Origin of the sequence: Minwuia thermotolerans, from assembly GCF_002924445.1 — a bacterium.
Classification (GTDB): Bacteria; Pseudomonadota; Alphaproteobacteria; order Minwuiales; family Minwuiaceae; genus Minwuia; species Minwuia thermotolerans.
On record NZ_PIGG01000031.1, the window covers coordinates 398,056 to 454,300 of the forward strand.

Annotated in this window: 55 protein-coding genes and 1 tRNA gene (2 of these 56 running past the window's edge); 19 read left to right on the forward strand and 37 right to left on the reverse strand. The window is 67.7% G+C overall.

Going from position 1 to position 56,245, the window contains the following annotated elements; translation table 11 throughout:
* The 6 genes in view from argB to rpmH are tightly spaced (at most 14 nt apart) and all read right to left on the reverse strand, a layout consistent with a single transcriptional unit that may run on beyond the window.
* Window positions 1-88, reverse strand: the start of a protein-coding gene (gene argB, locus CWC60_RS09750) for an acetylglutamate kinase (RefSeq protein ID WP_109793792.1). Its footprint begins 854 nt before the window's first position; 88 of the gene's 942 nt are visible here — the first part of the coding sequence; its start codon is at window positions 86-88; its stop codon lies beyond the left edge, outside the window.
* 9 nt (window positions 89-97) lie between these two features.
* Entirely contained in the window at window positions 98-748 is a 651-nt protein-coding gene (gene yihA, locus CWC60_RS09755) for a ribosome biogenesis GTP-binding protein YihA/YsxC (protein ID WP_109793793.1), read from the reverse strand.
* Entirely contained in the window at window positions 738-2,501 is a 1,764-nt protein-coding gene (gene yidC, locus CWC60_RS09760) for a membrane protein insertase YidC (protein ID WP_109793794.1), read from the reverse strand. Before yidC ends, yihA begins: the two co-directional genes overlap by 11 nt.
* Window positions 2,502-2,515: 14 nt before the next feature.
* The gene (yidD, locus tag CWC60_RS09765; protein ID WP_109793795.1) at window positions 2,516-2,800 is read right to left on the reverse strand and encodes a membrane protein insertion efficiency factor YidD; all 285 of its coding nucleotides are present in this window, start codon (window positions 2,798-2,800) and stop codon (window positions 2,516-2,518) included.
* Complete coding sequence (gene rnpA, locus CWC60_RS09770) at window positions 2,797-3,177, reverse strand: ribonuclease P protein component (RefSeq protein WP_165787523.1); 381 nt, start codon at window positions 3,175-3,177, stop codon at window positions 2,797-2,799. The genes yidD and rnpA overlap by 4 nt, the downstream gene beginning before the upstream one ends.
* A gap of 10 nt (window positions 3,178-3,187) precedes the next feature.
* Window positions 3,188-3,322: a 50S ribosomal protein L34 gene (gene rpmH / locus CWC60_RS09775; RefSeq protein ID WP_109793797.1), complete on the reverse strand. Its 135-nt coding sequence runs from the start codon at window positions 3,320-3,322 to the stop codon at window positions 3,188-3,190.
* Between the two features lie 161 nt (window positions 3,323-3,483).
* Here rpmH and CWC60_RS09780 point away from each other — a divergent pair, with 161 nt between their 5' ends.
* From CWC60_RS09780 to CWC60_RS09805, 6 genes are all read left to right on the forward strand, one after another.
* Window positions 3,484-4,896 (forward strand): dihydrolipoyl dehydrogenase family protein, encoded by a 1,413-nt coding sequence (locus tag CWC60_RS09780; protein WP_109793798.1) that lies wholly within the window; start codon window positions 3,484-3,486, stop codon window positions 4,894-4,896.
* A 132-nt stretch (window positions 4,897-5,028) separates the two neighbouring features.
* Window positions 5,029-7,089: a catalase gene (locus CWC60_RS09785; RefSeq protein ID WP_109793799.1), complete on the forward strand. Its 2,061-nt coding sequence runs from the start codon at window positions 5,029-5,031 to the stop codon at window positions 7,087-7,089.
* 39 nt (window positions 7,090-7,128) lie between these two features.
* Window positions 7,129-8,241, forward strand: coding sequence for an efflux RND transporter periplasmic adaptor subunit (locus tag CWC60_RS09790; protein ID WP_109793800.1), 1,113 nt, complete (start codon window positions 7,129-7,131; stop codon window positions 8,239-8,241).
* On the forward strand, window positions 8,238-11,375 hold the full coding sequence (locus CWC60_RS09795) for an efflux RND transporter permease subunit (RefSeq protein WP_109793801.1): 3,138 nt from the start codon (window positions 8,238-8,240) through the stop codon (window positions 11,373-11,375). The genes CWC60_RS09790 and CWC60_RS09795 overlap by 4 nt, the downstream gene beginning before the upstream one ends.
* 177 nt (window positions 11,376-11,552) lie before the next feature.
* On the forward strand, window positions 11,553-15,020 hold the full coding sequence (locus CWC60_RS09800; RefSeq protein ID WP_109793802.1) for a CheR family methyltransferase: 3,468 nt from the start codon (window positions 11,553-11,555) through the stop codon (window positions 15,018-15,020).
* A 17-nt stretch (window positions 15,021-15,037) separates the two neighbouring features.
* Window positions 15,038-15,442, forward strand: a complete 405-nt coding sequence (locus CWC60_RS09805) for a response regulator (RefSeq protein WP_109793803.1) — start codon at window positions 15,038-15,040, stop codon at window positions 15,440-15,442.
* A gap of 36 nt (window positions 15,443-15,478) precedes the next feature.
* Here the strand turns inward: CWC60_RS09805 and CWC60_RS09810 are convergent.
* Window positions 15,479-15,554 (reverse strand) — tRNA-Lys (locus tag CWC60_RS09810).
* Window positions 15,555-15,560: 6 nt separating this feature from the next.
* Entirely contained in the window at window positions 15,561-16,400 is an 840-nt protein-coding gene (locus CWC60_RS09815; RefSeq protein WP_109796303.1) for an exonuclease/endonuclease/phosphatase family protein, read from the reverse strand.
* Window positions 16,401-16,478: 78 nt separating this feature from the next.
* On the opposite strand from CWC60_RS09815, the gene CWC60_RS09820 reads away from it, so the two are divergent.
* The 5 genes from CWC60_RS09820 to CWC60_RS09840 all read left to right on the forward strand — a co-directional run bounded on the left by CWC60_RS09820 (window position 16,479) and on the right by CWC60_RS09840 (window position 19,347).
* Window positions 16,479-16,670 (forward strand): hypothetical protein, encoded by a 192-nt coding sequence (locus CWC60_RS09820; protein WP_109796304.1) that lies wholly within the window; start codon window positions 16,479-16,481, stop codon window positions 16,668-16,670.
* A 16-nt stretch (window positions 16,671-16,686) separates the two neighbouring features.
* Window positions 16,687-17,640: a DMT family transporter gene (locus CWC60_RS09825; protein ID WP_109796305.1), complete on the forward strand. Its 954-nt coding sequence runs from the start codon at window positions 16,687-16,689 to the stop codon at window positions 17,638-17,640.
* Entirely contained in the window at window positions 17,637-18,236 is a 600-nt protein-coding gene (locus CWC60_RS09830; protein ID WP_109793807.1) for a glutathione S-transferase family protein, read from the forward strand. The genes CWC60_RS09825 and CWC60_RS09830 overlap by 4 nt, the downstream gene beginning before the upstream one ends.
* Window positions 18,237-18,240: 4 nt before the next feature.
* Window positions 18,241-19,017 (forward strand): SDR family NAD(P)-dependent oxidoreductase, encoded by a 777-nt coding sequence (locus CWC60_RS09835; RefSeq protein WP_109793808.1) that lies wholly within the window; start codon window positions 18,241-18,243, stop codon window positions 19,015-19,017.
* A gap of 81 nt (window positions 19,018-19,098) precedes the next feature.
* On the forward strand, window positions 19,099-19,347 hold the full coding sequence (locus tag CWC60_RS09840; protein ID WP_420891155.1) for a cupin domain-containing protein: 249 nt from the start codon (window positions 19,099-19,101) through the stop codon (window positions 19,345-19,347).
* Between the two features lie 13 nt (window positions 19,348-19,360).
* On the opposite strand, the gene CWC60_RS09845 is transcribed toward CWC60_RS09840, so the two are convergent.
* From CWC60_RS09845 to CWC60_RS23885, 5 genes are read right to left on the reverse strand one after another with little or no spacing between them, the layout of a single operon-like run.
* Complete coding sequence (locus CWC60_RS09845; RefSeq protein WP_164516466.1) at window positions 19,361-20,182, reverse strand: MBL fold metallo-hydrolase; 822 nt, start codon at window positions 20,180-20,182, stop codon at window positions 19,361-19,363.
* 22 nt (window positions 20,183-20,204) lie between these two features.
* Window positions 20,205-22,271 (reverse strand): hypothetical protein, encoded by a 2,067-nt coding sequence (locus tag CWC60_RS09850; RefSeq protein ID WP_109793811.1) that lies wholly within the window; start codon window positions 22,269-22,271, stop codon window positions 20,205-20,207.
* Window positions 22,272-25,016: a DUF4159 domain-containing protein gene (locus tag CWC60_RS09855; RefSeq protein ID WP_206419860.1), complete on the reverse strand. Its 2,745-nt coding sequence runs from the start codon at window positions 25,014-25,016 to the stop codon at window positions 22,272-22,274.
* The gene (locus CWC60_RS23880; protein ID WP_109793812.1) at window positions 25,013-25,912 is read right to left on the reverse strand and encodes a DUF58 domain-containing protein; all 900 of its coding nucleotides are present in this window, start codon (window positions 25,910-25,912) and stop codon (window positions 25,013-25,015) included. Before CWC60_RS23880 ends, CWC60_RS09855 begins: the two co-directional genes overlap by 4 nt.
* A 6-nt stretch (window positions 25,913-25,918) precedes the next feature.
* Window positions 25,919-26,935, reverse strand: coding sequence for an AAA family ATPase (locus CWC60_RS23885; RefSeq protein WP_206419861.1), 1,017 nt, complete (start codon window positions 26,933-26,935; stop codon window positions 25,919-25,921).
* A gap of 79 nt (window positions 26,936-27,014) precedes the next feature.
* Here CWC60_RS23885 and CWC60_RS09870 point away from each other — a divergent pair, with 79 nt between their 5' ends.
* The 4 genes from CWC60_RS09870 to CWC60_RS09885 are packed head-to-tail and all read left to right on the forward strand — an operon-like array spanning window position 27,015 to window position 29,714.
* A complete protein-coding gene (locus CWC60_RS09870) occupies window positions 27,015-27,608 on the forward strand; it encodes a DUF1285 domain-containing protein (RefSeq protein ID WP_241147916.1) in 594 nt (197 codons plus the stop codon).
* A gap of 5 nt (window positions 27,609-27,613) precedes the next feature.
* On the forward strand, window positions 27,614-28,216 hold the full coding sequence (locus CWC60_RS09875; protein WP_109793814.1) for a CoA pyrophosphatase: 603 nt from the start codon (window positions 27,614-27,616) through the stop codon (window positions 28,214-28,216).
* 2 nt (window positions 28,217-28,218) lie between these two features.
* Window positions 28,219-28,482, forward strand: a complete 264-nt coding sequence (locus CWC60_RS09880; protein WP_109793815.1) for a DUF6111 family protein — start codon at window positions 28,219-28,221, stop codon at window positions 28,480-28,482.
* 56 nt (window positions 28,483-28,538) lie between these two features.
* Complete coding sequence (locus CWC60_RS09885; protein ID WP_206419862.1) at window positions 28,539-29,714, forward strand: CCA tRNA nucleotidyltransferase; 1,176 nt, start codon at window positions 28,539-28,541, stop codon at window positions 29,712-29,714.
* Here the strand turns inward: CWC60_RS09885 and CWC60_RS09890 are convergent.
* The 11 genes from CWC60_RS09890 to CWC60_RS09940 form a co-directional block, all read right to left on the reverse strand.
* Window positions 29,671-30,555 (reverse strand): hypothetical protein, encoded by an 885-nt coding sequence (locus CWC60_RS09890; protein ID WP_109793817.1) that lies wholly within the window; start codon window positions 30,553-30,555, stop codon window positions 29,671-29,673. The genes CWC60_RS09885 and CWC60_RS09890 overlap by 44 nt on opposite strands.
* 28 nt (window positions 30,556-30,583) lie before the next feature.
* Window positions 30,584-31,186: a GNAT family N-acetyltransferase gene (locus CWC60_RS09895; RefSeq protein ID WP_109793818.1), complete on the reverse strand. Its 603-nt coding sequence runs from the start codon at window positions 31,184-31,186 to the stop codon at window positions 30,584-30,586.
* A gap of 136 nt (window positions 31,187-31,322) precedes the next feature.
* Entirely contained in the window at window positions 31,323-31,862 is a 540-nt protein-coding gene (locus CWC60_RS09900; protein WP_109793819.1) for a hypothetical protein, read from the reverse strand.
* 60 nt (window positions 31,863-31,922) lie between these two features.
* On the reverse strand, window positions 31,923-32,330 hold the full coding sequence (locus tag CWC60_RS09905) for an iron-sulfur cluster assembly scaffold protein (RefSeq protein WP_109793820.1): 408 nt from the start codon (window positions 32,328-32,330) through the stop codon (window positions 31,923-31,925).
* Window positions 32,327-33,931: an NTP transferase domain-containing protein gene (locus CWC60_RS09910; protein ID WP_109793821.1), complete on the reverse strand. Its 1,605-nt coding sequence runs from the start codon at window positions 33,929-33,931 to the stop codon at window positions 32,327-32,329. Before CWC60_RS09910 ends, CWC60_RS09905 begins: the two co-directional genes overlap by 4 nt.
* Window positions 33,928-34,602, reverse strand: a complete 675-nt coding sequence (locus CWC60_RS09915) for an XdhC family protein (protein WP_109793822.1) — start codon at window positions 34,600-34,602, stop codon at window positions 33,928-33,930. Before CWC60_RS09915 ends, CWC60_RS09910 begins: the two co-directional genes overlap by 4 nt.
* Window positions 34,603-34,926 (reverse strand): XdhC family protein, encoded by a 324-nt coding sequence (locus CWC60_RS09920; RefSeq protein ID WP_109793823.1) that lies wholly within the window; start codon window positions 34,924-34,926, stop codon window positions 34,603-34,605. It lies immediately after the preceding gene.
* Window positions 34,923-36,206: a vWA domain-containing protein gene (locus CWC60_RS09925; protein WP_206419863.1), complete on the reverse strand. Its 1,284-nt coding sequence runs from the start codon at window positions 36,204-36,206 to the stop codon at window positions 34,923-34,925. Before CWC60_RS09925 ends, CWC60_RS09920 begins: the two co-directional genes overlap by 4 nt.
* Window positions 36,203-37,129: an AAA family ATPase gene (locus tag CWC60_RS09930; RefSeq protein WP_109793824.1), complete on the reverse strand. Its 927-nt coding sequence runs from the start codon at window positions 37,127-37,129 to the stop codon at window positions 36,203-36,205. The genes CWC60_RS09925 and CWC60_RS09930 overlap by 4 nt, the downstream gene beginning before the upstream one ends.
* Window positions 37,130-37,185: 56 nt before the next feature.
* Window positions 37,186-37,371: a hypothetical protein gene (locus CWC60_RS09935; RefSeq protein WP_109793825.1), complete on the reverse strand. Its 186-nt coding sequence runs from the start codon at window positions 37,369-37,371 to the stop codon at window positions 37,186-37,188.
* A complete protein-coding gene (locus tag CWC60_RS09940) occupies window positions 37,364-38,251 on the reverse strand; it encodes an NAD(P)-dependent oxidoreductase (RefSeq protein WP_109793826.1) in 888 nt (295 codons plus the stop codon). The genes CWC60_RS09935 and CWC60_RS09940 overlap by 8 nt, the downstream gene beginning before the upstream one ends.
* Before the next feature lie 164 nt (window positions 38,252-38,415).
* Here CWC60_RS09940 and CWC60_RS09945 point away from each other — a divergent pair, with 164 nt between their 5' ends.
* A complete protein-coding gene (locus tag CWC60_RS09945; RefSeq protein ID WP_109793827.1) occupies window positions 38,416-40,812 on the forward strand; it encodes a penicillin acylase family protein in 2,397 nt (798 codons plus the stop codon).
* Window positions 40,813-40,815: 3 nt separating this feature from the next.
* Here CWC60_RS09945 and CWC60_RS09950 read toward each other — a convergent pair whose 3' ends face one another.
* Both CWC60_RS09950 and alaS read right to left on the reverse strand, forming a co-directional pair.
* Window positions 40,816-42,009 (reverse strand): cyclic nucleotide-gated ion channel, encoded by a 1,194-nt coding sequence (locus CWC60_RS09950; RefSeq protein ID WP_109793828.1) that lies wholly within the window; start codon window positions 42,007-42,009, stop codon window positions 40,816-40,818.
* A gap of 5 nt (window positions 42,010-42,014) precedes the next feature.
* Entirely contained in the window at window positions 42,015-44,654 is a 2,640-nt protein-coding gene (gene alaS, locus CWC60_RS09955; protein WP_109793938.1) for an alanine--tRNA ligase, read from the reverse strand.
* 195 nt (window positions 44,655-44,849) lie between these two features.
* On the opposite strand from alaS, the gene CWC60_RS09960 reads away from it, so the two are divergent.
* A complete protein-coding gene (locus CWC60_RS09960) occupies window positions 44,850-45,758 on the forward strand; it encodes a class I SAM-dependent methyltransferase (RefSeq protein ID WP_164516467.1) in 909 nt (302 codons plus the stop codon).
* 4 nt (window positions 45,759-45,762) lie between these two features.
* On the opposite strand, the gene recA is transcribed toward CWC60_RS09960, so the two are convergent.
* The 9 genes from recA to flgB form a co-directional block, all read right to left on the reverse strand.
* Complete coding sequence (gene recA / locus CWC60_RS09965) at window positions 45,763-46,863, reverse strand: recombinase RecA (RefSeq protein ID WP_109793830.1); 1,101 nt, start codon at window positions 46,861-46,863, stop codon at window positions 45,763-45,765.
* Between the two features lie 369 nt (window positions 46,864-47,232).
* Window positions 47,233-47,922, reverse strand: a complete 690-nt coding sequence (locus tag CWC60_RS23240) for a hypothetical protein (RefSeq protein WP_165787524.1) — start codon at window positions 47,920-47,922, stop codon at window positions 47,233-47,235.
* Window positions 47,923-48,030: 108 nt separating this feature from the next.
* Window positions 48,031-49,905 carry an ATP-binding protein gene (locus CWC60_RS09970; RefSeq protein ID WP_109793831.1) on the reverse strand — a complete coding sequence of 625 codons (1,875 nt, stop codon included), beginning with the start codon at window positions 49,903-49,905 and terminating at the stop codon, window positions 48,031-48,033.
* Window positions 49,906-49,910: 5 nt separating this feature from the next.
* The gene (gene flhB / locus CWC60_RS09975) at window positions 49,911-50,993 is read right to left on the reverse strand and encodes a flagellar biosynthesis protein FlhB (RefSeq protein WP_109793832.1); all 1,083 of its coding nucleotides are present in this window, start codon (window positions 50,991-50,993) and stop codon (window positions 49,911-49,913) included.
* Between the two features lie 3 nt (window positions 50,994-50,996).
* On the reverse strand, window positions 50,997-51,761 hold the full coding sequence (fliR, locus tag CWC60_RS09980) for a flagellar biosynthetic protein FliR (protein ID WP_109793833.1): 765 nt from the start codon (window positions 51,759-51,761) through the stop codon (window positions 50,997-50,999).
* Between the two features lie 20 nt (window positions 51,762-51,781).
* Window positions 51,782-52,060: a flagellar biosynthesis protein FliQ gene (gene fliQ, locus CWC60_RS09985; protein ID WP_109793834.1), complete on the reverse strand. Its 279-nt coding sequence runs from the start codon at window positions 52,058-52,060 to the stop codon at window positions 51,782-51,784.
* A 12-nt stretch (window positions 52,061-52,072) separates the two neighbouring features.
* Window positions 52,073-52,396 (reverse strand): flagellar hook-basal body complex protein FliE, encoded by a 324-nt coding sequence (gene fliE / locus CWC60_RS09990; RefSeq protein ID WP_206419865.1) that lies wholly within the window; start codon window positions 52,394-52,396, stop codon window positions 52,073-52,075.
* A gap of 31 nt (window positions 52,397-52,427) precedes the next feature.
* A complete protein-coding gene (gene flgC, locus CWC60_RS09995) occupies window positions 52,428-52,835 on the reverse strand; it encodes a flagellar basal body rod protein FlgC (protein WP_109793835.1) in 408 nt (135 codons plus the stop codon).
* Window positions 52,836-52,868: 33 nt separating this feature from the next.
* The gene (gene flgB / locus CWC60_RS10000) at window positions 52,869-53,276 is read right to left on the reverse strand and encodes a flagellar basal body rod protein FlgB (RefSeq protein ID WP_109793836.1); all 408 of its coding nucleotides are present in this window, start codon (window positions 53,274-53,276) and stop codon (window positions 52,869-52,871) included.
* 199 nt (window positions 53,277-53,475) lie between these two features.
* Between flgB and CWC60_RS10005 the strand changes: the two genes are divergently transcribed.
* Both CWC60_RS10005 and fliP read left to right on the forward strand, forming a co-directional pair.
* Window positions 53,476-53,760 (forward strand): flagellar biosynthetic protein FliO, encoded by a 285-nt coding sequence (locus tag CWC60_RS10005; protein WP_109793837.1) that lies wholly within the window; start codon window positions 53,476-53,478, stop codon window positions 53,758-53,760.
* 56 nt (window positions 53,761-53,816) lie between these two features.
* Window positions 53,817-54,500 carry a flagellar type III secretion system pore protein FliP gene (gene fliP / locus CWC60_RS10010; protein ID WP_109793940.1) on the forward strand — a complete coding sequence of 228 codons (684 nt, stop codon included), beginning with the start codon at window positions 53,817-53,819 and terminating at the stop codon, window positions 54,498-54,500.
* Here fliP and ntrC read toward each other — a convergent pair.
* Together ntrC and CWC60_RS10020 are read right to left on the reverse strand one after the other, a co-directional pair.
* On the reverse strand, window positions 54,497-55,942 hold the full coding sequence (ntrC, locus tag CWC60_RS10015) for a nitrogen regulation protein NR(I) (RefSeq protein ID WP_109793838.1): 1,446 nt from the start codon (window positions 55,940-55,942) through the stop codon (window positions 54,497-54,499). The genes fliP and ntrC overlap by 4 nt on opposite strands.
* A protein-coding gene (locus CWC60_RS10020; RefSeq protein ID WP_109793839.1) for a two-component system sensor histidine kinase NtrB crosses the window boundary here: on the reverse strand, window positions 55,939-56,245 show its final stretch. 779 nt of this gene lie beyond the right edge of the window; 307 of the gene's 1,086 nt are visible here — the last part of the coding sequence; its start codon lies beyond the right edge, outside the window — the gene reads right to left on this strand; it ends in the stop codon at window positions 55,939-55,941. The genes ntrC and CWC60_RS10020 overlap by 4 nt, the downstream gene beginning before the upstream one ends.

A 56,245-nucleotide genomic window follows, 5' to 3' on the forward strand; every position in this document is an offset into this window, starting at 1 on the left:
GCAGATAGGGCAGCGCTTCCTGCAGCGTGGCGGCCTTCCTGAGCAGTTCCTCGTTCAACGTTCCTGTCCTCCCCGCCCGATTCGTCATTGCTGGGTTTTATAGCCCCGTGCCGCCCGCGCTTGCCAGCATGGCGAGTTCGGCCCGAAGGTCGGCAATGCCATCGCCCTTCTCGGCGCTGGTGGCTATCTGCCGGGGAAAGGCGGCGACGCGACGCTTCAGCCGCGCCTCCGTATCCGCCGACACCTTTGCGAGTTCACCCGATTTCAGCTTGTCGGTCTTCGTCAGCACCACCTGGTAGACCACGGCCGCCTTGTCGAGCATGTCCATGAACTCCTCGTCCGGCTTCTTGATGCCGTGACGCGCATCGATGAGCAGGCAGACCCGCAACAGGTTCGGCCGTCCCCGCAGATAGGCGCGGATCAGCCGTGTCCAGGCCTCCACCGCGCCCTTCGGCGCCTTGGCGAAGCCATAGCCGGGCAGGTCGACCAGCATCAGCCGGCCGTCCAGGTCGAAGAAGTTGAGCTGCTGTGTCCGGCCCGGCGTGTTGGAGGTCTTGGCCAGCGCCTTGCGGCCCGTCAGCGCGTTGACAAGGCTCGACTTTCCCACGTTTGAGCGGCCGATGAAGGCCACTTCGGGCAGGTCCGCCGGCGGCAGCTGCTCCAGCCACGCCACGCTGATGACGAACCGGCATTCGGCGGCGAAGAGCAGCCGGCCCGCCTCCGGGTCGGGCGTCTCGTCATTCACCAGGTTTCGCGGCCGCGGCGCGGCGGTTGTTGACCCGGCGCATGATGAACCACTGCTGGGCGATCGACAGGCAGTTGTTCACCGTCCAGTAGATCACCAGGCCCGCCGGGAAACTGGCGAGGAAGAAAGTGAAGATGATCGGCAGCATCATCATGATACGCGCCTGCATCGGGTCCGGCGGCTGCGGGTTGATCTTCTGCTGGGCGTACATCGAAATGCCCATCAGCAATGGCCAGACGCCGAGATGCAGGAACTCCGGCGCACCCCATGATATGAGTCCGAACAGTTCGAAGGCGTTCGTGGGGTCGCGCGCCGACAGGTCCTCGATCCAGCCATAGAATGGCGCGTGACGCATCTCGATGGTCACGAACAGCACCTTGTAGAGGGCAAAGAAGACCGGGATCTGCAGCAGAATCGGCAGGCAGCCGGAGACGGGATTGACCTTCTCCTTCTTGTAGAGGGCCATCATCTCCTGCTGCATGCGGACCTTGTCGTCGCCATGACGCTCGCGCAGCTTCACCATCTCCGGCTGCAGCGCCTTCATCTTGCTCATGGAGACGTAGGACTTCCACGCCAGCGGCAGGAACAGGAACTTGATGCAGAAGGTCAGCGCGATGATCGCCAGACCGAAGTTCCCCAGCAGGTTGTAGAAGAAATCGATGGCGTAGAAGATCGGCTTGGTCAGGAAATAGAACCAGCCCCAGTCGATGGTGCGGTCGAAGAGCTGGATGCGGTAGCGTTCCTCATAGGCGTCGATGACGTCCACTTCCTTGGCGCCCGCGAACAGGCGGTCGGTCATCGTGGCCTTGCCGCCCGGCGCGATCGTCACGGGCGCGGCGAGATAGTCGGCCTGATACTTGTCGATGCCCTGGTCGACACGGTGGCGGAAGGCGCCTTCGAAGGCGGCCTTCTGATCCGGAACCAGCGCCGTCAGCCAGTATTTGTCGGTGATGCCGAGCCAGCCGCCGGTGGAGTTGCGCTTGATCACGCCGGAGGGTTCGTCCTGAAGGTCCTCGTAGTCGAGCTCGGTGAGCTCCTCGCCGAAGACGCCGAGCGGGCCCTCATGCAGGATATAGAAGTCCTCGGTCTCAGGCGTGCCGTGCCGGCTGATCAGGCCGTAGGGATAGAGGGTGACCGCCTGCCCGCCGGTATTGCGCACTGTCTGGCTGACCGTGAACAGGTAGTTCTCGTCGACCTCGATGCGCCGCTCGAACGTCAGGCCGGCGTCATTGCTCCAGGTCAGGGTGATCGGGCTGCCCGGGGTCAGCACGTCTCCATCGGCCTGCCAGACCGTGTCCTGGTCCGGCAGGGCTACATCGCCGCCGGCGGCGGCGACCCAGCCGAATTCGACATAATAGGGCCTGGGCGCGTTGCGCGGGTTGAGCAGTTCGATCTCGGGCGAGGCCGGGTCGACCGTCTTGTGATAGTTCTTCAGCCTGAGATCGTCGATGCGCGCGCCCCGGACACGGATCGAGCCGTCTACTCTCGGCGTGTCGATACGGATGCGCGCAGCGTCGGCCAGGGCAGCGGCGCGGCTCTGCTGCGGCGCGACCCGCGGCAGGTCGCTCCCGCCCGGGGCAGGCGCGCCCTCCGGCGTCCGGGCGCCAGGCTGCGGCGTCACGGAATCACCGGTGGTCTGCTGCTCGGTCTCGCCGCCGTCGGGGCGCGGCACTTCGGAGGAGAAGAAGTACTGCGAACCCAGCAGGATGAGCATCGATATGACGATGGCGAGGATGAGATTGCGTTGTTCGGACATCGAAACGCGGTCCTTCAGCAGTTGTCGGGCGCGTCGGCGGACTTCGCGTCGCGCCGCGGCCAGAGCCTGATCCCGTCGGGCACCGGGTCGTACCCGTGGCCGCCCAGGGGATGGCAGCGGCCCAGCCGGCGCAGCGCCAGCAGCGGCCCGATCAGCGGTCCGTGGCGCTCCAGCGATTCCAGCGCATAGGCCGAGCATGTCGGCTGGAAGCGGCAATTCGGTCCCAGCCAGGGCGAAATCACATAGCGGTAGAAGTGGATGGGCGCCTTGAGAAGCAGAACGGCGAGACGGGCGATCATGCGTCCGCCCCCTGGCGCAGCAGACCGATACGCTTCAGCGAGAAGCGAAGGTCGTCGGCGAGAGTGGCGTAATCGCGCTCGACGGTCGCGGCGCGGGCGATCAGGACGTAGTCATGGCCCGGCTCGGCGCGCTGGCGCAGCACATCTGCGGCGAGCGCGCGGAGGCGGCGCTTGGCCCGGTTGCGCCGCACGGCGTTTCCCACCTTTTTCGATGCGGTAAAGCCGACGCGCATGTCCGGTCTGCCTCTTTCGTCCAGCGGGGTCGGCGCGGCGGGCATGGGCGCCGCCTGGAGCACCAGGCCCTTCGCCGCGGTCCGGACCCTGGATCGGCTGAGCCTCAGGAAATCGGCCCGCTTTTTCAACCGGCCGATCGTCACCGGGCTGAAATCAGGCTGACAGCCGCTTCCGCCCCTTGGCGCGGCGGCGCTGCAGGATGCGCAGACCGCCAACCGTCGCCTTGCGGGCGCGGAAGCCATGACGGCGCTTGCGCACGAGATTGCTCGGCTGGAAGGTACGCTTCACGACTGGCTCTCCTGAAACATGAATTGCGGCCCGCCGGGCTGCCGGCAGGGGTTGCGAGAGGCGCTGTATATGAGGCGGTCACGGCCAAGTCAACCGCGGTGAGCTTCGCGCGCCGCACGCATGCGATAGCCTGACGGGAACTGGCCCGAAGGAGAGAACCCATGCCCGAACGCATCGACACCGACATCTGCGTCATCGGCGCCGGATCCGGCGGTCTGAGCGTGGCGGCCGGCGCGGTCCAGATGGGCGCGCCGACGGTGCTGATCGAGGGCGGGCGCATGGGCGGCGACTGTCTGAACTATGGCTGCGTACCCTCGAAATCGCTGCTGGCCGCAGCGCATCACGCAGCGGTCTGGCGGCGCTCGGGCGACTTCGGCGTCCGCTACGCCGCCCCGGAGGTGCGCTTCGACAGGGTCAACGACCATGTACGGTCGGTCATCGACGCCATCGCCCCCCATGACAGCCAGGAGCGGTTCGAAGGTCTGGGCGTGCAGGTGATCCGCGACTGGGCGCGCTTCGTCTCGCCGCGCGAGGTCGAAGCCGGGGGCGCGCTGGTGCGCGCGCGGCGTTTCGTCATCGCCACCGGCTCCCGCCCCGTCGCGCCACCGATTCCCGGTCTGGAGGAAGCCGGCTATCTCACCAACGAGACCATCTTCGACAACCGCGTCCTGCCCGGCCACCTGATCGTCATCGGCGGCGGGCCCATCGGCATGGAGCTGGCCCAGGCCCATGCCGAACTGGGCGCGCGGGTCACCTTGCTGGAGGCCGCGCGGGTGCTGGGGCGCGACGATCCGGAACTGGCGGCCATCGCGGCGGACGCGGTGCGCGAGAGCGGCGTCGACATCCGCGAGGGCGTGAAGATCGCCCGCGTCGAGGCGGGTCCGGCCGTGGTGCTCGAGTACGCAGACAGCGAGGAACGGATCGAGGGCAGCCATCTGCTTGTCGCCGCCGGCCGCCGGGCGAATCTGGAGCGGCTGGACCTCCACAAGGCGGGGATCGAGCATGGCGCCCGTGGACTCATCGTGGATCGCGGGCTGAAGACCACCAACCGGCGGGTCTACGCCGTGGGCGACGCCGCCGGCGGTCTGCAGTTCACCCACGTCGCCGGCCATCATGCGGGTCTCGTGATCCGCAATGCCCTGTTCCGCCTGCCGGTGAAGGACGACCCGGCGATCATCCCCTGGACCACCTACACCGACCCGGAACTCGCCTGGGTCGGCCTGCAGCAGGAGGCCGCCCGGAGCAGGCACGGCGACATCGATGTTCTGCGCTGGCCCCTGGCCGACAACGACCGCGCCAGGGCCGAGCGCCGCACCGAAGGACTGGCCAAGGCAGTCGTGCACAAGGGCCGCGTCATCGGCGCCGGCATCGTCGGGCCCGGCGCCGGCGACCTGATCGGCATCTGGGCGCTGGCTGTGAAGAAGCGGATGAAGGTTGCCGATCTCGCCGGCTTCGTCGCCCCCTACCCCACAATGGGCGAAGTCACGAAACGCCTCGCCGGCAGCTACTACACACCGAAGCTGTTTTCGGACCGGACCCGCCGGATCGTACGGCTTCTCGCCCGCTTCGGCTGAGCCGTCCGGCCCCCCGGCGTGCGTCCGATTGACCCTCTTTGAAACGATTCCCGGCTGCTCACCTACCGCAAAGTAACGACCCCACACTTCGAACGATGGGGCGGACCACCGAGCGGTACAAGGAACAGCGTCATGAAGGAACTCCCCAGGGGCAAGGGCGGCGAGACCCACCAGAAGGCGAAGGGCGAACAGATGACCACCGCCCAGGGCGCGCCCGTTTCAGACGATCAGAACTGGCTCAAGGCCGGCGAACGCGGCCCCTCGCTGATGGAGGACCAGGTCGCCCGGGAGAAGATCTTCCACTTCGACCACGAGCGCATCCCCGAGCGCGTCGTCCACGCCCGGGGCTATGGCGTGCACGGCCATTTCGAACTGACCGAGCCGATCCCCGAACTATCGAAGGCCGACCTGTTCCAGCGCCGGGGCGAGAAGACGCCGGTCTTCGTGCGGTTCTCCACCGTCGCCGGCAGCAAGGGCTCCCCCGATCTCGCCCGCGACGTGCGCGGCTTCGCCACCAAGTTCTACACGAAGGAAGGCAACTGGGATCTGGTGGGCAACAACATCCCCGTCTTCTTCATTCAGGACGCCATCAAGTTCCCCGACCTGATCCACGCCGCCAAACCCGAACCGGATCGTGGCTTTCCGCAGGCGCAGACGGCGCACGACAATTTCTGGGACTTCATCTCGCTCAGTCCGGAGTCGATGCACATGGTCATGTGGATCATGTCGGACCGCACGATCCCACGCTCCTTCCGTTTCATGGAGGGGTTCGGCGTCCATACCTTCCGGCTGGTCAACGCCGAGGGGGAATCGCACTTCGTGAAGTTCCACTGGAAGCCGAAGCTGGGGCTTCAGTCAGTGGTCTGGAACGAGGCGCTGAAGATCAACGGCATGGACCCGGACTTCCACCGCCGCGACATGTGGGATTCGATCGACGCCGGCGACTATCCCGAGTGGGAGCTTGGCGTCCAGGTCTTCGACGAGGATTTCGCCGAACGCTTCGAGTTCGACGTTCTCGATTCGACGAAGATCATCCCCGAGGAGCAGGTGCCGGTCCGCACCATCGGACGGCTGGTGCTCGACAACAATGTCGAGAATTTCTTCGCCGAGACGGAGCAGGTCGCCTTCTGCACCCAGAACATTGTCCCCGGCATCGACTTCACCAACGATCCCCTGCTGCAGGGCCGCAACTTCTCCTATCTCGACACCCAGTTGAAGCGGCTGGGCAGCACCAATTTCACCCACCTGCCGATCAACGCGCCGAAATGCCCGGTCCGCCACTACCAGCAGGACGGCCACATGGCGATGCGCAACCCCACCGGCCGCGCCAACTACGAACCCAACAGCTGGGACGAGGAGAGCGGGCCGCGGGAAAATCCGAACAAGGGTTTCGAGAGCTATCCGGAGAATGTGGGCGGCCCGAAGGCGCGCGTCCGCTCCGAGACCTTCGCCGACTATTACAGCCAGGCGCGGCAGTTCTACGTCAGCCAGACTGCGGTCGAGCAGCGCCACATCGCCGACGCCCTGACCTTCGAACTCTCCAAGTGCGACCGCGGCGACATCCGCGAACGCATGGTCGGGCATCTCCAGAACATCGACGACGCCCTGGCGAAACAGGTCGCCGCCGGCCTGGGCATGGACGGCCTGCCCGAGAAGATCAAGCCGGCCCGGGAGCCGGTCACGGACCTGCCGCCCTCCGACGCGCTGTCGATTCTGAAGAACGGCCCGGCCAGCTTCGCCGGTCGCCGGCTCGGCCTCTACGTCTCCGACGGCGCCGACGCGGAACTCGTTGCCGCAATCCGCTCCGCGGCCGAGGCTGAGGGGACGAAGGTCGCCATCGTCGCGCCGCACATTTCGGGCGCGAAACTCTCCGACGGCACGGCGCTGGCGGCGGACGAGAAGATCGACGGCGGACCGTCAGTGGTCTTCGACGCCGTCGCGCTGGTCATGCCGTCCAACACCGCCGAACAGGTGAAGCAGGACAAGCCAACAGTCGACTTCGTCAGCGACGCCTTCGCCCACGCCAAGTTCATCGCCTATGGCGAGCAGGCCCGCCCCGTGCTCGAAGCGGCGATCGGACCCGAGCTGGACAGCGGCTGCATGAAGGTCGCCGACGCCGGCGACGCCCGCGCCTTCATCGAGAAATGCCGGGCGCTGCGATTCTGGGACCGGGAGGCCGACTACCTGCCCTGAACAGCCGCCGCCAACGGCCAGGAAAGGACTCGTCCGCACATGAAGAGGATTGTGGCCGCAGCCGCGGCGGCGCTCGTTCTCGCCGCCGTGGCCGCGTGCTTCGTCTACTGGGACACGGTCCGGTCCTGGCTGCCGCAGGAGGTTGCCGCCGTCCTCGGCGCCGAGACTGAGGATGGCGGCGGCGAGAGAGACCGGTCCGCCGTCGCGGTCCGTCTCGCTCCGGTGGAACTGGCGACCGCCCTCGACCGCTTCGAAACCAGCGCGGAAGTAACCGCCGCCGAAGCCGTCGAGATCACCTCCGAGGTCGCCGGGCGCGTCGAAACGGTGTTGGTGGAGGATGGCCAGCGTCTCGAGAAGGGCGCGCCCGTCATCCGCTTCGACGATGCCTCCGAACAGGCCGCCGTGAACGCCGCGCGCGCCGCCCTGGCCGAGGCGGAAGCGGCGCTCGGGCGCTCGCAGTTCCTGTTCGAGAAAGGAGTCGCGACCGAAGCGCGGCTGGAAACCGACCGGGCGGCCCGTTCGACGGCGCGCGCCGAGCTCGAAGCGGCCCAGGCCCGGCTGGAGGACCGCAGGGTCCGCGCGCCCTTCGCCGGCGAGGTGGGCTTCGTCGCCGTCGATGAGGGGGCTTATCTGAGCCCGGGCCAGGAGATCGTCAGACTGAAGACGACCGACGACCTGCGCCTGCGCTTCGACCTGCCGCTGGAGGTCGCCGAACAGGCCGCCGGGATCGGCGCTCTGCGCCTCGTCTCGGGCCCCGAGGGCTGCCGGCAGGCGCGGCTTCTCACCGTGTCGCCGCTCGGCGACCCGACCAGCCGCACGCGCCGTTTCGAGGCCGCGCTGCCCGACGGCTGCGACCTGACGCCCGGCGCCTTCATCACCGTCGCGGCGGTTACCGGGCGCTGCCCCGAGGCGGTCTTCGTGCCGCACAAGGCCGTCGAACGGCGGGGTTTCGAAAGCTTCGTCTTCCGCGCCGAGGAAACGGACGCGGGTCTGAAGGCGCGCCGGACGCTGGTGAAGACCGGTGTCCTGACCGGCCGAAGGATCGAGATCCGCGAGGGACTGGACGAAGGCGACCGGGTGGTCGCCGAGGGCCTGCAGAAGATCGAGGACGGGGCCGCCATCCGGCCCGCCGGGGAGGAGGCGCGGCGATGACCCTGTCCGAACGGGCCGTCCGCCGACCCGTGCTCGCGGTGGTTGCGGCGCTGCTGATCCTGGTCCTGGGGGTCACCGCGGCGCTGCGCCTGCCGGTCCGGGAATATCCCGATATCGATCCGCCCCAGGTATCGGTTTCCATCGTCTATCCGGGCGCATCGGCGGAGGTGGTCGAGCGCGACGTCACCCAGGTCGTCGAGGACAATCTCAACGGCATCGACGGCGTGGACCTGATCGATTCCACCTCGCGCGCAGGGTTCGCCCAGATCACGATCGCCTTCGAACTCTACCGCGATCTCGACGCCGCCGCCGCGGACGTGCGCGACAGGGTCTCTGCGGTGCGCGGCGAACTGCCCGACGAGGCGGAGGAAGCCATCATCCGCAAGGCCAGCGCCCAGGCCGACGCCATGATGTGGCTGACCCTGACCTCGTCGGAACGCGACCGCCGCGCCCTCACCGACTTCGCCATCCGCAATCTTGTCGACCGCCTGTCGATTCTGCGCGGCGTCAGCCAGGTGATCGTCGGCGGCGAGCGGCGCTACGCCATGCGCGTCTGGCTGGACCGCGAGCGGATGGCCGCCCGCGGCGTCACGGTGAGCGACGTCGCCACCGCGCTGCGCCGGGAGAACCTGGAAGCGCCCGCCGGCCGCATCGAGGCCGAAAGCCGCGAGTTCACCGTCCGCGTCGACACCCAGTTGCCGGACCGGGAAGCCTTCCGGGATCTCGTGCTGCGCGCAAACCCGGACGGCACAGTACGCCTGGGCGACGTCGCGGCGGTCGAGCTGGGGGCCGAGGACGACCGCTCTGCCGTCTTCCGCTCCGGCGAACCCGCCGTGGGCCTGGGGGTGGTGCGCCAGTCGGGCTCCAACACGCTGGCCGTCGCCGAACGGGTGCGGGCAGAGCTGGACGCGCTGGAGCCGCAGATCCCCGCCGACATCGACCTCGCGGTCTCCTACGACCAGTCCGCCTTCATCGAGGGATCGATCCGCGAGGTGGTGAAAACCCTGCTGATCACCATCGCTCTGGTGATCGCCGTGGTCTATCTCGCCCTGGGTTCCCTGCGCGGCACGCTGGTGCCGGCCTCGACCATCCCGGTTTCCGCCATCGGCGCCTTCGCGGTGATGTACGCCGCCGGCTTCACCATCAACACCCTGACCCTGCTGGCGCTGGTGCTGGCCATCGGCCTGGTCGTCGACGACGCCATCGTGGTGCTGGAGAACGTCACGCGGAAACGCGAAGAGGGCGAGCCCGCCCTGGCCGCGGGCGTCCGGGGCGCGAGCGAAGTCTTCATGGCCGTCGTCGCGACAACCACCGTGCTCGCCGCCGTGCTGCTGCCCATCGCGGCGCTGACCGGCTTTGTCGGGCGGCTGTTCACCGAATTCGCCATCACCTTGACGGCGGCGGTCGTGTTCTCCTCCTTCCTGGCGCTGACGCTGGGCGCCATGCTCGCCTCGCGCACGGTGCAGGCCGGCAGCCGCGGCAATGGCGGCAACCCGGTGACGCGGCTGTTCACCGGCGCGCTGGCCCGGGCGGAGAAGGGCTATGCCGGCCTCGCCCGGCGTCTGCTCGCGGCGCCGTGGCTGGTGGCCCTTATCGCGGTCGTGCTGGGCGCGTCGGGCTACCTGCTCTTCACCAGCCTGCCCGGCAAGCTGGCGCCGACGGAGGACCGCGGCGCCTTCCTCATCCCGGTCTCCGCACCCGAGGGGGCCACCCTGGCCGAGACGAAGGATGCCGTGGCGAAGATCGCTGCCATCCTGCAGCCGCACATGGGCGCGGACGGCCCGATCGCCGACACCATCTCCATCGTCGGCACGGGCAATCAGGGCCCGGCGCAGGTCACCGAAGCCTTCATCATCGCCAAGCTGAAACCCTGGGGCGAACGCGACATCAGCCAGCAGAACCTGGTTGCCGAGGTCACCGGCCCGATCCTGGCGCTGCCCGACGCCGAGGCCGTGCCGATCAGCCCCGCGTCCCTGACGCCGGAAGGCTTCGGCAAGCCGATCCAGTTCGTCATCCAGGGCCCCGGCTACGCGGAAGCCTATCGCTGGGCGCGGATGGTGGCCGCGAACGCCCGCGAAAGCGGACTGGTCCGGAATCTGGAGGTCGAGTTCAGCCGCCGCAGCCCCGAGATCGCGCTCGCCGTGGACCGCCGGCTGGCCGCGGACCTGGGGCTTTCGGCAGCCCGCATCGGCGAGGCGCTGCGCATCTTTCTGGGCGGCGACGACATCACCGAATTCTACCGCGACGGCGAAACCTATCAGGTCATGGTCCGCGGACGGGACGCCGACCGGAGGAACCGCGGCGACATCGGCGCCCTGCAGGTCCGCAACGCCGAAGGCGAAATGGTGCCGCTCGCCGCCGTGATCGCGACCGAAACCATCGGCAGCGCCACCAGCTACCGGCGGATCGACCGGCGGCCCTCGGTCGTCCTCTCCGCCGTCCCGGCCGAAGGCGCCGATCTGGCGCGCATCCTGGCGGAACTCGACCGGATTGCCGCCGAGCGGCTGCCGCCCGAAGCCGGCACCGCCTATCTCGGGCTTTCGCGCGACTTCGCCGAATCCAGCGCCGGGGTCATGGCCGTCTTCGCCATGGCGCTGGTGGTGGTCTATCTGGTGCTGGCGGCCCTGTTCTCGGGCTTCCACTATCCGCTGACCGTCATGCTGGCGGTGCCGCTGGCGCTGACCGCGGCGCTGGCGGCGCTCTGGGCCGGCGGCTTCAGCCTCAACATCTTCAGCCAGATCGGCTTGCTGCTCGCCATCGGCCTGCTGGCCAAGAACGCTATCCTCGTCGTCGACTTCGCCAACCGCCGCCGCAAGGACGGCGATGACTTGGAGACCGCGACCCTGGACGCCGCGCGCACGCGCTTCCGCCCGGTGGTGATGACCTCGATCGCGACGCTGTTCGGCGCCCTCCCGCTGGCGCTGGCGACCGGCCCGGGCGCCGAGAGCCGATCTGTCATCGGCATCACCGTGATGGCGGGCGTCGCAGGGGCGACACTGATCACGCTGCTGATCGTGCCCGGCCTCTACAGGCTGATCGCGCCCTGGAGCGGCGCCCCGGGCGCCACCAGCCGCCGCGTCGACCGCGAACTGGCCGAAAGCGGCGGCGACGGACCACCGGAACAGGCCGGATGACGGGAGCCCTCGATGCGGCTCCGCCGGCCCGACCTTGCCTTGAAGGTCCAGAAGCGCGAAGGTGTTCCGGAAAAGAAATAATGGTCGGAGCGGGATTACCGCGCGCAAGCTCGACGGTCCCATCACGATTCACGCCTCCGCGTCCCGACGCTGCGGCGTCGCGATCCGGGCAGGGAGATGAACGAAAAGACAGGCGACAGTTTCGCTGTGGTCGCCCTTGGCGGTTCCGCGGGGGCCCTTGCGGCCTATCAGGCGTTTTTCAGGGCGCTCGACGAGAAGATCGGCGAAGACGGGACGGCGGATATCGCCTTTCTGGTCATCCCCCATCTCTCGCCCGACCACGAAAGCATGATGGCGGAAATCCTGCAGTCGGCGACGCGGCTGCCGGTGCGGTCGATCACCGGGGAAACGGCGATCCGGGCCGGGCATGTCCATGTCCTGCTGCCCGGACAGACCCTGGACGTGCGCGACGGCCGCCTGCTGCCGAAGGACCGGGCCGCCGGCGCGGCGCACCATCCGGTGGACGACATCTTCACCGCCCTGGCGCAGGACGTGGGCGCGCGGACCATCGCCGCGGTCCTGTCCGGCACCGGCGCCAACGGCTCGGCTGGCCTCGCCGCAGTGCGCGAGCACAACGGACTCGTGCTGGCGCAGACCCCGGAGTCGGCCGAGTTCCCGGAGATGCCGCAGAACGCGATCCAGACCGGTCTGGTCGACGCGATCCGCGCCCCGGCGGAGATGGCCGGCCTGATCGTCCGCTACGCCGCCAACGGCCACGGGGGCCGGGACGATATCGCCCTGCGCGACCACGATGCGGCCGGCGACAATTCCGACGACCTTTCGTCCGACGGCCAACGGCGGCTGGGCGCGGTCATCAACGCCATCCGGTCGGAAACCGGGCTGGATTTCACGCCCTACAAGAACGGGACCCTGCAACGGCGCATCGAACGACGGCTGCAGTTGAGCGGCGGCGCGTTCGAGGACTACGTGGCCCGGCTCGACGGCGATCCGGAGGAGGTCCGTGCGCTGGCCAACGACCTGCTGATCTCGGTGACGGGCTTCTTCCGCGATCCCCCGGCCTGGGACATGCTGCTGGAACGGGCGATCCGCCCGATCGTTCAGTCCGAACAGGGCGACGTGGTGCGCGCCTGGGTGGCCGGCTGCGCCTCGGGCGAGGAAGCCTATACGCTGGCGATCCTGCTGCGCGAGGAAATGGAGGCGCAGCGCCGCCATGGCCGGGTCGAAGTCTTCGCCACCGACATCTCCGAGGCCGCGGTGGCGCGCGCGCGCCAGGGCGTCTACCCGGCCGCCGCCGTACAGGCGTTGAGCGAGAAGCGCCAGCACAGGTATTTCCAACGCGAGGGCGACACCGTGCGGGTGCGCCCGGAACTGCGCGAAAGCGTGGTCTTCGCGGCCCAGAACCTGTTGCAGGATCCGCCCTTCGCCAGGATGGACCTGGTGGTCTGCCGCAACGTGCTGATCTATCTGCGCCCCGAGTTCCAGCGCCGGCTCATCCGCCTGTTCCATTTCTCGCTGCGCCCCGGCGGATACCTCTTCCTGGGCAACGTCGAATCCATTTCCGGCGAGACCGGCCTGTTCGAGGCGATCGACACGGACTCGCGGCTCTACGCGCGGACCGAACCCGCGCACGCCAGCGCCGTGCCGTTTCCCGTGGCCGGAGATCAGGGCGGCGGCAGCAGTGCCACGCCCGCCGCCAGAACCCGGCCGGGCGCAGCGCCGCGCGCGACGGAGCTGACGCTGAAGGCGCTCGCCGACCGCCACGCGCCGCCGTCGGTGCTGATCGATCAGGACTATGAGGTGCTCTACTTCCACGGCGGCGTCGAACGCTATCTCAAGCCGCAGGCGGGCGAGCCCAGCCGCAACCTGCTGCTGCTGCTGCGCGACGGCATGTCGACGCGGCTGCGCAGCGCCGTCGAGCAGGCCCGGGCAAGCGGCGCCGTCCATGTCGAGCCGGCCCAGGCCTCGACGCCCGCCGGCACGATGCCGATCCATATCGAAGTGGCGCCGCTGACCGCCCGGGGCGCCGAGAACCGCTGGCTGGTGAGTTTCGTCGAAAGACCGGAGGCCAGGGCGGCCACCGGCGCGGAAACGGCGCGTTCGGATACCCGCGAACGGGAACTGGAGGAGGAGATCCGGCTGCTGCAGCGGGAACTGGACGCCTGCTCCGCCGAGGCGGGCCGGGCCCAGGAGGACCTGAAGTCCTACAACGAAGAAATCATGTCGATGAACGAGGAGCTTCGGGCCACCAACGAGGAGCTCGAAACCTCCAAGGAGGAACTGCAGTCGCTCAACGAGGAGCTCAACGCGGTCAACAACCAGCTTCGCTCCAAGGTCGAGGCCCTGCGGGAACGCACCAGCGATCTCGACAACCTGTTGAACAGCACCGACGTGCAGACGCTGTTTCTCGATACCGGACTCGCTGTCCGCTGGTTCTCCCCCGGCATGGAAGCGCTGTTCGTCGTCCGGTCCTCGGATCAGGGCCGGGTGATAACCGAGCTGGTCCAGCATTTCGACGACCCCGGATTCGAAGCGGATTGCCGCGCGGTGCTGCGGGACCTGACCCGGCGGGAAAGGGAAATCCCGGGGCCTGACGGACGCTGGTACCAGCGCCGCATCTCGCCCTACCGCACCGGCGACGACCGCATCGACGGCGTCGTCGCCAGCTTCAGCGACATCACCGAGGTCCAGGCCGCGCGGCAGTACGCGGAGAGCATCGTCGAGACGATGCCGGGGCCCCTGCTGGTGCTGGATTCGGACCTGCGGGTGCAATCCGCCAACGCCGCGTTCTACGAAACCTTCCAGGTGGCGCCGGAGCAGACAGCCGGGCGGCTGATCTACGATCTGGGCAACGGCCAGTGGAACATCCCCGAACTGCGGCAGTTGCTGAGCGAAACCCTGTCGCGCGAAAGCCGTTTCGAGAACCACCTGGTCGAGCACCGGTTCGAATCCATCGGACAGCGCATCATGCTGCTGAACGGCCGGCGGCTGGACAGCGTGGATCTGATCCTTCTCGGCGTGGTCGACGTCACCGAGCAGCAGCGCGCCGAGACCCATCAGCGCCTGCTGATGGAGGAGCTCGACCACCGGCTCCGCAACTGGATGGGGGTGGTCCAGGGTCTGGCGCTGCAGACCAAGGCGCGCAGCGACACGCTGCAGGATTTCTGGGAAGAGTTCGAGGGTCGGCTGGCCGCCCTGGCGCGGGGCCACGAACTGCTGCTGGACCGCAGCACGACCCCCGCCGGCATGATGGACGTTGTCCGTCAGGCCGCCGCCGAGACCGATGCGGCGCGCCTGCATCCGAAGGGACCGAATGTCGATATCGCGCCGAAGAAGGCGGTATCGCTGATGATGGTGCTGCACGAATTCATCGCCTCCGCCGCCCGGGACGGCGCCCTGCACGAGGACGGCCACGGGCACGTCGAACTGCACTGGATCCTGGAGGACGACGACGTCATCCGCGTGACCTGGCAGGAGGTCGGCGGCCCCACCAGCGCCCTGGAGCGCAGCCGCGCCTTCGACGACGGGCTGATCGCGCAACTGGTTGAATACGACCTGGGCGGCTCCCTACATGTAGGACGCGGGTCCGACGGGCTGCTGTGCGAATTCACGCTGCAGCGCGCGTGACCGCAGGAAGGCCCCGGATGGCGGACGAAGGCAAGCGGGACACCGAAGCGATGCTGAACGGATGGCGGGTGCTGGTGGTCGAGGACGAGGCCCTGATCGCGCTCGACCTGCGCAACATGCTGGAGGGTTTCGGCTGCACGGTCGTCGGCCCCGTGGCCACCGTCGAGAACGCCGTCGAGGCGACCGAGCGGGACCGTCCGGAGGCCGCCCTGCTGGACGAGGTTCTGGGAGAGGCCAGCGTGGCGCCCGTGGCGGAGGAGCTCCGCCGCCGCGGCATCCCCTACGCGGTGGTCAGCGGCTACAGCGCCAGTCCCGCCGGCGACCCCGCCCTGCGCGAGGCGCCCCGCCTGTCCAAGCCGGTCGCGGTCAGCGACCTGTGGAATCTGCTGGCCGGCCTGCGCCGCGGCGCCACCGCGGCCTGACCACGGCCCAGAACCTGCCGGAATCATCGGGAGAATTGGTGGGCGCAGTAGGACTCGAACCTACGGCCCGCTGATTAAGAGTCAGCTGCTCTACCAACTGAGCTATGCGCCCACACTCTCAGACGGCGCCCGTGGCCCCGTTCAGCGGAGACGGGTTTCTAGCGGATCGCCGGCGCACTGGCAATAGCCAAGACGGCACCGGTTTCGCGGCCGACCGGGCGCCCCGGCCGAGGTCGAAATCCGCCGCCAGCGGCGCGTGATCGGAGAGCCCGGCCGCGCAGAAATCGGCGAACGGCCCGATGCCGAAACGGCGCAGCCGCGGCTGCCAGCGGGCGCTGAAGAACAGATAGTCGATGTGATAGACCGGTCCGTCCTCGCGCCGGTCGCGCCAGTAGTGCGTCGGCTCGCTCTCGGCGCCGAAGGGCTCGCCGCGGGCGAGATGGTAAGCGCTGACCAGGCCCAGGCGGCGGCAGCGCGCGACGTTCTCGGCGAAGTTGATGGCGTGGCCCGGCCGGTCCCAGCGTTCGTGGTTGTTGAAGTCGCCGGCCGCGATCAGCGGCCCCTGCCCCGCCAGCCAGCCATAGCGGTCCAGCGCGCGGTTGAAGGGGCCCGGCTCGGCCCGGCGCCGGAAACCCCCGGACGCGTTCTGGGCCCAGACGGCAAGCACGGTGAAGCGGAGCCCGGCGCCCCGGACCTCCACCGGCATGACGTGCGGCAAAGCCGGATCGTGCACGGGCAGACGGCGTACGCGGAACGGCGGCCGGGCGATCACGGCCAGGCCCTTGACCTCGTTCGGCCCCGTCCAGGCAATGCGGCGGGGCGGCAGGTCCATGCCGGCGGCGCGCAGGCGTTCGGGACGGGCGCATTCGCTGATGACGGCGATATCGGGCGCCAGTGCGTCCAGCGCCGGCCATTTCCGATCGAGCGCCATGGCGCAGTTCCAGGCCACGACCCTCATGACGCCGCACGCCCGGACGGCGCCGGTCTTCCGCCAGCTTTCATTGGCCTGAAATGACCTGTGCACCGGGAGAGCATCATGAGCGAACGCGGCGACCTGATCTGGAACCAACCGGCGGCCGCCGGCATGACGGCCATGACGCGATTCTACACCCGCGTCACCGGCCGGACGGTAGAGGAAATGCCCCGGGCCGTCGCCCACCGCCGAAATCCACGGCCCACCCTCCCGCCGATAGCGGTTGCGCCGCCGCCCGCGGTCGCGCCACCCTGACGGCCGGGGAGGAATCGTGGAAGCGGACAGGACTCAGATCGCCGGTCTCCTGCTGGCGCTGCTGGCAGGCGTGTTCCTGGGCAGCGCCGTGGCCGTGGCGCGCTTCGCCTATGACGGCGGCGCAAGCGGCATCGTGGTGGCGGCCACGCGCACCTCGATGATGATCACGGCCATCGCCATCGGCCTGCTGGTGACCCGGCGCACCTTCCGCCTGCCGCCCGGCCTGTTCCCTCTGGCGCTGCTGAACGGCGTCCTGATGACCGCCATGACCTACGGCAATATCGGGGCGGTCGAGTTCATCTCCGTCGGTCTGGCGGCGTTGCTGTTCTTCACCTTCCCCATCCTCATCGCGGTGATCGTCACCGTCCTCCGCATCGAACCGTCGAGCCCGCTCAAGCTGTTCTGCATCGTCCTGGCCTTCGTCGGCCTGGCGATGATGCTGGGCGCCTCGGCCGGCGACGCGGACTGGCGGGGCGTCGCCTTCTCGCTGGTGGCGGCCGTGGCGACCGCCATCAACGCCGTCCTCGTCGCGCGGCATTTCGGACGGGTCAACGTCTTCGTCATGACATTCCATTTCGGCTGGGTGTCGCTGGTCGTGATGGCCCTGATCGGACTGACCCTCGCGGAGGTCCGCCTGCCCGAAACGCCGGGCGGCTGGGGCGGACTGTTCGGCGTCGCCCTGCTGCAGGGCTCGGCCATGCCGATGTATCTCTACGCCATCAGCCGGATCGGCGCGCTCAAGGCGGGCATGTTCACCAATATCCAGCCGGTGACCTCCATCGTCGAGGCGTGGGCGCTGTTCGGCGAGTTGCTGGGCCTGTTGCAGGCGCTGGGCGGCCTGCTGGTGCTGGGTTCCATCGCCCTGATGCAGTGGGCGGATCTGCGCAGGCGGCGGCGATTGACTGCCGTGCCGAAGGCGGATCAAATGCCGCCCGTCGCAAGCCTGACCGATGGGGAGGAAACACGGTGAGCAAGCTGAAGATCCACGGACCGAACCAGTCCCGCGCCCTGCGCACGGTCTGGATGGCCAACGAGCTGGGCCTCGATTACGAGCAGGACACGATGGATTTCCGCTCCGGCGTCACGCGCAAGCCGGAATATCTCTCGATCAACCGCGCCGGCCATGTCCCGGCGATCGAGGACGGCGACTTCGCCCTGGGCGAGAGCTGCGCCATCAACATCTATCTGGCCAAGAAGCACGGCAAGCTGATCCCGAAGGATCTGCAGGGCGAGGCCCGGGTTCTGGAATGGAGCTTCTGGGTCATGACCGACGTCGAGAAGCCGATCCTGAACTATCTGTTCCACGCCGCGATGCTGCCCGAGGACCAGCGCGACCCGAAGGTGGTCGAGCAGTCGAAGAAGGACCTCGAATGGCCGCTGACCGTGCTCAACAACCACCTGGCGGATCACGACTACCTGGTGGGCAATGAGTTCACCGTGGCGGATCTGAACGTCGCCGGCGTGCTGCTCTGGGCGAAGCTGTCCAAGTTCGACATGTCGGCATATCCGAACATTCCGGACTGGCTGAACCGCTGCACCAAGCGCCCGGCCATGCCGGGACGCTGACGCGATGCGGCACCTCTTCGACCTGAGCGGCAAGACCGCGGTCGTCACCGGCGGCTCCAGGGGCATCGGCAAGGCGATCTGCCAGGCCCTGGCCGCCCACGGGGCCAAAGTCGTCGTCGCCAGCCGCAAGCTGGACGCCTGCCAGGCCGTGGTCGACGAGATCACGGCCGATGGCGGCGAGGCGACGGCCATCGCCTGCAACATCACCCACCGCGAAGACCTGGGCAAGCTGGTCGAGCAGTCGAAGGCCGCCTACGGGCAGATCGACATCATGATCTGCAATGCCGCGGTGAACCCCTTCATGGGCTCCAACCTCGACATTCCCGACGACGCCTTCGACAAGATCATGACCTGCAACGTGCAGTCGAACCTCTGGCTGGCGCAGATGGTCGTGCCGGAGATGCAGGCCCGCAAGGACGGCGCCTTCATCGTCGTCTCCTCCATCGGCGGCCTGAAGGGCAGCGCGGCGCTGGGCGCCTACGCGATCTCGAAGGCCGCCGACATGCAGCTGGTGCGCAACCTCGCGTCCGAGTTCAGCAAGGACAACATCCGCTTCAACTGCATCGCGCCGGGGCTGGTGAAGACCGACTTCGCGAAGGCGCTGTGGTCGGACGAGGACCGGGCCTCGCGGCGGATCAAGGGCACGCCGCTCAACCGTCTCGGCGAGCCCGAGGACATCGCCGGCATCGCGGTCTACCTCGCCGCGCCCGCCGGATCCTGGACCACGGGCCAGACCTTCGTCATCGACGGCGGCGTCATGGCCAACGCCACCGCCGGCTAGGAACGAGCCATGAAGATCCGAGCCACGATCGAGGAAGCGAAGGTCGCGCCCATTCCGGCGGGGCGCGCGTCACCGCTGCTCATGGAGCACGGCTCCATGACGCTCCGCTACTACGCGCCGAAGGGCCGCGACCCGCAGACGCCGCACGACCAGGACGAGATCTACATCGTCGCCAGCGGCTCGGGCACGTTCTTCATGAATGGCGAGCGCGTGCCGTTCGGACCCGGCGACGCCCTTTTCGCCCCCGCCGGCGCCGAGCATCGCTTCGAGGATTTCTCGGACGACTTCGCCACCTGGGTGATCTTCTACGGGCCCGACGGCGGAGAGTAGTACCGGCGGCGGCTCAGCTTCCGATCCGCATCAGATCCCGGGCAAGGAGAATCTCGCCGTCGAAGACCTCGGCGGCGATGGTCTTCCAGTCGGCTTCCTGCTCCGGCGACGGTGGCGGCACGAGATGGTTCAGCACCAGTGTCTTCACACCGCAGCGCCGGGCAGTTTCGCCGGCCTGGCGGACATCGGAGTGATAATCCAGAACATCACGCATCCGCTGCATCCGCGCACGTTCGACCACGTCGCGGCGGATCGCGGTCTGGACGTAGATGTCCGCGTCCTGGCAGATCTCGTCCAGTCCAGCGCACGGCACCGTGTCGCCGGCGATGGCGACGACGAGGCCCTCCGCCTCGATGCGGTAGCCCAGGGTGGGATGGACCGGGCTGTGATCGGTGGGCGCGCAGGTGATGCGGACTCCATCGGTGTCGAGCGCGAGCCCCGCTTCAAGCTCGTGAACATCGAGCCGTGGCGGATCGGTCAGGTCGTCGTGATGGGCGATGCGGTAGCCGATATCCGTCTCCAGCGCCGCCAGCGTCGCGCGGGCGAAAGCGGCCAATCCGGCCGGACCGTACACGGCGAGCGGGTTCGGGGAGGGGCTCATGATCCAGCGCGTCGTGATCACGTCGTTGAAGTCGGTCGTATGATCGCTGTGCATGTGGGTAATGAACAGCCCGGCAAGCGCCGCCGCGCCCACGTCGACGGCCGCGGTCCGCATCAACACGCCGCGGCCGCAATCGAACAGGAAATTCCTGTCGCAGGCACGCACCAGCGTCGCCGGGCCGGCGCGATCCGGATGCGGCATCGGCGAGCCGCTGCCGAGAATTGTCACGTCCATGCTATCCCCTCTCCCGGTGTGCTCAGCGGCTCTCGCGCCGCCAGGCGAACAGTGCGAGGCCCAGCATCAGGATGACCAGCACCCAGGGCGGCACGGCGGGGGCGCGGCTGATTCCGGTCACGTCATATGCCTCGTTCTCGACCAGTCCGTACCAGCCGCGGCCGGCGGCCCGATCGCCCGGTCCGACGCGGCGCAGGGACGGCTCCGGGGTATCGGCGAGCCGGATCATCGCGCCGCCCGAGGCGGCCACGTGCGGCGACAGCTTCTCCGGCGTCGAGATCAGGTCGGCGAATTCCAGCGGATTGAGATTGCCGAGGACGGCGACCGACTGCAGATCGCCGTCGCGCACGCGGTAGAGCCCGGCGACGTCCAGATCCATGCGGGCGAAGCTCTGGCCGTTGTTGCCCTCCTGCAATTGCAGCCGGCGCGCGCGACCGCCCGGCCCGGTCACGGTCACCGTCTTCGGGCCCGGCGTCAGGGAGCGGCGTTTCACGGTCAGTTGCCGGCCCTCGATCTCGGCGGTGACGCTTTCCTCCTCCAGCGCCGGCTCCTTCATCAGCCAGTGGGCGACGCGGCGCAGCATCTCCGCCTGCGGGCCGCCGCCTTCGTAGCCGCGGGCCCACAGCCAGGCCTGGTCGGACAGCACCTGGGCGACGCGCCCCTCGCCCACCCGGTCGAGCACCAGCAGCGGCCTGTCACCCGGCCCGGTCATCAGCACGTCGGCCCCGGCCGCCTCCGTGTCGACCAGGCGGAACCAGCGGCCCCATTCGCGATCGCCCAGGGGGCCGCGCAGATCGGCGGTCACCGGATGCCGCAGGCCGATCTCCGAGACTTCGGGCCGGAAGCCCGTCACGGTAACCTCGCCCGTCGGCGCGCCGGGCAGCACCTTGGACAGGGGCGTGCGGTAGAGACTGGCCGGACCGGCGAAGGACGGTCCGGCCGCGTCGAGCAGCGCCCCGCCTTCGCGGACATAGTGGACGATGTTGTTGAGATAGGCGAAATGCAGCACGCCCCGGCGCCAGAAGCGATCGAAGATGATCAGGTCGAATTCGTTGATCTTGACCTCGAACAGTTCACGGATCGGGAAGGCGATCAGCGCCAGTTCGTGGATTGGCGTCGAATCCTGCTTCTGCGGCGGGCGCAGGATGGTGAAATGCACCAGGTCGACCGCCGGGTCGGCCTTCAGCAGGTTCCGCCAGGTCCGTTCGCCGTTATAGGGTTCGCCCGAGACCAGCAGCACGCGGAGCCGGTCACGCACGCCGTTCACCGCGATCGCGGCGCGGTTGTTCTCCAGGGTCAGTTCGCCCTCGCCCGCCTCGACCACGAACTCGAAGATGTTGCGCCCGCCATGGCCGACGGGGAGTTCGATCTCGGTCTCCCGCCCGACCGGCGCCAGACGGGTTTCCAGCGGCTCCCCGTCGCGGCGGATCGCGACCCGGGCGAACTGCGAGGCGCCGGAGCCGTCATGCACCACGATCGCCGCCGTGGCCTGTTGGCCGACGATGGCGAAGGCCGGGGCGGAGGCGATCTCGATGCGCCGGTCCAGTTCGTCTTCCTCGCCGGTGAGGAGCACGTGCAGCGGCGCGCCGAACAGGTTGGCGTCGCCCTCCTCGGGCAGGTCGTGGACCTGGCCGTCGGTGATCATGACGACCCCGGCCAGCCGGTCGCCGGGTACGCCCTCCATGGCGCGGCGTGCCGCGTCCACAAGCATGGTGCCGTCCGGCGGCCCCCCGGCGCGCGGGCCGGCCTCGACAACGCGCAGTTCCAGGCCGTCGAGTTCGCCGGCCGCGTCCTCGACCGCCGCCCTTGCGTGATCGGTCTGCGCCGTCCGGTCGCCGGACTCCTGACTGATGGAACGGTCGATCACCACCACGGCGACGTCGTCGTGATAGCGCCGCTCCTCCTTGACCAGCGTCGGTCCCGCCAGGAAGGCCAGGATCGCGCCCATCAGCGCGAGTCGCAGCAACCCGCCGGGCGCGCGCCGGAACAGCGCGAACAGCACCAGCGCCGCGCCGAGCCCGGCCATGACGAACAGCAGCGCCTCCGGCACAAGGGGTTCGAACACCAGCCGGTTGCCATCCAGGAACATCTACTGGCCCAGCCTCTCGAGGATGGCCGGCAGGTGAACCTGGTCGGCCTTGTAGTTGCCGGTCAGCGCGTACATCACCAGATTGACGCCGAAACGGAATGACATTTCCCGCTGATCGCCGCCGCCGTGCAGCATCGCGACCGGGCGGCCGGAATCGTCCATCGCCCAGGCCGCAGCCCAGTCGGCGCCGCCGATCACCAGCGGCGAGACGCCGTCATTGGCCGAGGAATCGAGATTCTCCACCCAGACCCGCCCGCCGGAATACCGGCCGGGAAAGACGTCCATCAGGTAAAAGGAGCGGCCCAGCACGTGGTCTTCGTCGACGCTCTTAAGCGGACCGACATCGATGCGCGAAAGCAGTTGCCGAAGCCGCATGGTGCCCGGCCCCGCATCGCTGCCGCGGCCGATCGGACTGCCGTCGTCGCGGGTATCGAACAGCACCAGGCCGCCCGTGCGCAGGTAGCTGTCCAGCTTCTGCACCGCCCGGTCGCTCAGTGCCGGCTGGCTCTCGGTCATCGGCCAGTAGACCACTGGATAGAAGATCAGTTCGTCACGCTCGATGTCCAGGGCCGCCGCCTCCACGGGCTCCACCGAGGTGCGGGCCCGCAGGATCTCGTTCAGCCCGAACATGCCGGCGGCCGACATCCGGTCCACCCTGTCGTCGCCGGTGACGACATAGGCCAGGCGCATGTCCAGCGCGTCCTCGACCACCGAGCGGTCGACCTCTCCCGCCTGTTGCGCATGGCCGGTGGCAGGCGCCAGCACCAGGCCGGCCGTCAGCGCGGCGCAGAGCAGCGCCGAGGCCGTCGCGCTCCGGCGCGAGAAACGATGATGGCCGCGCAGCCAGAGCGCGATGACGAAGTCAGCAAGCAGCAGGGCCAGGGCAAGCGCCAGCAGCCAGGGGCCGAGATCGCGCTCCGGATCGCCGCCGATCTCCCCGCGCAGAACGCCGGCGGGCAGATCACCCAGGCGCACCGGCTGCGCCGCCCGGTCGCCCACGTTGAAAGCCAGCGCTGCGGCGTCCTCCCCGTAGAGGCCCGGCGGATGACGCGGACCGATGGGGGTCTCTGCCACCGCGGCCTGGTTCAGCGGCCGCACCGTCGGACCCGGGCGGGCGCTGCGCCCGAAGCCGTCAAGCACGGTCTGCGGCGCCAGCATCCGGTCCTCGGCCTCGACGTCGATACCCGTCGACAGGGCGCTCATGCGGCGCAGCATCTCGACGAACAGCCCCGACAGCGAAAGATTCGACCAGGCCGTGTTGGCCGACGTGTGAACCAGAATCAGCCAGCCCTTGCCCCGGGCCTCCGCTGTCACCAGCGGAGTGCCGTCCTCCAGCCGCGCCCAGGTCTTTTCCGGCAGATCCACCGTCGGTTCCGCCAGCACCTGGCGGCGCACCGAGACATCGTTGGGGACCGGCAGGCCGCGGAAGGGGCTGCTTTCGGGGAATGGCGCCAGCTTCGCCGGCTCCGACCAGCTCATCGCGCCCTGCAGATTGCGCCCGCCCTGGCGGATCGCCACGGGCAGCAGGTCGTCGGACTGTTCGGCCAGGCGCGGACCGGCGAAACGCACCAGCACCCCGCCCTTCTCGATCCAGTCCGCCACCCTCAGTCGGTCGAGTTCCACCAGTTGCCCCACATCGGCCAGCACCAGCATCGACAGCGGCTCGTCGAGCAGGCGCGCGATCTCGCCTTCGCGAATCTCGGCGAAGGGCGCTAGTGCGCGCTCCAGGTAGTAGAGATCGGAAAGCAGCGGCTGGGCGCGTTCCGGCTCGCGCGTGCCCGCCAGACCGGCGCGGTAGCGTTTCAGGCCGTCGCCGAGCAGCGCCAAGGACCCTGCGCTCTGGCGGCCTTCGATCTCGACCCGGGCGATCTGGTTCAGCGCCTCCACCGGCAGCGTCTCGGTCAAAGAGGTCTGGCGCATGCCGGGCTCGAAGGCGACAGGACGGCGCATCAGGATGCGACCGTCCTCGGCGGCCATCCGGACCATCGCTGTTTCCGCGGTGGTATCGATGTCGCGCTCCAGCCGCACCTCCACCTGCGCCCCCGCGCCCTCGACCGAGCGCACGAGCGTCACGCTTTCCCCCGCGGGCCGCTCGATGACGGTGAGGGTGCCGATGCGGCGGGCAGCTTCGATCAATGCCCGGGCGTCGGCTCCTTCAAGGCCGTTGGACAGCCAGTAGAGATTGGCCGCGCCCTCCAGCGACAGCCCTTCCAGCGCCGCCGCGGCGGCGGCGTGATCCGGGCGCCAGGATCTGGGCTCCATGCCCTGGATGATGCCCTGCGCCTCGGTGGCCGACATGAATGCCGCGCGCGGCGCCACCGCATCCGGATCGGGCGTCGTCCTGAGCAAAATAACCGGGCGTTCCTGCCGCCGGGCCCGATTGGCGATGTCGACCATGGTCTGCACCCGCGCCCGCCAGCTCTGCGCCGCCGCCCAGCCGTCGTCGACGATCAGCACCACCGGCCCGGATGACGCGAACTCGGCGCCGGGATTGAGGACGGGCCGGGCCAGTCCGGCGACGATCAACGCGGCGATCAGCAATCTGAGCAGAAGCAGCCACCAGGGCGTCCGCGCCGGGGTCTCCTCACGGCGGGCCATCTCGAAGATCAGCCGCGCCGGCGGGAAACTTATCCGCTGCGGCGCCGGCGGCGTCGCCCTCAGCAGCCACCAGATCACCGGCAGCGAGAGCAGCCCCAGCAGGATCCAGGGCTGCCCGAAAGCAAAAGCGGAGAGCAGGGCGTTCACTGGCTGGCCCCGGAGATCGCCTGATAGAGCGAGAGCAGGGCCGCCTGGGCGGGCTGGTCGGTGTGGTGGGTGTCGAACGTCCAGCCGGCACTGCGCGCGATCTGGCGCAGATCGGCCTGCCGCCGGTCGACGCGCGCAGCATATTCCTCGTGAATCGATTCGGTCCGGCCGATCAGCACTTCGCCCTCGCCTTCCGGGCTTTCGAACACCACCCGACCGTCATAGGGCAGCCGATGTTCCGCCGGATCCATTATCTGGAGAAGGTGACCGCCCACGCCAACTGCGGAGAACCGCCGCAGGAAGACCGAGACCTCGTCCAGGGGCGTCAGAAAGTCGCCGATCAGCACCACCTGGGCATAGCGCGGCAGATTGGCCGACGGCGGCAGGCTGGAATGGTCCTCCACCAGCCCTTTCTCGATCGCCAGGGCGTAATCCTCCAGCAGCGCACGCGAAGACCCGGGCGGGCGGTCCATGCCGAGAAAGGCCACGCGCTCGCCGCCGCGCAGCAGCAGCGAGGCCAGCGCCAGCGTCAGCAGGGTGGCGCGCCTGAGTTTCGTGGTCTGTCCCAGATGCGAGCGGAAATCCATGGATTCGGAGCCGTCCCGCCACAGCCAGACGGCCTGCGCCGCCTCCCACTCGTTCTGGCGCACATAGGTCGGCACGCGCTTGGCCGACTGACGCCAGTCGATCCACGAGGCCGGGTCGCCCTGCTGATAGCGACGGAACTGCCAGAAACTCTCACCTTCGCCGACCCGCCGGCGGCCGTGCACACCCTGGCTGACGGTCTGCGCCACGCGTTCTGCCTCGACCAGCAGCGGCGCCATCGCGCCGGCAAGCCGGTCGGCGCGCTTTCTGAGTCGCTGATCGATCCGGGCCGGCGGGGGAGCCAGGGCCATCGGCGGCTAGAGCCGGCTCACGAGCCGCGCGACGATCTGCTCGACGGTGACGCCGTCGGCACGCGCGGCGAAATTGACAGCCATGCGGTGCCGCAGGATCGGCGGCGCCAGCGCAGCGACATCATCCACGGACGGCGCGTAGCGGCCGTCCAGCAACGCGCGGGCGCGCACGCCCAGCATCAGCGCCTGCGATGCGCGCGGTCCGGGTCCCCAGGCCACATGACGGCGGATCTCCTCGTCGCCGCTCTCCTCGGGCCGGCCGGACCGCACCAGCGTCAGGATCGCTTCGACCACACTGTCGCCGACCGGCAGGCGGCGGACCAGCCGCTGCGCCTTCATCAATTCGTCCGCGGTCATCACCGCGCCAGGCGAAACTTCCTCCGCACCGGTCGTCGAAAGCAGCATCCGGCGCTCGGCCTCGATATCCGGATAGGGCACGTTGATCTGCATGAAGAAGCGGTCGAGCTGCGCCTCAGGCAGCGGATAGGTGCCTTCCTGCTCCAGCGGGTTCTGTGTCGCCAGCACGTGGAACGGCCGGGGCAGTTCATGACGCTCGCCGGCGACGGAGACATGGTATTCCTGCATGGCCTGCAACAGCGCGGACTGGGTCCGGGGACTGGCGCGGTTGATTTCGTCGGCCATCAGCAACTGGCAGAAGACCGGCCCCTGGATGAAGCGGAAGGAGCGCCGACCTGCGTCGGATTCCTCCAGCACTTCGGAACCCAGGATATCGGCCGGCATGACATCGGGCGTGAACTGCACGCGCCGGCTGTCGAGCGACAGCACGGCCCCGAGCGTCACCACCAGCTTGGTCTTGGCCAGGCCTGGCACCCCGATGAAAAGCACATGACCGCCCGACAGCAGGGTCACCAACGTCTCGTCGATCACCGAATGCTGCCCGAAGATGACCTTTCCGATCGCGTCGCGGATGCGGTGGGCCTTCTCGCCCAGCGCTTCCACTTCCTGGGCGAGGTCCTCGCCCGCTTCGCTGACGTTTTGCATGAAGATGATTATATTGAGCATGGCGCGGGTTGCGAGACGATTCCCCGTGAGCAGGATCAATTTACGGCGATGTGCCGGAAGGAAGCCGAGAGTGAATGGCGTGAGCCCCGACAAGAACCATCTGAGGATCGACCAGCTGGCGGAAACCCTGGACGCGGAAGCGCGGAAATCCTATCCGCCGGTGCATCTCTGGGATCCGGCCAATGTCGGCGAGATCGATATCCGCATCGCCGCCGACGGCACCTGGTACCATGAGGGCGATCCGATCCTGCGGCCGGCGCTGGTCAGATTGTTCTCGACGGTGCTGCGCAAGGACGACGACGGCCGCCACTACCTCGTCACCCCGGCCGAACGGCTGGCGATCGAAGTCGATGTCGCGCCCCTCTATGTCAGCGAGATGTACCGCGAGGGCGAGGGCGACGATCAGACGCTGTTCTTCCGCACCCATACCGGCGATGTGGCGCCGCTGGACGAGGCTCATCCGCTCAGGGTTCCCGTGGACCCCGGGACCGGCGAACCGACCCCCCTCGTCCTGGTCCGCGACCGGCTGGAAGGACTCCTGGCCCGCAGCGTCTTCTACGACCTGGTCGACATCGCCGAGGAGCGCGAGATCGACGGCGTCGCCGTCCAGGGGGTGATGAGCGCTGGCCGCTTTCATGTCATCGGCCGCAGCGACGGGAGGCCGCTGGACTGAACGCCATGAAACCCGACGACATCCGCAGCCGCATCCTCCGGCCGACCGAACCGGCCTGGGGCCATTCCGACTATGACCTGACGCCCGACTCGCCTCCCGGCGAAACCAGCCTCAGGCCCGCCGCCGTCCTGGTTCCGATCGTCGACCGTCCGGACGGACCGACGGTGCTGCTGACGCGCCGAACGGCGCATCTGCGCGCCCATGCCGGCCAGATAAGCTTTCCCGGCGGGCGCATGGAGCCCCACGACGAATCGCCGGAGGACACGGCGCTGAGGGAAACCGAGGAGGAGGTCGGCATCGTGCGCGACCGTGTGGAAATCCTCGGTCGCCTCGACGTCTACCGCACCGTCACCAATTTCTCGGTCACACCGGTCGTCGGCATCGTGGCCCCGGATTTCGATCCGACGCCCGACCCCCACGAAGTCGCCGAGGTCTTCGAGACGCCGCTGGCCTTTCTCCTCGACAGCGCCAACCATCATCGTCATACGGGCTGGTTCAATGGCAATCCAAGAAGGTGGTGGGCGATGCCCTATGGCGACTACTACATCTGGGGCGCGACGGCCGGCATGCTGATGAACCTCTACGAGCGTCTGTCGGACGAGCGCTGATCATGCGCCGCTTCATCATCCACGTCGTGCCGTTCCTGCTGCCTTTCGTGCTCTATGGCATCTACTGGCTGATCGCGAAACGGCGGGAAAACAAGGGGCTCACCATGGTCCCCTGGCTCTGGCTGACAGCCAGCGGCCTGGCGTTGAGCGTGATCACCATGGCGGTGCTCGCCTTCATGATGGGCAGCGAACCGGGCGGTGAATACATCCCGCCGCGCTATGAGGACGGCGTCATCAAGCCGGCGGAAACCCGGCCCGCCGAATGACCCGGGGGACGCCCCCTGCCCCGCCGCCCTGGCGCCGGAATCGGGCCGCGGGACGCGTGCTGGCGGTTCTCGAGGCGGCCGGCGGCGAGGCCCGTTACGTCGGCGGCTGCGTCCGCGACTGGGTTCTGGGCCGGCCGACCGGCGACATCGACATCGCCACCACCCTGGTACCGGAGCGCGTGATCGAAGCGCTGCAGCAGGCCGGCATCAAGGCGGTGCCCACCGGCGTCGAGCACGGCACGGTGACAGCCGCGCTGGAGGGTCAGGGCGTCGAGGTCACGACCCTGCGTCGCGACGTCGAGACCGACGGCCGCCGGGCTGTCGTCGGGTTCACGACCGACTGGGCCGAGGACGCCGCACGGCGGGATTTCACCGTCAATGCGCTCTATGCCGACCAGGCTGGACAGCTCTACGACCCGACCGGCCGGGGCCTCGGAGATGCGCGCGCGCGCCGGCTGTGCTTCGTCGGCGATGCGGCGACCCGCATCCGCGAGGACTATCTGAGAATCCTGCGCTTCTTCCGCTTTCACGCCCAGATCGGACTCGACCTCGACCCGCCGGGCCTCGAGGCATGCGCCGCGCTGGCGGAGGGGCTCGAACAGCTGTCGGCCGAGCGTGTCTGGCACGAGACGAAGCGGCTGCTGGCCGGGCCCTGGGCGGCCGAGACGCTGCACGGGATGGCGGAAAGCGGCATCCTGGGCCGTGTGCTGCCCGAATGCCGCGACCTCTCCGTCTCCGACGCGCTACCTGGCGCGTGCGACGCGGAACTCAGGCTGGCGGCGTTGCTGCCGAAGGCCGGCGCCGGCGCTGCAGAGGATGTGGCGAGACGGTGGAAGCTTTCGCGCCGCGAGGCCGCACGCGTCGTGAACGCTGTGGAACCCCTGCCCGATGACGCCGGCACCGACGCCGCGGCGATCCGCAGGATCGTCTACCATTCCGGCGGAGAAGCCGCAGCGGACCGACTTGCACTGGCGCATGCCCGGGGCGGGGCGGTCACGCCGGAGGCGGCGGAGACCGCTCGGAACTGGCGCCCGCCGAGGTTCCCCCTCAGCGGACGCCACGCAACAGCGCGCGGCATCGAAGCCGGCCCGGCCGTCGGCGAATTACTGAAGGCTGTCGAGAACTGGTGGATCGCGGGGGACTTCACAGCCGACCGGGAGGCCTGCCTCGCCGAGCTCGAACGGCGGATCAGCGAGACGGAAAGCCCAGGATCCAGCCCTCCTCGGTCATGACCGCCTCCCGTTCTGCCGCCGTCAGTGACGCAGGCGCAGCGAGCATGTCGACAAGATATCCCTCGTTCTGCGCACCCAGCAGGCCGTCGCGGGTCGCTGCCACCTGCCGCGCGTCGCGGATGGCGTAAGGCTGGTCCTCGAACGGAAACAGGGTGGGCCAGCACTCCACATGCACCACGCCATCGAGATCGGCATTCCAGCCCGTCTCGAACGGCCAATAGAGTGTGCGTCTCGACCGGTCGAGGCTGCGGTTCAGTCGTTCGATCAGGGCAAGGCCCATGAGGGCCTGGCTGCCGACGGAACCGGCATAGGCGAGCTTCCAGACACTCTGAATGGACTTGTGTCCGGCCTCCCGAACCTGGCGCTCTACCAGGCGCCACTCCGTAAAGCCATGATGGCCGAATGGCGGGCGCGTCTCGTACACCGTTTCCGCCGCCTGCGTTCGGGGCCGCCCCCAGAAAGGTCCGGGCGGGTTGCCGATCCGGCGATTGAGCCGGTCCGCCACGTCGAAGCGGTTGTTGGCGTCCTTCGGTCCGTCCTCGACCAGCCCGAAGAGCAGTTGCGCCGCCGCCCGGCCGCCGCCCAGCCCGCTGCCGACCGGATAACCGAAGGGAAAATCCCAGGCGATCAGAGCCGGTCCAGCGACCTCCGCCAGCGCCCCGTGCAGCAGTTCCAGCAGATCCTGCCGGGTGCGGCAGTAGACCGGATCGAGCCGCCGCCCCAGAACGGCCAGCGCTGCCCAGCAGCGATTCTCCGTGGGCCGCTTCGGACCGGGGCTCGCGGCGGCGGAGAAGTCGACGACCGCGAGCAATTCGAACTCCGGATGCTTTTCGGAAACCATGCCATCAGACTGGCATGGCGGCACGGCTTCAACCAGCGTCACGGCGGTCCGACAATTTCGGCACGTCCATAAATGCGCGGAACATCGCCTCGCCCTCCGCCGCCGCTTCTTCCATCAAGGTCAGATAGCTCGGCCAGGGCGGCGTGATACGTCCCTCGACGGCGCCGAAGCGGGTCTTCAGGGTTGCGCCGTTCTTTCCCGCCAGCCGCTGCATCCGATGGTTCTCCAGCAGGCAGATCATCTCGACGCGGCTTACGAAGCGGTTGCGGGCCATGTCGAGTATCCGCTCCAGCAGGGATGCGCCAATTCCCCGGTTCTGGAAACCGGGCTGGACCGAGATCGCCAGTTCGGCACGTCCGGACCAGACCTCGGGCGTGGCAATCAGTTCGGCGACCCCGCGCAGCTTGCCATCGACGAAGGCGCCGAGGATGGTGCTCCTGAGCCATTCGATGCGGCTGACATAGCGGACGATGAAGGCATCCTTGACGATGCTGCAGAAGCGCATGCGCCGCGAAACCGGATCCAGCGACAGGAAATGATCGCGCAGGAGATCGCGCTCGAGAGAGGTGATTTTCCGCATCGTGACACGGCCAAGGCTGCCGGTTCCGTAAAGTTCGTGATCGGCAAGCATGGAAGACCTCCTAAAGGACGAGCCTTCCTCCCCATTTGCGGCTACGATCTTGTGCGCCGCACAACAGCTGAGGTGTTCTCGATTCCTCGACTTTCAAGAGGAGATGTGCGGTGCACAATCGCGCCGCCCGGCGCTGCTACTTCGCGAACTTGATCAGCTTGCCGCGGGCCGTGCGCACCGGCTGCCCGTCGACGGTACGGATGAACTCGAGTTCCATGCCGAGATCGGTGAGCGTGCGGCGGTAGACCTGAAGCTCAGCCGTGCCGTCCGCCGCCACCCCCAGGCCGTAGACGGTCAGCGTCTGCTCCTCCAGCCGGGCCCAGTAGTAGCCTTCCCCGCTCATCGGATCGCCGCCGCGCGCCGAACGCCAGACCTTCTTGCGGTCGGGATCGGGCACGAAGCTGACCCGGGCCTCCTTCAGCACTTCGACCGGGGCGTCCGGAATGCCCTTCTGACGCAGGATCGTGGCCCAGCGCACCGAGAACCCGCCGCCGCTCTCGCCGCGGATTTCCACGTCCATATCGCGCGCGGTGACGCGGAAATGCGTGCTGATATCGCTCTCGGAAACGGCGCTGCCGCGCCAGACGCCCTCGAACGCGCCGATGGAAACTTCACGCGCCTGCGCGAGACCGACACTCGCGGCCATGATGAGTACGAAGAAAACGGCCCTGATCATGAAACTCCCCCCGGCTGAACCTTCGGGCGGCAAGTCTACCGGGGCGCGGCGAATGTGCAATCAGCCCGCGCCTTCGGCCGCCTCGGCCACGCCCTGAAAGGGCATCAGGATGCAGACATGGCGGTTGAGATGGGGCTTCATCGGTTCGAAAAGCGCAAAGAATTCAGGCGGGTCACCGCCGTCCTTCAGAAATCTCTCGACCTCGGCCGCAACATTCGCGATCTCCTCGACACGCCGGCCCGGCATGCGCTCGCCGACGATGGAGGCGGAGGCCTGGCAGACCAGACAGGCCCGGATTTCATAGCCGATCTCGACCACCTTGCCGTCCTCCAGGCGCACGTCCAGCTTCAGGCGGTCGCCGCAGAAGGGGTTGCGGATCTCCGCCGACCCGTCCGGGTTCTCCAGCCGCCCGGCCCCGCTGGCCCGCGCCGCCAGCTTCAGCAGTTCCGTCTGCTCCAGTTCGCTCAAGCCAGTTTCTCCAGCGCCTCTGGCGTGTCCACGTCCAGAAAGATGGCCTCGTCATCCACCGCGATCTCGGCGACCATGTCCTCATGCCGGCCGATCAGATGTTTCGCGCCCACGTCGCCGGCAATATCCCGCACTTCTGCGAAGAACTGCCGGTCGAACAGCACGGGATTGCCCCGCTTGCCCTCCCGTGTGGGCACGCAGATGGCGCGCCCCTCGACCGGGTTGTAGGCGCTGATCAGCCGGTCGATCAGCCCTTCCGTCACCCGCGGCATGTCGCCAAGACAGACGACGACGGCCTCGCAGTCTTCAGGCGCGGCCTGCAGACCGGCGTTCAGCGAGGTGCTTAGTCCCTCCGCATAGTCCGGGTTCTCCACGAAGATGGCCTCGGGCGCGTCACCCAGCGCCTCGCGGACGCGCTCACTCTCATGGCCTGTCACAACGATGACAGGAGACGCCTTGCTGGCGGCGATGGCGTCCCAGGCGTGGCGGACCAGCGGCTTGCCCGCGACCGTCGCCAGCAGCTTGTTCACCGCCCCCATGCGCCGCGACTGGCCGGCGGCGAGAAGGATGGCGGCCACCTTCGGCATGCGCGGCGCGGTCGAGGCGCGCTTCTCCCGGGGCGCCCCGCGCTGACCCGTGTCGACCAGCAGACCGCCGACCCCCATGGCCATGATCTCGCCCGGCCCGACTTCAAGACCGGCGGCCAGGCGGTTGATGACCCAGTCGAATCCGTTCTCCTTCGGGCTTCGGGCGCAGCCCGGCGCGCCGATCACCGGCACATCCCCGATCCGCGCCATCAGCATCAGGTTGCCCGGATCGACCGGCATGCCGTAATGGTCGATCCCGCCGCCGGCGGCGACGATCCCCGCCGGCACCACGTCGCGGCGGTCGGTGATCGCGGACGCCGAAAAGATCACGATGGGCGCGAGACCGGCCGCCGCCTGTTTCGCCACCGCCTCCGCCACCGCGTCCTCGTGATGGTCGATGGTGACCGCCTCGGCGACCTCGCCACCGGTCCGTTCGAGACGCCGGCGCATCAGTTCCACGCCCTTGTCGATCACGCTCGCCTTGGTTTCCGGCAGCCGGGTCGAGATCACGCCGACGCGCCGCGCCCGGAAGGGCGCGACCCGCACCGCGCCGGCCGCCCGCTCGGCGGCGGCAGCGAGCAGATGCGCCTCGACCGCGAAGGGGATGATCTTGACAGTCGCCAGCATCTGCCCCTTCTCAACGGCGTCGAAAGGCCGGAGCGTGGCAATGGTGATGGACTCGTCGATCGAATTGATCGCCGCAACGATCTCCGGATCGATGCAAACGATTCCAGATACTTCCGCGTAGATATTGCAGCGGCCCGTGAACGGCGCGTTGACAGCGGCGCCGTCCCCGCAGGCGGCCTCGGCGATGCGTCCGGCCGCCTCGTCCTCACCGACGTCACCGTCCTCCAGACGGGCCGCGAGGATGTCGGCAGCGCCGCCCTGCGCCAGACCGTCGACGTCCTGTCGGGTCAGCCGATGCCCCTTCTTCAGGCGGCGGCCATCCACCGTGACCGAGTGGGCGAGGAGCGCCCCTTCCGCCTCATCAAGTGGAAACCGGCCGAACCTCACGCCGCGCCCCGGAGCGCCGCCGTCACCTGTGCCATGACGGAGACGGCGATCTCCGCCGGCGACTTGGCGCCGATGTCGAGGCCGACGGGCGCGTGGATGCGGCCGATCTCGGCCTTGGAATAGCCGGCGCCCTCCAGGCGCTGCACGCGCTTGGCATGGGTCCGTTTGGAGCCCAGCGAACCGACATAGAACGCTTCCGACCTCAGCGCCGCCTGCAGCGCCGGATCGTCCAGTTTCGGATCGTGGGTCAACGTGACGATCGCTGTGCGGTGATCGGGCTTCAGCTCGGCCATGGCGTCGTCGGGCCATTCGTCGACAATGCGGATATCGGGAAAACGCTCCGGCGTCGCCCAGGCCTGGCGGGGGTCGATGATGGTGACGGCATAGCCCGTCATCTGCGCCATGGGCGCCAGGAACTGCGCGATGTGGACTGCGCCGACGATGATCATGCGCAGCGGCGGGTTGAAGACGTTGAGGAAGACCTGTCCGTCGTCGGTTTCCACCGTCGCCGGCTTGTCGGCGCGGATCGCGGCCTCGGCCTCGGCCTGAAGCGGATCGTCTCCGCCCGGCCGGATCAGACGCTGCGCGCCGCTCTCGAGCACGGTCGCCAGAACAACGGACCGCTTGGCATCGCGGTCCGCCAGCAATTCCCTGAGGATGTCGCGGTCCATCTAGCTCAGCTTCTCCACGAAGACGGAGATGCGGCCGCCGCAGGCAAGGCCCACTTCCCAGGCCTCGTCATTGGACACGCCGAACTCCAGCAGCTTCGGCGCACCCGACTGCATGATCTGCTGGGCCTCGGCGACGACCGCGCCCTCGACGCAGCCGCCCGAAACCGAGCCGATGAAGTCGCCGCTGTCCGAGACGGCAAGCTGGCTGCCGGCCGGGCGCGGCGCGGAACCCCAGGTCGAGACCACCGTGGCCAGGGCCACCTTGCGGCCTGCGTCCTGCCAGTCCGCCGCCGTCTGCAGGATGTCGCTGCGTTCCTGGTTCATGTCTGCGCCTCCGCCTCCGCCTCTGCCATGATGCCCGCGCCTGCATTGCGGCGCCGGCCGAGATCGCTCAGGGCGGCCGTCAGGTCGCCGAGACTCTGAAGATTGTGGACCGGCAGAAATTCGTCAACATGAGGCAGGATCGCCCGGATGCCGCGCGCCCTTGGCTTGAAGCCGTCATAGCGCAGGAGCGGGTTCAGCCAGATCAGCCGCCGGCACGACTTGTGGAGCCGCTCCATCTCCTTCTCCAGCCCCTCGCCGGCATCCCGGTCCAGACCGTCGGTGATCAGCAGGACCACCGCGCCCTGCCCCAGCACCCGCCTGGACCAGTACTGGTTGAACTCGGCCAGGGTCGCACCGATACGCGTTCCGCCGGACCAGTCCTGCACCTGGTCGCCGATCCGCTCCAGCGCCAGGTCGATGTCGCGGTGCCTGAGATGGCGGCTGATATTGGTCAGCCGGGTGCCGAAGACGAAACTGTGGACCCGGTCCCGGTCGTTGGTCACCGCATGCATGAAGTGCAGCATCATTCGCGAATAACGCTCCATGGAGCCGGAAATGTCGCAGAGGATGACCAGCGGAGGATGGCGCCGGACGCGGGCGCGGTGTTCCAGCTTCACGATGTCGCCGCCTGACTTCAACGTCGAGCGGAAGGACCGGCGCATGTCGACACGGCGGCCATGGGCCTGGGGCGCGAAGCGCCGGGTCTTGATGTCGGCCAGCGGCAGACGCATGCGCTGGATCGCCTTGCGCGCCCGCTCCAGCTCCTCAGCCGTCATGTCCTCGAAGTCCTTGGCCTGCAACCGTTCCTCGTCGGAGACGGTCAGCGACATGTCGACTTCGAGTTCCTTTTTCTCGCCGACCGGCTGGTCTTCCTGCGCGCGCGCCAGCGCCTCGGCGACGCGGCGCATCGCCTTCTTCTTCTCCGCCGGTGTCTCCTCGATGTCGGGATGCACGACGGGCATCAGCAGCGACATCATCTTTTCCAGCAGTTCCGGATTGCGCCAGAAGATCTGGAACGCCTGGTCGAACAGCTCCTTCTGGTCGCGGCGCTTCACGAAGATCGCGTGCAGGGTCCAGTAGAAGTCGTCGCGGCGGCGCAGGCCGGCGATCTCGACCGCGCGGATCGCGTCCAGCATCTGGCCCGGGCCCACCGGCAGGCCGGCGGCCCTGAGGGCGCGCGCGAAGTACATGATGTTCTCGGCGAAGCGTCCGCCGCCGGTGCTTCCGCCATCCCTCTCCGGGCCGCCGGCACCGGCGGCGGGCGGCATGTCGGGGCTCATCCCAGCGCGGCCGCCTCGGCCTGGACCTGGCGCAGGATTCTGGCCGCCTCGCTGCCCTGCATCTTCGCGATGTCGTCCTGGTATTTCAGGATCACGCCGAGGGTGTTGTTCACCGTTTCGGGATCGAGGGCGATGACATCGAGTTCGCTCAGCGCCTTGGTCCAGTCGATGGTTTCGGCCACGCCCGGAACCTTGAACAGGTCCATCTTCCTGAGCGCCTGGATGAAGCCGACGATCTCCCGCGTCAGCCGCTCCGGCGCGCCGGGGGCCTTGCGGGCGAGGATTTCGAGTTCGCGCTCGGCGGAAGGATAGTCGACCCAGTGATAGAGGCAGCGCCGCTTCAGCGCGTCGTGGATCTCGCGGGTGCGGTTGGAGGTGATGACGACGATCGGCGGCTCGGCGGCCTTGATGGTGCCGATCTCGGGGATCGTGATCTGGTAGTCCGACAGGACTTCCAGCAGATAGGCCTCGAAGGGTTCGTCGGTGCGGTCCAGTTCGTCGATCAGCAGCACCGGGGCGGCGCCGTTGTGGCTTTCCAGCGCCTGCAGCAGCGGCCGGCGGATCAGGAACTCCTCTGTGAAGATGCCCCTGGCCAGCTTCTCACGGTCGGTTTCACCCGCTGCCTCGGCCAGGCGGATTTCCAGCATCTGGCGGGCGTAGTTCCATTCATAGACAGCCGAAGCCGTATCGAGGCCCTCATAGCACTGGAGCCGGACCAGCTTCCGGCCCAGGCTGTGCGCCAGGACCTTGGCGATCTCTGTCTTGCCGACGCCGGCCTCGCCTTCCAGGAAGATCGGCCGGCCCATCCGCAGCGACAGGAAGGCCACGGTCGCCAGACTGCGGTCGGCGACATAATCGCCCTGGGACAGCAACTCGACGGTCGCGTCGATGGTCTCGGGCAGGGCGCGGGGCGCGTCGGACATGCGGGATTTCTCCGGTTGGCGGGTTCAGCGGGACTTAGAGAGCGGGCTTCGGCCGGTCAAGCCGGCCAGCGGACCAGCAGTGTGGTGAAGATGACGAGCACGAGGACAAGCAGCACGGCCCAGGTCCACGGGCCCATGGACCGGCGCGCGCGCGCCTCCCGGACGGCCCGTTCCGCGGCTTCCGCAGGCGAAGGGGCCGGAGCGCCGGTCTCCTTCTCCCCCGGCGCATTCCTGTCAGCCATAGGATTTCTGGAGCTGCCGCAGACGCCGGATCAGACTGGAGGTATCCCAGCGGCCGCCGCCCATGGACTGGACGTCGCCGTAGAACTGGTCGACCAGACCGGCCACAGGCAGGCTCGCACCGATCCTTTTGCCTTCCTCCAGGCAGAGGCCCAGGTCCTTGCGCATCCAGTCGACGGCGAAGCCGAAATCGAACTTGTCGTCCAGCATGGTTTCGTAGCGGTTTTCCATCTGCCAGGACTGGGCGGCGCCCTTGGAGATCACGTCGATCACCGCGCGGCCGTCGAGACCGGCTTTCTGGGCGAAGTGCAGCGCCTCCGACAGGCCCTGGACCAGACCGGCGATGCAGATCTGGTTGACCATCTTGGTCAGCTGGCCGGCGCCGACGCCGCCCAGCCGTTCGCAGGCGCGGGCGTAGCAGTCGATGGCCGGCTTCGCAGCGTCGAAATGCGCCTGATCGCCGCCGCACATCACGGTCAGCACGCCGTTTTCCGCCCCGGCCTGACCGCCGGAGACCGGCGCGTCGACGAAGCCCAGTCCCATCTCCGCGCCCTTGGCGGCAAGCTCGCGGGCGACATCCGCCGAGGCCGTGGTGTGATCGACGAAGATGGCGCCTTCCTTCATCCCTGCAAAGGCGCCCTCGGCGCCCAGCACGACGCCGCGAAGGTCGTCATCATTGCCGACACAGGCCATGACGAAATCCGCGCCTTCGGCCGCTTCCCGCGGGGTTGCCGCGCTGCGGCCCCCGTGTTTGGACGTCCACTCCTCGGCCTTGGCCGCGGTGCGGTTGTAGACGCAGGTGTCGTAACCCTTCTGCTGGAGATACCCCGCCATCGGAAAACCCATGACGCCCAGTCCGATGAATGCCGCGCGCTTTACCATCGCCTGTCTGCTCCCCTGTTCGGAAATTGCTTTCGTCTTTCCTACACCGGCGCGCGGCGGGGCGCAAAGCCAAGGCTGGCCGGGGCCTTGGCTGTTGTGGCGAATCACGTTTCGCGCGATGCTTTCGGGATGCAAGACAACTGCCCGCCGGGACGCCGCGCGCGATGAAATGGATCTGGCGCATTCTGGGCACCCTTGTGGTGTTCCTGGCGATCGCGGTCATCGGCCTGTTCGTGGTCGGGCGCATGACGTTGCCGCAGGTCGATGGCGAAGTGGCGCTTCCCGCTCTGGAAGGCGAGATACGCATCGTGCGTGACCGCTTCGCCGTGCCGCATATCTATGCCGGCAGCCGGGAGGATACGGTCTTCGCTCTCGGCTTCGTCCACGCCCAGGACAGGCTCTGGCAGATGGAACTGCAGCGCCGCATCGGTCAGGGCCGCCTATCGGAGTTCGCCGGCGAAAAGACGGTGCAGACCGATATCTTCCTGCGGACCCTGGGCTTCTACCGCGCCGCGGAAGCGACGGTCCCCAATCTCGATGCCCGCACCCGGAGCCTGCTGCAGCGATACGCCGACGGCGTGAACGCCTTCCTTGAGAACGATGGCGGCCTGCTGCCGCCCGAGTTCCTGATCCTCGGTATCGAGCCCGAACCATGGAAGCCCGCCGACTCGCTCGTCTGGCTGAAGATGATGGCGCTGGACCTGTCCGAAAACTGGACCAGCGAGGCCACGCGCGCCCAGGTCGCCCGGTTGCTGGGGCCGGAGCGGATGCGTCAGATCTGGCCGCCCTACCCGGCGGACGGCGCCGTGGCGCTGCCCGACCAGGCAGCTCTGGACGCCCTGCCCGACCTGGGACCCATGATCGCGGCTGCACGGCCCTTCCGCCGTCACGACGGCCTCGGTTCCAACAACTGGGTGGTCGACGGCAGCCGCAGCGCCACCGGGAAGCCATTGCTGGCCAACGACCCGCATCTGGGTCTGCAGACGCCGTCGGTCTGGTACTTCGCGCACTGGGACGACGGCGAGACGGCCGCCATGGGCGCGACGCTGCCGGGGCTGCCCTTCGTGGTGCTCGGCCGCAACCGCCATCTCGCCTGGGGCTTCACCAATACCGGTCCGGACACGCAGGACCTGGTGATCGAGCAGATCAACCCCGACAACCCGAACCAGTACCGCACCGAAGCCGGCTGGGCCGACTTCGAGACCCGCCAGGAAGTGATCCGCGTCAAGGATGCGGCTGAACGCACCATCACCGTGCGCGAGACCCGCAACGGTCCCGTGCTGAACGAAGCCACGGGCCGGGTGCGCGAATTCGCGCCCGAAGATCATGTCGTGGCCCTTCGCTGGCATGTTCTGGAAGCAAACGAGATGACCGCCCGCGCCGGTCTGCGGGCCGCCGACGCCCGGACGGTGACCGAACTGCAGGAAATCATGCGGGACTTCGACGGCGCCCAGCAGAACATCGTCATCGCCGACGTCGAGGGGAATATCGGTTTCGTCGCCGCCGGCAAGGTCCCGATCCGCGCCGACCGCTCGCCATGGCAAGGCATGCTTCCGGTACGCGGCTGGGAGCCCGGCGGCCAGCGTCTGGGATTTGTTCCCCACCGCCATCTCCCGTCGGCGGTCAATCCGGAAAGCGGCTTCGTCGTCACCGCCAACAACCGGATCGTCGGCGACGATTATCCCTATTTTCTGACCAACGAATGGGCGCCGCCCTATCGCGCGCAGCGGATCACCGATCTGCTGACCGCCCGGAACGCTCATTCGGTCGAGAGCTTCAAGACGATCCAGGCCGACCAGGTCTCGCTGATGGTGCGGGAGTTCCTTCCCCTGATGCTGGCCTTCGAGCCCGCCAGTGAGCGCGCCCGGGCGGTAGTCGCGGACCTGAAGATCTGGGACGGCGACATGTCGGCCGACCGGATCGAGCCGACGGTCTTCAGCGCCTGGTACCGGCAGTTCGTCCGCCAGGTCCTCATCGACGAGGGCCGGGGCGCCTTCGAGGAACTGTGGGCGCCGCGCGTGCTGTTCATGCGCCGCGTCCTGGCCGACGCGGACGGCATGAGTATCTGGTGCGACGATGTGGCGACAGATGCACATGAGACCTGCGCCGACATGCTGAGCCGGTCGCTGGATCTCGCCCTGGCCGATCTGGAGCAACGCTTCGGGGCCGACCGCCAGAACTGGGTCTGGGGCCCGATCCACGAGGCGCTGAGCGATCACAACCCCTTCACCCACGTGCCGGTGCTGCGCGACATCTTCGATATCCGCACGCCCGTCGGGGGCGACAGTTTCACCATCAACGTTGCCCATTCCACGATGCGCCGGGAGCGCGATCCCTTCACCACGAACAGCGCGGCGTCGATGCGGGCGATCTACGATCTCGACGATCTGAACCGCTCCCTCTACATCCATTCGACCGGGCAGTCGGGCAACGTGCTGTCGGGCCATTACAGCGGCTTCGTCGACCGCTGGCAGCGTGTCGACTACATCCCGATGTCGATGCGGACCGAGGACATCGAGCCCGGGGCCATCGGCGTGCTGCGGCTGGTACCGGCCAGATAGGCTTCAGGCGGCGTCGTGGTCGGCATCGGCCGGCGGCGCGCCTATCCGTTCCTCCGCCACCTCGGCCAGGCGCACGCCAAGATGGGGGTGGCGGTTGATCAGCGGATTGAGGTCGCGCAGATCCAGCGCCATCACCAGGCACTGGGACGAGGCGATGGCCATGAGATCGTCCTCGACGCGTTTCGCCGTCGCCGTCTCGCCGAAGAAATCGCCGTCCTCCAGGTGGAAGTCGCGCTTGCCGATCTCCAGATCGACGTCGCCGACAGCGAGGAAATACAGGCTCTCGACCGGCTCGCCGCGGCGCACGATGACCGCACCGACATCGTAGCGGATGGCCCGCATCTGCCGCGTGAGACGGGCCGTCTCGCTGGGCGGCAGTTTCTCGAACAGAGATATTCGCTCCACCATGGAGCGTGTGACCACGAATTCGCGGCGCTTGACCTCCTGGGTGAAACCGGTCGCCAGAATGCCGATGGGCAGTGCGAACATGCCCAGCCCCAGCAGCATGACGATGCCGCCGATCATCTTGCCCACCAGGGTCACCGGCACGATGTCGCCATAGCCCACCGTCGTCAGCGTCGCCAGACCCCACCACATCGCCGCAGGTATCGAGCCGAAACGCTCCGGCTGGGCGTGACGCTCCGCGTAGTACATGCCCGTCGAGGCGACGATCAGCAGACCGAGCATGATCAGCAGCGCAGCTACGAGGGCGCGCCTTTCGTCGTAGACGACACGCTGCATGGTCATCATCGCCGCCGAATAGCGCATAAGCTTCAGGAAGCGGAGGAGCCGCAGCACCCGCAGCACCCGAAGATCGAGGCCCAGCAGGAAGGCGAGGTAGAAGGGCAGGATCGCCAGCAGGTCGATCAACGCAAAGAAACTCACGGCGTAGCGCAGACGGCTGCCTACCGGGCCGTACTGGCGGAACGAGGCGTGCTCCGGCGCGACCCAGATGCGCAGCACGTACTCGACCGTGAAGAGTGCCACCGAAACAATCTCGAAGACGTGGAATCCGGCCGCGAAGTCGTCGTGGATCGACGGTACCGTCTCCAGCACCACGGCCGCGATGTTGAGCGTGATCAGGCCGATCAGGAACCAGTCGAACGCCTGACTGGGCCGGTCGCCGGGCGCGGCTTCCTCGACAATCTCGAAAGCGCGCCGCCGGGCGGTGAACTCGGCGACGCCCCTCCGGCCCATGCGCGTCAGCCCGCCAGCGCCGCCTCGACGGCCGACAGGGCCTTGGCGGCCTGCGACCCGTCGGGTCCGCCCCCCTGGGCCATGTCGGGGCGGCCGCCGCCGCCCTTGCCGCCGATGGCGCCGACGCCGGCGCGCACCAGGGCCACGGCGTCGGCCCGGTCCGTCAGATCCTCCGTGACCCCGACGACCAGCGCGGCCTTGCCGTCATTGATGCCGACCACGGCATAGACGCCGGAGCCGCCCGCCTTCATCGCATCGACCATGCCCTTCAGATCCTTCGCCGGCACGCCCTCGGCGATCTGGCCGACGAAGCGGATGCCGTTGATTTCCCTGGCCGCAGGGCCGGCCTGACCGCCGCCGCCGAGCGCCGCCTTGCGGCGCGCTTCGACGAGTTCGCGCTCCAGCCTGCGCCGCTCCTCGACAAGCTGGGCGACGCGCGCCGGCGCGTCCTGCGGCGTGGTCTTCAGCGCCCCGGCGATGGTGCGGAGCGCTTGCTCCTGCCCGCCGAGCCAGTCGAGCGCCGCCTGCCCGGTCATCGCCTCGATACGCCGCACCCCCGCGGCAACCGCCCCTTCGCCGACAATGTGAAAAGCGCCGATATCGCCAGTGCGGCGGACATGCGTGCCGCCGCAGAGCTCGGTCGAGAATTCCGGCGCATCGCCGCCGCCCATGGAGACGACGCGGACTTCGTCACCGTATTTCTCGCCGAACAGCGCCAGCGCGCCCGCCTCGACCGCCTCGTCCGGGGCCATCAGCCGCGTCACGACCTCGCCATTGCCGCGGATCATGCGGTTGACCTCGGCTTCGACGTCGGCCCGTTCCTCTTCGGTCATCGGCTTCGGATGGGAGATGTCGAAGCGCAGCCGGTCCGGCGCCACCAGCGAGCCCTTCTGCACCACATGATCGCCGAGCCGGCGCCGGAGCGCCTTGTGCAGCAGATGAGTGGCCGAATGATTGGCGCGCAGGCGGTCCCGCCGCTCCCGGTCGATCGCGGCGGTCACCGTATCGCCGACGCGGACCTCGCCGCCCTCGACGCGGCCGACATGGACGTGCACGTCGCCGACCCGCTTCTGGGTATCGGAGACGCGGATCACGCCGCCGCCGGCCAGGCGGATCTCGCCGGAATCACCCATCTGGCCGCCGGACTCGCCGTAGAACGGCGTCTGGTTCAGCACCACCATGACGTCATCGCCGTCGCCGGCGCGTTCGACCGGCTCGCCGCCGGCGACCAGCGCCTGGACCTGCGCCTCGCCGACATCGGAGGTGTAGCCCAGGAACTCGCTGGCCCCGGCCTTCTCCCGGATGTCGAACCAGATCGCCTCGGTGGCCTGTTCGCCGGAACCCGCCCAGCTCCGCCGCGCCTCGGCGCGCTGGCGCTCCATGGCGGACCGGAAGCCTTCGGTGTCCACGCTGCGTCCCTGGTTGCGCAGGATGTCCTGGGTCAGATCGAGGGGGAAGCCGAAGGTGTCGTAGAGGCGGAAGGCGACCTCGCCGGAGAGCGCCTGTTTCCCGCCCAGCTTCGCCGTCTCCTCCTCCAGCAGCTTGAGGCCGCGGTCGAGGGTCTGCTTGAAGCGGCCCTCCTCCAGCTTCAGCGTCTCGGTGATCAGCGCCTCGGCGCGGACGAGCTCGCCGAAGGTGGCGCCCATCATGCGCACCAGTTCAGGCACCAGGCGGTACATGTGCGGATCCTGGCAGCCCAGCATGTGGGCATGGCGCATGCCGCGGCGCATGATCCGCCGCAGCACGTAGCCGCGCCCCTCGTTGGAGGGCAGCACGCCGTCGGCGATCAGGAAGGCGCTGGCGCGCAGATGATCGGCAATGACGCGGTGATGGACCGCCCCCCCGCCGTCGGGCTCCGTGTTCGAGAAATGCGCCGACTGCTCGATCAGGTTGCGCAGCAGATCGGTGGCGTAGTTGTCATGGGTGCCGTTCAGCGTCGCGGTCACGCGCTCCAGCCCCATGCCGGTGTCGATCGAGGGGCGCGGCAGCTCGATCCGTTCGCCATCGCTCCGCTGGTCGAACTGCATGAAGACCAGGTTCCAGATCTCGATGAAGCGGTCGCCGTCCTCGTCGGCACTGCCGGGCGGCCCGCCGGGCACGCCCTCGCCGTGGTCGAAGAAGATCTCCGAGCAGGGCCCGCACGGCCCGGTATCGCCCATCGACCAGAAATTGTCCGACGTCGCGATGCGGATGATCCGCTCGTCAGGCAGCCCGGCGATGCTGCGCCAGAGTTCCGCGGCCTGGTCATCGTCGGCGTAGACGGTGACCAGCAGACGATCCTTCGCCAGGCCGAACTCCTCGGTCACCAGCTTCCAGGCCAGTTCGATCGCCAGGTCCTTGAAGTAGTCGCCGAAGGAGAAATTCCCCAGCATCTCGAAGAAGGTATGATGCCGGGCCGTGTAGCCGACATTGTCCAGATCGTTGTGCTTGCCGCCGGCGCGGACGCACTTCTGCGAGGTCACGGCCCGGTTGTAGTCGCGCTTCTCCTGGCCGGTGAAGACGTTCTTGAACTGCACCATGCCCGCATTGGTGAACATCAGGGTCGGGTCCTGATGCGGCACCAGGGGCGAAGACGCCACATGCTCGTGCCCGTTCGCCTTGAAGAAATCGACGAAGGCTTTGCGAATTTCGTTGCCGCCCGGCACGGTCACCTCTTTCTAACGTCTTGTTTTTTCGACAAAAACACTGTTGAACAAGCGCTGTAATCTGGTCCCGCGACGCATGGGTGTCAAGCGCGCGCGCCCTCGCCCGCCCGCCAGCCGGCTTAACCCTTATTTAGCGCCATGGCCTCTAGGTTCCGCTGGCAATCAAGTACTGACCGAGACCGAACAGCCAGCGCGATGCCGAAAGCCGCATTCCGGACGAGACTGAAGGCGTGGTGGGAGGGCTATGACCTCTCCGAGAAGCCGTCCGAAAAGCGCGTGACCCAACGCGCCGCGGAACCCCGCTATACGCGCACCTGCCGGTTCTCCCCCGCGGTGGACACCACGCACCTCCTGTTCGGCGACGCCCGCACCCTGCCGCTGGCCCCCGACCCCCTCGCCGCCCTGCCGGCGCCGCTCGACATCGGCCCGGGCGCGGTGGTGCTGCTGCTGGGCGCCGAGACCGGCGGTCCGGCCGTGGCCCTGGCCGGCCCTCGCGGCTTCCAGCTCAGCGTGCTGGAGCCCGACCGTCAGAACCTCTCGGTCTGCCAGGAGATCCTGCGCGACGAGAAACTGTTCGAGAAGGTCAAGACCGGGCCGGTGGACCTGGACAACGTGGAGTTGTCCAGCGCGCGCTACCATGTGGTCGTCTCGCGGCTGCTGCTGCATGGCGTCGCCAACCGCCACGGCATCTACCGCAAGCTGGAGCGCACGCTGCGCCGCGGCGGACAGGCGATCTTCACGCACTATGTCGCCGCCGACAACGCCGACATCGAATCGGTCGAGCAGGAGATGATCTCCCGGCTGGAGCCCCAGAAGCCGACGCTGCTCATCGAGCGCGACGAGACCCGGCGGCTGACCGAATCCGGCCTGCGCGTCTTCGCGGTCGAGGACGCTACCGAGCGGTGCATCGACCGGGCCTCCGCCGCCTTCGGGCGCTGGCAGGCCACGGTCGAGCGCATCGCGCAGTATCAGGAACAGGCCCGCATGCTGCAGGAACTCGTGAACATCGTCGAGCACTGGCAGACGCGGCTGAAGCTGATGCAGAACGGCGAGATCCGCGTCCTGCGCATCCAGGCCGCGAAGATGGAGAACGAGCTGCTCTGAGCGCTCACTCCCCGGCGGCGAGCGCCGCGTCGCCGTCGTCCTCGTCGCCCTCCGGCCCGGTGGTCATGGCGTCCGACAGCAGGCCGGCATTGTGCCGGATCTCTGCCTCGATGGCTTCGGCCACATCCGGGTTCTCGGCCAGGAACTGCTTGGCCGCCTCCCGGCCCTGGCCGATGCGCTGTTCGCCGTAGGAGAACCAGGAGCCGGCCTTGTCGACGATGTTCAGCCTGACCCCGTGATCGAGCAGTTCGCCGGTCTTGGAAATGCCGGAGCCGTACATGATGTCGAACTCCACCACCTTGAACGGCGGAGCGACCTTGTTCTTGACCACCTTCACCCGGGTCTGGTTGCCGACCACATCGTCGCGGTTCTTGATCGCGCCGATGCGGCGGATGTCGAGACGGACGGAAGCGTAGAACTTCAGCGCGTTGCCGCCGGAGGTGGTCTCCGGGCTGCCGAACATGACGCCGATCTTCAGGCGGATCTGGTTGATGAAGATGACCATGCAGTTGGAGCGCGCGATCGACGAGGTCAGCTTGCGCAGCGCCTGGCTCATCAGCCGCGCCTGCAGGCCGACATGGCTGTCGCCCATCTCGCCTTCCAGCTCCGCCTGGGGCACCAGGGCGGCGACCGAATCGATCACCACCACGTCGATGGCGCTGGAGCGCACCAGCGTGTCGGCGATCTCCAGCGCCTGCTCGCCGGTGTCGGGCTGTGAGATGATCAGATCATCGATGTTGACGCCCAGCTTCTTCGCATAGGCCGGGTCGAGGGCGTGCTCGGCGTCGACGAAGGCGCAGGTGCCGCCGAGCTTCTGGGCCTCGGCGATGACGTGCAGGGTGAGCGTCGTCTTGCCCGAACTCTCGGGGCCGTAGATCTCGACGACGCGGCCCTTGGGCAGGCCGCCGATGCCCAGCGCGATGTCCAGGCCCAGCGAGCCGGTGGAGATCGCGCTGACGTTCATCGCCTCCCGCTGGCCCAGGCGCATGACCGAGCCCTTGCCGAAGGCCCGCTCGATCTGGGCCAGTGCGGCGTCGAGCGCCTTGGATTTGTCGGCCATGTTGGAAGCTCCCTTCTCGACAAGGCGTAACGCTGATTGCGACATTGATCTTCTCCCATCATCCACGGCCCGGACATGCCGTCAAACAGGAACAATGTACCGATTTTGTTCTCATTCCGCAAGCACCCTGCAAGCATCTGGAATCAAAGAGAAAGGCGGGAAATATTCCGCATCCGTTCACGGTCGGAACCACCCGCATGTATTCCCTTGGGACAGGCAGCGCGATTCGACGGGGCACGTCCGAGCCGCGGACAACCCCGCGCTCGGATCATGCCGGACTCCGATCTCGCTCCGACTTGATGAATCGGCTCTTCGAAGGCATCAGTTCGCCAATGGACGGATGCTCCTTGGCGAACTGATCGAGGCGGCCGAGACGGCAGACTTCTTCAAAGCCTAAGAGCCTATCTCGGGCCATTAGTCACCTTTCACTTCGTACAAATCTTCATCCTCATGTGTAATAAAAAATCGTATCCTATCGTTCGTATCCGATTTCAACATTTTCAAAACCGTATCATGATTTTGTGTCATTCGTCCCGCAGCCTTTAATACTATGATATTTTGGGACTCATCAATAATTTGGCCGACGGGGCTGTCGCCGCGACCTCCCCACACGGGTATTGGATAGCTTGTCTTGATGTTTGGAATCGAAGCAAGTGTTATTGATTTTGATTCTCCCTTTTTATAATCCCCATCGTCTTCCACAACCCAACTTTTCGATTTCATTCTAGACCTTCCATCGTGTACGCATTCGAAAAGCTGGACAATTAATTTTCCCCGAAATGATCGAACAAAATGTATGTCTACCGTGACAACATCCTCCTCTGAATTACTGGTGACACGTCGACGGCAGTTGATTGAATCAACATCAAAATACCGATATTTATAACGTAGCCACATTCGTAATTTTGATGTTGGATTTAGAATATCCGCATACAACGCACCGAGAAGAAATGCGACAGAACCTAATACGATGCCATCCCACGGCATTTCTTGCCACCAGTCAAAAGTGCTGCCTAACTCCATGACAGCGCTTTCAAATACGCGCACAAAGATGGGCAGCGCTGGGACAATGTATTTGAGGGCTGGTAGCCGTGATTTTCGCATACTCGCTACTCTGCCTCCGCCTGCCGCAAAGGCAAGCGGCTTTCCCGCGTCGCTACATCGTTCCCGGAGCTGTAGACGGCCACCCGCACGCAAACGGCCGCGCTCGAATCAGCGTTCGAGCTGTTCCTTCACCTTGGCGGCGAGCTGCTTGAGGCTGAATGGCTTGGGCAGGAAGTCGACGTCGCCCAGGTCGTCGCCCAGGCTGCGGCGGAAGGCTTCCTCGGCATAGCCGGAGATGAAGATGGCGCGGATGTCGGCGCGCAGTTCGCGGGCGTGACGGATCAGCGTCGGGCCGTCCATGTTCGGCATCACCACGTCGGAGATCATCAGGTCGATCTCGGCATTGCGCTCCTTGATGATCTCCAGCGCGATCTCGCCGCTCTCGGCCTCGACCACGGTATAGCCCTTGTTGCGCAGCGCCCGGGCGGCGAACAGGCGCACCGCGTCCTCGTCCTCGACCAGCAGGACGGTGCCGCTGCCGGTCAGGTCGACGGCGGCGCGGCGGGCCAGCGCGCCCTCCCCGGCGGCGGGGTCGACGCGCACCTGGGGCAGGATGATGCGGAAGCTGGTGCCCTCGCCCTGGCGGCTCTCCACCTCCACGAAGCCGCCGGTCTGGCGGACGATGCCATAGACGGTGGCGAGGCCCAGGCCGGTGCCGTGGCCGATGGCCTTTGTGGTGAAGAAGGGCTCGAAGATCTTTTCCAGGTGCTCTTCGGAAATGCCGTGGCCGGTGTCCGTCACCTCGATCTCGACATATTCGCCGGCGGACATGGTCTCGTCGCCGACCTGGCGGGGCGCGGCCTGGCTGAGATTGCGCGTCTCGATGGTGACGGTGCCGCCGGCCGTCATGGCGTCGCGGGCGTTGACCACCAGGTTGGTGACCACCTGCTCGATCTGGCCCTGGTCGGCCTTGACCAGCCCCAGGTCGCGCTCGTGGACGATGCGCAGGTTGATGTGCTCCCCGATCAGCCGGCGCAGCAGGTCGGAGATGTCGGTCAGCACGTCGGTGAGGTTGAGGATCTTCGGCCTGAGCGTCTGACGCCGGGAGAAGGCCAACAGCTGACGGACCAGCGCGGCGGCGCGGTTGGCGTTCTGCTTGATGTGGACGATGTCGGTATAGGACGGGTCGCCCGGCGGATGGCGCATCAGCAGCAGGTCGGCGAAGCCGATCATCGCCGTCAGCAGGTTGTTGAAGTCGTGGGCGACGCCGCCGGCGAGCTGACCCACGGCCTGCATCTTCTGGCCCTGGGCGAACTGCGCTTCCAGACTGCGCTGGTCCGTGGCGTCGATCAGGTAGAATGCGGCCAGCCGTTCGCCGCGGTCGTCGTCGTCGACGAAGCCGCCATAGAGCAGGGCCACGCGCTCCGCCGGTCCGGCGAGCTTCAGTTCCACGGGCTTCTGGCGCTGTTCGCCCGCGATGATGAGGTCGAGTTGCTCCTGCGCCGCGGCGCGATCGGATTCGGCGAACAGATCCACGAAGCGGCCGCCCACCGGCGCGGCCTTCAGACCGGCCATTTGCCCGGCATTGGCGTTGGCGCGCAGCACCGTGCCCGCGGAATCGCTCAGCACGATGCCGAGCGGGGCGAAGCCGATCAGCCGGCTCAGCAGGTGTTCGGCGTGACTCTGGGCGCTTTCCAGTTCCTCGATGCGCGCGGTCAGCGCCGCCGCGGTTCCGTCGGCAATGTCCCGCTCCCGCGCGGCAGGAACCTGGACCTCGGTTTCCGGCCCGGGTGCGGGCGCCGCGGCCGGCGCCGCCCCGGCTTCGGCGCCGCGGCGCAGCAGCGAAAGAAGGACCAGCCCGACGCCTGCAAGGCCGCCGACGCCGAGGACCGCGCCCGAGATCTGGGGCACGCCCGCCAGGGCGGCCGCAGAGAGGACAGCGATCAGGCCGAGGCCGGCGATGGCGCCCAGCCCCAGCGGCGCCCGGCCGCGCAGGCCTTGCGCCGTCCGCCGATGGCCGGCGATGTCCGTCTGTTGGGTCATGCTGTTCAGGCGCCACCCGCGCTGTAGCGGTTCTTCAGTTGCATGACGTAGCTGATCACGCCCGCCACCGCCTGATAGTGTTCGACGGGGATGGGTTCGTCCAGTTCGACGGTCGCGTGCAGGGCGCGCGCCAGCGGCGGATTCTCGATCACGGGCACGCCGTTGGCCTCGCCGATCTCCCTGATCTTCAGCGCCACGGCGTCGATGCCCTTGGCGACGCATTCGGGCGCGGCCATGGTCTCCATGTCGTAGTGCAGCGCGACGGCGAAGTGGGTCGGGTTGGCGATGATGACGCTGGCCGACGGCACTTTCGACATCATGCGGCGCTTGGCGCGCTCCATCCGGATGGCGCGGATGCGCTGCTTGATCAGGGGGTCGCCCTCGGCCTGCTTCTGCTCGTCCTTGATGTCCTGGCGCGACATCCGCATGTCGCGGTTGGTCTTCCATTTCTGGTAGACGAAATCGAGGCCGGCGATGACGGTCATGACCGCCAGCACGCCGCTGACCATGGTCAGCGCCTCCTCGCGCACGAACTCCATGACGCCGAGCGGGGTGATCTCCATGAGCTGCGGCAGGGCCTGCAGGTCCGGCCAGATCAGCGCGAAGGCGACCGCGGCGACGATCGCCAGCTTGGCGATCCCCTTGAGGAACTCCATCACCGAATTGAGCGAGAACAGGCGCTTGAAGCCGGCGATGGGCGAGATCTTGGACAGTTCCGGCTTCAGCTTGGACGGCGTGAACAGCAGGGGATGCTGGATCAGCGTCGCCGCCACGGCCAGCACCATCAGCACGCCCATGATCGGCAGGATGGCGACAGCCATGTCCATGGCGACCGTGGCGAGCAGGCCCTGCATGGCGCCGGGCGAGACGACGATCTGGTCGGGACTGGCGATGAACGCGCTGAGACCGCCGAAGAGGGCCTCGCCGGCGTGGCCGATCATGAAGATCAGCATGCCGGCGACGCCCAGCATCATGAACCAGTGACCGACTTCCTGCGACTTGGCAACCTGCCCCTTGTCCAGGGCGTCCTGTTTTCGCTTGTCTGTCGGTTCCTCGGTTTTTTGCGAGGGATCCTGGTCTTCGGCCATCCCCTATCCTCCGGCCAGGAACGTGGCGACGCCTTCCTCGAAATGCTCGAGGAACCAGAGCGCCATCGCCCCCAGCGTGATCATGAAGAACATCAGCGCGAAGGTGATCTGCAGCGGCATGACGATGAAGAAGACCTGCATCTGCGGCATCAGCCGGTTGATCAGGCCCATGCCGATGTAGAGCACCAGCGCATAGGCGATGAACGGCGCCGAGATCTGGATGCCGACCAGGAAGCTGCCGGCGACGAAGCGGGCTGCGGTCTGGGCGAAGTCGTCCAGCGGCGGCATCACCGCCGCGGGAAAGAGCTGATAGCTGTCGGTGACGGCCATCAGCATCAGGTGATGCAGGTCGGAGACGAAGATCAGGGTCATGCCCATGATGGTCAGGAAGCTGCCCAGCAGCGCGCCCTGGGTGCCCTGGGCCGGGTCGAAGAACTGTGCGAAGCCCAGGCTGGACTGAAACGAGATGACGATGCCGGCGACGTGCAGGGCCGAGACCAGCAGCCGGATCGAGCCGCCGATGAAGACGCCGATGACGATCTCGCCGAACAGCAGCGGCAGCAGGTCGAGCGGCTGCGCGGGCATGGCCGGCAGCGCGCCGCCGACCACCGGCTGGACCACGATCGACAGCGCCAGCGCGATCACCAGACGCACGCGCGGCGAGATGTAGGCCTCGCCGAAGCCCGGCAGCACCATGAGCATCGCGCCGACCCGCGCGAAGACGAGCAGCAGCGAGAAGATCAGGGCTGGTAGCAGGTCGGCGAGCACGGGCGGCTCCCTTGTTCCGGCTAGCCGCCGTTCGGGGCGGTGTCCGAGATCCTGAGCGCGATCTGGTCCATGAAACCGGTCAGTTCCCCGATCATGTACGGCGAGAGCACGATAAGCGCGACGAAGATGGCGATGATCTTCGGCACGAAGGCCAGGGTCATTTCCTGCATCTGGGTCAGGGCCTGGAACAGGGAGACGGTGAGGCCGACGCCCAGCGCGATCAGCATGACCGGCGCCGCGACCTTCAGCAGCACCCAGATCGCCTCCCGGGCGATGTCGACGACTTCAACGGGGGTCATGGCGCGGCCCCGTCAGATCGGCATGCGGATGATCTGCTGATAGGCGTCGATGACGCGGTCGCGCACCGCCACGACGGTCTGCAGCGCGATCTCCGCGTTGTTGACGGCATGGACGACGTCTGTGAGTTCCACCTTGCCGGCGACCGAGCCGACCGAGAGGGTCTCGGAGCTCTCCAGCGCGCCCGCGGCGCCCTCGCCCGCGGCCTTCACCATCGCGGCGAAGGAGCCGGACTCGCCGCCGGCGATTGCTCCGGCGCCATCCGACGGGCCGGCTTCGCCGCCCCGATTGACGGCCTTGCCATAGGCCATGGCCGCATTCTGCAGCGTCACGTCCATTTCTGGACCTCCCTGACTGAAAGCCATCCGCTCAACGCAGCAGATCCACGGTGCGCGAGATCATGTGCTTGGCGGATTCGATGGAGGTCAGATTGGCCTCGTAGGACCGCTGAGCCTCCTTCATGTCGATCATCTCGATCAGCGCATTGACGTTGGGCAGCTTGACGTAGCCGCGCCCGTCCGCCGCCGGATTGCCGGGATCGTATTTCTCGCGGAAAGGCGACTTGTCGAGGCTGACCTTGTCCACCTCCACCACCTGGGCGCTGGACTGCTGATCCAGCGCCTGGGCGAAGGTCAGCACCTTGCGGCGGTACGGATCCTCGCCGGGCCGGTTGGACGTGGAATTGGCGTTGGCGATGTTCTCGGCGATCAGCCGCATGCGCGCCGACTGGGCCCGCATGCCGGATGCCGCCGTTATCATCGATTTCTCGAGGTCCATTGCCTATCTCCCGTTGCCTGCCGTGACCCGGCCTCAGCCGCCGCGGCCGCCGATGGCCATCTTCACCATCTGCACGTGCTTGCGGTACAGCGAACTGGCGAGGTCATAGGCCATGCGCGTGTCGTTCACCTTGATGATCTCGTCTTCCAGCGAGACCGAATTGTCGGCCGGATTGGTGTCGTATCCGGTCTCCCGGCTGCGGCGGTAGTCGTCGCTCGCCTCGCCGCTGGGCGCGATGTGTCCGGCGTTCGTCTTCGCCACACGCATCGAATCGTCGGGGCGGGTCAGCAGTTCCCGGAAGCTGAGCCGCTCCAGGTCGCGTCCGCGGAAGCCCGGCGTGTCGGCGTTGGCGATGTTGTGCGACAGCACCTTCTGCCGCGACGCCAGCCAGTCCATCTGCCGCGTCAGGGCCGAGAATATCGGGATGTTCTTCAGAAGCATGAGGCGCCGTCACCGTCCGTCGAAGGGGCGAAATCCTGTTCCGCCACGGACCGGCAGTGTCAGCCGAAAGAGTTAAGGAAAGGTAAGGTTGGCCATTATCGGATCGTTAACCACGGCCCTGCCAAAGTGCCCAGGCCCGCGGGACAGAAGTCCCGGGCGTTGAATCCGACGGAAAGCGGCAGAAGGCCAGCGCAGGCATATGGAATCCCTCGAATATATCCGGTTCGTGGCGGGACTCGCCGTCGTCGTCGGCCTCATCGCCGCCGCCGCCTGGGCGGCGCGCCGTTTCGGACTCGCCCCGCGCATATCGGGCGGCGGGGCGGGCCGGCTCGGCATCGTCGCGGTGCAGACCGTCGACACCCGCCGCCGCCTGGTCCTGGTCCGCCGCGACGACCGGGAGCACCTGATCCTGATCGGCCCCAACTCCGAAACCGTCATCGAAACCGGCATCGCGACGAAGCCGGTAGGGGAGAGCCCGCAGTGACCGTGCGCCGGCTGCTGCCGCCCCTGTTCCTCGTCCTGGCGCTGCTGCTGCCGGGAATGGCGCTTTCGCAGGAACTGAACATCGATCTCGGCGAGGGCGGCAGCTTCACCGGAAGGGTGCTGCAGCTCATCGCGCTGCTGACGGTGCTCAGCCTGGCGCCGGCCATTCTGGTCGTCGTCACCTCGTTCACCCGCATCGTCATCGTGCTCTCGCTGCTGCGTTCGGCGCTGGGCGTACAGACGACGCCGCCCAACGTGGTGATCATCTCGCTCGCCCTGTTCCTGACCGCCTTCATCATGGCCCCGACCTTCGAGCAGGCCTGGGAGGACGGCATCCAGCCATTGCTGAACGAGGAGATCGAGGAGCGCGAGGCGTTCGATCGCGCCATCGTGCCGGTGCGCGCCTTCATGCTGACCCATGTCCGCGAAAAGGACCTCGCCCTGTTCCTGGACATCGGCAATATCGACACTTCCGGCCTGACGCCGGAGCAGACGCCGCTTCAGGCCCTGATCCCCGCCTTCATGATCTCGGAACTCCGGCGCGCCTTCGAAATCGGCTTCCTGCTGTTCGTGCCGTTCCTGGTGATCGACATGGTCGTCGCCAGCGTGCTGATGTCGATGGGCATGATGATGCTGCCGCCGATCATCATCTCGCTGCCGTTCAAGCTGATCTTCTTCGTCATCGTCGACGGCTGGAACCTCGTCGCCGCCAGCCTGGTGCGCAGCTTCACCGGCGGTTAGGACAGCCCGGCGCCGCGAATGACGCGGATGTCGAGATCGCGGATCTTCTTGCGCAACGTGTTGCGGTTCAGGCCCAGCAGCTCGGCCGCGCGGAGCTGGTTGCCGCGGGTCGCCGCCAGCGACAGCGAGATCAATGGCCGCTCCAGCTCCTTCAGCACCCGGTCGTAGAGGCCCGACGGCGGCAGGTCGTCGCCATGAGCCTCGAAGTACTTCGACAGGTGATACTCCACGGCCGAGCCAAGGCTCTCCCCGGCGGGGTTGACCTCCTCCACCGGCGTCGGCGTCGGATCGGCCAGCTCGCGCTCGATGATCTCGACGCCGATCACCTCCTCGGAATACAGCGCGGCCAGGCGGCGGACCAGATTCTCCAGTTCGCGGACATTGCCCGTCCAGCGGTGCCCCACCAGGCGGTCCATGGCGGCGCGGTCTATGGTCTTGGACGGCAGGCCTTCCTCGGCGGTGCGGTTGAGGAAGTGCCGCACCAGGTCGGGAATGTCCTCGCGCCGCTCACGCAGCGGGGGCAGACGGATCGGCACCACGTTGAGGCGATAGAACAGATCCTCGCGGAACAGTCCCTGGCCGATCTGCTGACGCAGGTCGCGGTTGGTCGCGGCGACGATGCGGACATCGGTCCGGATCGAGTTGCGGCCGCCGACGGTCGTGTACTCGCCCTGCTGCAGGACGCGCAGCAGCCGGGTCTGCGCCTCCAGCGGCATGTCGCCGATCTCGTCGAGGAACAGCGTACCGCCCTCGGCCTGCTCGAAGCGCCCGACATTGCGCTGCGAAGCGCCGGTGAAGGCGCCCTTCTCGTGTCCGAACAGCTCGCTCTCGATCAGCTCGCGCGGAATCGCGGCCATGTTCACCGGCACGAAGGGGCCGTTGCGGCGGCGGCCGTATTCGTGCAGCGCCCGCGCCACCAGTTCCTTGCCAGTGCCGCTCTCGCCGGTGATCATCACCGTCAGGTCCGTCGTCATCAGCCGCGCCATCACGCGGTAGATCTCCTGCATCGCCGGCGAGCGGCCGATCAGGGGCATGCTGTCCTCGGCCTCCATCGTCGGCGGGACCTCGCCCTTCCGGGGCTGGTTGAGGGCCCGGTCGACGATCGACAGCAACTCCTTCAGGTCGAAGGGCTTCGGCAGATATTCGTAGGCGCCGCGCTCGGTCGCCTTGACTGCCGTGAGCAGGGTATTGCGTGCGCTCATCACGACGACGGGCAGCTCGGGCCGGCGCTTCTTGATCCTCGGCAGCAGGTCCAGGCCGTCCTCGTCGGGCATCACCACATCGGTGATCACCAGATCTCCCGCTCCGTCGGACACCCAGCGCCAGAGCGTCGCCGCGTTGCCGGTGGTGCGGACATCGTAGCCCGCCCGCCCCAGCGCCTGTCCCAGCACCGTGCGGATGCTGCGGTCGTCGTCGGCTATCAGGATCGATCTCGCGGTCATTTCTTTTTCGCCTTCCCGTGCGCCACGGGCAGATAGATGTGGAACGTGGCGCCACGCTCGGCGCCGTCGAATTCGATGATTCCGCCATGGTCGTTGATGATCTTCGCCACCAGCGCGAGTCCGAGGCCGGTGCCGGCAGGTTTGGTGGTCACGAAGGGATCGAACATGTGCTGGCGCAGATCCTCGGGCACGCCCGGCCCGTTGTCGGAGATCGTCACCTCCAGCGGCAGCTGCACCCGCTCGCTGCTGCCAGGCACGGCCAGACGAACGCCGTGGCGGTAGGCCGTGGCCAGCACGATCTCG

Excerpts from the sequence above, each read along its gene's own strand:
- yidC (WP_109793794.1), bottom strand. The coding sequence starts at position 2,501 with ATGTCCGAACAACGCAATCTCATCCTCGCCATCGTCATATCGATGCTC.
- yidD (WP_109793795.1), bottom strand. The coding sequence starts at position 2,800 with ATGATCGCCCGTCTCGCCGTTCTGCTTCTCAAGGCGCCCATCCACTTC.
- CWC60_RS09780 (WP_109793798.1), top strand. The coding sequence starts at position 3,484 with ATGCCCGAACGCATCGACACCGACATCTGCGTCATCGGCGCCGGATCC.
- CWC60_RS09785 (WP_109793799.1), top strand. The coding sequence starts at position 5,029 with ATGAAGGAACTCCCCAGGGGCAAGGGCGGCGAGACCCACCAGAAGGCG.
- CWC60_RS09790 (WP_109793800.1), top strand. The coding sequence starts at position 7,129 with ATGAAGAGGATTGTGGCCGCAGCCGCGGCGGCGCTCGTTCTCGCCGCC.
- CWC60_RS09795 (WP_109793801.1), top strand. The coding sequence starts at position 8,238 with ATGACCCTGTCCGAACGGGCCGTCCGCCGACCCGTGCTCGCGGTGGTT.
- CWC60_RS09800 (WP_109793802.1), top strand. The coding sequence starts at position 11,553 with ATGAACGAAAAGACAGGCGACAGTTTCGCTGTGGTCGCCCTTGGCGGT.
- CWC60_RS09805 (WP_109793803.1), top strand. The coding sequence starts at position 15,038 with ATGGCGGACGAAGGCAAGCGGGACACCGAAGCGATGCTGAACGGATGG.
- CWC60_RS09815 (WP_109796303.1), bottom strand. The coding sequence starts at position 16,400 with ATGAGGGTCGTGGCCTGGAACTGCGCCATGGCGCTCGATCGGAAATGG.
- CWC60_RS09820 (WP_109796304.1), top strand. The coding sequence starts at position 16,479 with ATGAGCGAACGCGGCGACCTGATCTGGAACCAACCGGCGGCCGCCGGC.
- CWC60_RS09835 (WP_109793808.1), top strand. The coding sequence starts at position 18,241 with ATGCGGCACCTCTTCGACCTGAGCGGCAAGACCGCGGTCGTCACCGGC.
- CWC60_RS09840 (WP_420891155.1), top strand. The coding sequence starts at position 19,099 with ATGGAGCACGGCTCCATGACGCTCCGCTACTACGCGCCGAAGGGCCGC.
- CWC60_RS09845 (WP_164516466.1), bottom strand. The coding sequence starts at position 20,182 with ATGGACGTGACAATTCTCGGCAGCGGCTCGCCGATGCCGCATCCGGAT.
- CWC60_RS09850 (WP_109793811.1), bottom strand. The coding sequence starts at position 22,271 with ATGTTCCTGGATGGCAACCGGCTGGTGTTCGAACCCCTTGTGCCGGAG.
- CWC60_RS23880 (WP_109793812.1), bottom strand. The coding sequence starts at position 25,912 with ATGGCCCTGGCTCCCCCGCCGGCCCGGATCGATCAGCGACTCAGAAAG.
- CWC60_RS23885 (WP_206419861.1), bottom strand. The coding sequence starts at position 26,935 with ATGCTCAATATAATCATCTTCATGCAAAACGTCAGCGAAGCGGGCGAG.
- CWC60_RS09875 (WP_109793814.1), top strand. The coding sequence starts at position 27,614 with ATGAAACCCGACGACATCCGCAGCCGCATCCTCCGGCCGACCGAACCG.
- CWC60_RS09880 (WP_109793815.1), top strand. The coding sequence starts at position 28,219 with ATGCGCCGCTTCATCATCCACGTCGTGCCGTTCCTGCTGCCTTTCGTG.
- CWC60_RS09890 (WP_109793817.1), bottom strand. The coding sequence starts at position 30,555 with ATGGTTTCCGAAAAGCATCCGGAGTTCGAATTGCTCGCGGTCGTCGAC.
- CWC60_RS09895 (WP_109793818.1), bottom strand. The coding sequence starts at position 31,186 with ATGCTTGCCGATCACGAACTTTACGGAACCGGCAGCCTTGGCCGTGTC.
- CWC60_RS09900 (WP_109793819.1), bottom strand. The coding sequence starts at position 31,862 with ATGATCAGGGCCGTTTTCTTCGTACTCATCATGGCCGCGAGTGTCGGT.
- CWC60_RS09915 (WP_109793822.1), bottom strand. The coding sequence starts at position 34,602 with ATGGACCGCGACATCCTCAGGGAATTGCTGGCGGACCGCGATGCCAAG.
- CWC60_RS09920 (WP_109793823.1), bottom strand. The coding sequence starts at position 34,926 with ATGAACCAGGAACGCAGCGACATCCTGCAGACGGCGGCGGACTGGCAG.
- CWC60_RS09925 (WP_206419863.1), bottom strand. The coding sequence starts at position 36,206 with ATGAGCCCCGACATGCCGCCCGCCGCCGGTGCCGGCGGCCCGGAGAGG.
- CWC60_RS09930 (WP_109793824.1), bottom strand. The coding sequence starts at position 37,129 with ATGTCCGACGCGCCCCGCGCCCTGCCCGAGACCATCGACGCGACCGTC.
- CWC60_RS09935 (WP_109793825.1), bottom strand. The coding sequence starts at position 37,371 with ATGGCTGACAGGAATGCGCCGGGGGAGAAGGAGACCGGCGCTCCGGCC.
- CWC60_RS09940 (WP_109793826.1), bottom strand. The coding sequence starts at position 38,251 with ATGGTAAAGCGCGCGGCATTCATCGGACTGGGCGTCATGGGTTTTCCG.
- CWC60_RS09945 (WP_109793827.1), top strand. The coding sequence starts at position 38,416 with ATGAAATGGATCTGGCGCATTCTGGGCACCCTTGTGGTGTTCCTGGCG.
- CWC60_RS09950 (WP_109793828.1), bottom strand. The coding sequence starts at position 42,009 with ATGGGCCGGAGGGGCGTCGCCGAGTTCACCGCCCGGCGGCGCGCTTTC.
- CWC60_RS09960 (WP_164516467.1), top strand. The coding sequence starts at position 44,850 with ATGCCGAAAGCCGCATTCCGGACGAGACTGAAGGCGTGGTGGGAGGGC.
- recA (WP_109793830.1), bottom strand. The coding sequence starts at position 46,863 with ATGTCGCAATCAGCGTTACGCCTTGTCGAGAAGGGAGCTTCCAACATG.
- CWC60_RS23240 (WP_165787524.1), bottom strand. The coding sequence starts at position 47,922 with ATGCGAAAATCACGGCTACCAGCCCTCAAATACATTGTCCCAGCGCTG.
- CWC60_RS09970 (WP_109793831.1), bottom strand. The coding sequence starts at position 49,905 with ATGACCCAACAGACGGACATCGCCGGCCATCGGCGGACGGCGCAAGGC.
- flhB (WP_109793832.1), bottom strand. The coding sequence starts at position 50,993 with ATGGCCGAAGACCAGGATCCCTCGCAAAAAACCGAGGAACCGACAGAC.
- fliQ (WP_109793834.1), bottom strand. The coding sequence starts at position 52,060 with ATGACCCCCGTTGAAGTCGTCGACATCGCCCGGGAGGCGATCTGGGTG.
- fliE (WP_206419865.1), bottom strand. The coding sequence starts at position 52,396 with ATGGACGTGACGCTGCAGAATGCGGCCATGGCCTATGGCAAGGCCGTC.
- flgC (WP_109793835.1), bottom strand. The coding sequence starts at position 52,835 with ATGGACCTCGAGAAATCGATGATAACGGCGGCATCCGGCATGCGGGCC.
- flgB (WP_109793836.1), bottom strand. The coding sequence starts at position 53,276 with ATGCTTCTGAAGAACATCCCGATATTCTCGGCCCTGACGCGGCAGATG.
- CWC60_RS10005 (WP_109793837.1), top strand. The coding sequence starts at position 53,476 with ATGGAATCCCTCGAATATATCCGGTTCGTGGCGGGACTCGCCGTCGTC.
- fliP (WP_109793940.1), top strand. The coding sequence starts at position 53,817 with ATGGCGCTTTCGCAGGAACTGAACATCGATCTCGGCGAGGGCGGCAGC.
- ntrC (WP_109793838.1), bottom strand. The coding sequence starts at position 55,942 with ATGACCGCGAGATCGATCCTGATAGCCGACGACGACCGCAGCATCCGC.